Genomic DNA, 57,671 nt, shown 5'->3' with positions numbered 1-57,671 from the left:
AAAACCGGCAATAACGATAACCGGCCAGAATATTTTACGAAGTAGCAGAAAACCGGATGGCCGCAAGGAGACCTTTGCTCTGCATTGCTTTTTGCAGGATCAGATGCCCCCCATGCAGAGCCGCAATTTCCTCGACAATCGACAGACCAAGACCACTGCCTTGCGGAGCATGTCCTGTGTTTTTTGCAACAGAGCCGCGGTCAAAGCGGTTGCGGATCAGGGAAAGCTGCTCTTCAGGCACGCCCTTGCCATTATCCTCAACCTCAAGGAAAACAAGCTCACCCTGCCTGCGCACACGCACAGTCACGACGGCCTCTGTACCGGCATAAAGCAGCGCATTGCTGATCAGGTTTTTCAAAGCCTCTTCCAGCAGCAGCCGGTCGCCCTGCACGGTCAGACTGGCCTCCCCTTCATAGCCCAGATCAATATCTCCCCGCGCTGCCTCACGCACGTAATCACCGGTGATCTGCCGCGCCATTTCAGCCAGATCAACAGATCCGAGCACTTGCACAGTCTGGTCGCCGGATGCATCAATTTTAGCCAGCAACAGCAACTGCGCCAGAATTCGCTCGGCATGCGCCACGGCCTGATCGGCCTGCGTGACCGCTTCCAACATGGATTGGCGATCCTGACTACGCTGGGCAAGAGCAAGCTGTGTCCGCACCACTGCCAAAGGTGTGCGCAACTGATGGCTGGCATTGCCGGTAAAATGGCGCAGTGCATCCAGCGCCGATTGCAACCGCACCATGAAAGAATTGACCGTTTCTACCAACCCCTGCACTTCATTGGGCACATGCTCGCTGATCGGGTGCAAATCCTGCGGATTGCGCTCGGCAATTGCATCACTGAGGCGGTAAAGCGGACGCAAAGCATAGGTCACGGCAATCCAGACCACCAATGCGGTGCCGACAATCATAAACAACAACCGCAAGGCTGAGCGCAGCAAAAGCGTATGCGTGAGCTGCCGACGCGCCATAGTTGTCTCGGCAACAGTCACTGTAAAGGGCACGGAATTCACACCGGTCGAAGCGGAACGGCGGAGCAAAGCCAGCCGGATCGGCTCTCCGCGATAGGTTCCGTCGCCAAATTCAACATCCTTATTTTCCGGATTTTTCAGCAGCGGCAGTGTTTCATAACCGGTAATAAACTGGCCGGGCGGACCGTCCACCCGATAGAACACCCGATCCTGCGCGGCAGAAGTGAGCATTTCCAAGGCGACATAGGGAATATCCACTTCCAGATCACCATGCTCGGACACCACAACACGCTCGGCAATCGCCAGCGCCGAACCACTCAGCACACGATCCGCCACCTTATTGGCCGTGCTGACAGCTTCCTGATACGTATCCGCCAGCGCAATCAGCCCGATCAGCATGGTTGAAACCAGCAACCAGCCAAGCAAACGTCTGCGCAGGGAATAGCTGTTTTTCCTCATTGTGTATCCGCGGGCAAATCTACAGTTTCATCCGCAACAATAACCGGCTGGGTGCCGGACAGACGATCCAGATAATATCCCAGCCCCCGCGCTGTCCTGACCGTCAGCCCGTAAGGCGCAAGCCTTTTGCGCAAACGGCTGACATATTGCTCAATGGCATTAGAGCTCAGATCATGGTCAAAGCCGCTGAGAGACTGCACAATCGCTTCTTTGGCAACGACCTTACCGCCGCGCACAAAGAGCAATTCAAGCAAGCCAAGTTCCCGCGCCGGAATATCAATCGATTGTCCGGCAGCGCTAAAGGTGCGCGTATTCAGATCCAGCGTGACAGCACCAAAATGCACCAGCGCATGACGCAATCCCGCCTGACGCCGCAACAGCACGCGCACCCGCGCCTCAAACTCGCTGATATCGAACGGCTTAATCATATAATCATCCGCGCCGAGATCCAGCCCGCGCACGCGCTCTTCCGGTGTACCGCGCGCGGTCAGAATGAGCACAGCTGCCTGATTATGCCGCGCACGCATGGCACGCAGCACATCCAGCCCGTCCATCTCAGGCAGGTTGAGATCAAGAATCACCAGATCAAAATTCTCAGCCGCAGCGGCGGCATGGGCAGACGCACCGTCTTCAACAATATCAACCGCATAGCCGCTACCGCGCAACAAAGCGCCCAGCCCTTCCGACAGCGCCTTATTATCTTCAACCAGCAAAATCCGCACGCTGTCAACATCTCCCTGCTGCCCTGTTGCAGCCCGTATTGTTTCTCCCCGACACAGCATATAATGATTACAAGGGCAATGTCAGCGGATACAAAGAAATAATCCTGCATTGTCAGCAATGTTTGGGCCAGCGAGTTTGGGAGGACAGGACGTGCGCCGTTTCTGGCTGAGTGCGGTTTTAAGTTTATTGCCGGTGTGGAATAGCGCTGTGGCAGCAACGCCCATGATGTTTCCGGCACTCAGCGGCGACAAGAATGCGCCGGTGCTTGTTGTCTATTCTTCTCTGGATGAACCGCTTGCACGACCGATGATTGAAGGGTTTCAGAAAAGCAACCCTGACATCACCGTGCGCTATGAGGATATGCTCACCACGGAAATTTATGAGCGCATCGTGCGGGAAACTGATGACGGCTTGAAAACTGCCGATTTCGCTTTTTCCTCAGCCATGGATTTGCAGGTCAAACTTACCAATGACGGCTATGCGCAAGCCAGTATTTTGCCGATGAGTGAACGCTGGCCAAGCTGGGCGAACTGGCGCAACACCGCCTATGCCCTGACATTTGAGCCAGCAGTCTTTGTCTATCACAAGCCGGAATTTAAAGACCGCAAACCGCCGTCAACCCGCGCGGAGCTGGTTGCCTATCTCAAAGAACAGGGTGAAAGCGTTTTCGGCCGTATCGGGACTTATGATATTGAACGCTCCGGCGTCGGCTTTCTGTTCATGGCACGTGATCAGGAGCAGTTTGACGATATCTGGACTGTTATTCAGGCCATGGGATCAGCGGGGGTCAAACTCTATTCCACCAGTCAGGCGATTGTGGAACGCGTTGCCGACGGGCGCTTTGTGCTCGGTTATAATATTCTCGGCTCCTACGCCGCAGACTGGGCATCGCGCAACCCCGATGTCGGGATTATTCTGCCAAAAGATTATACTGTGGTGATGTCGCGTATCGGGCTGGTGCCGGAAGCCGCCGCTTCGCCGGAACTGGGGCGGCGCTATCTTGAGTTCTTCATGTCGAAAGAAGGCCAAACCATCCTCGCCCGCCAGTTGCAAATACCGGCTGTCAGCCCTGAAGTGGCCGGAGACAATACCGCTCTGACCATGCAGGAAATCTACGGCAACAAGCTGAAACCGGTGCCTGTCAGTCCCGGCCTGATGGTCTATCTCGATCAGGTTAAACGCAGCCGCCTGATTGCCAAATGGAATGATGTGCTGCGCCAGCAGAAAAAATATTATTGATTTTCACAGGAACAGGCTCACAATCCTCAAAAGACATATGAGCAAGAGCCGTTCCTGAAAACAGCGCAAGTCTCAATAATTGTGTGCAAAGCACCCTTTTAACATTTGTGTGCAAAGCACACGGTCTTAAAATTTGTGCGTAAAGCGCAGGGTGCGTCAGGTTCGCGTCAGCTTCATATGATCGATTAGCGGGACTGTTGTCCGTGGAGGCGGTTAAACAGTACCGGGGAGGAACACTGTATATGGTCGGGGGCACCACATGCCTGATCCTTCCCGTGCGTTTTCTAAAAACCACAGCCTGCGTTGAAACGCAGCATCAGGAGGATCAGACTTGAAAAAACTTCTACTCGCTTCCCTCTTTGCAGGCGCATTGGCGCTGCCTGCCTATGCAGCAGATTACACCATCATTGCACCGGCCAATCCGGGCGGCGGCTGGGATCAGACAGCCCGTTCCCTGCAGACTGTTCTGCAGCAGGAAGGTATCTCCGGTAAAGTACAGGTACAAAACGTACCGGGTGCCGGCGGCACGATCGGCCTTGCACAATTCGCCAGCCAGCAAAAAGGTAAAGGTGATGCTCTGATCGTCGGCGGTTATGTTATGGTCGGCGCTATTCTGACTAACAAGTCACCGGTAACCCTGAAAGATGTTACGCCAATCGCACGTCTGACCGGCGAATATGAAGCAATTGTTGTACCTGCTTCTTCTCCTTTCCAGACAATGGGCGACCTGATTGAAGCGCTGAAAAAAGATCCGGGCGCAGTATCATGGGGCGGTGGTTCTGCCGGTGGTACTGACCATATCGCTGTTGGTCTGATTGCCAAGGCTGCAGGCGTTGATCCTAAGAAGATCAACTATATTGCCTATTCCGGCGGCGGTGAAGCACTGGCCGCAATTCTCGGCAGTCAGGTTTCTGCAGGTATTTCCGGTTACGGCGAATTTGAATCACAGGTTAAATCCGGCACATTGCGTCTGCTGGCTGTCTCCAGCGCCGAACGTATTGAAGGCATTGATGCACCGACCCTGAAAGAATCCGGCCTTGATGTTGTTGTAGAAAACTGGCGTATGCTGGCTGCAGCTCCTGGCATTTCCGCCGAGCAGAAAGCCGCAATCAATGCGGATATTGAAAAGCTGGCAAAATCCAAATCCTGGCAGGAAACTCTGAAGACCAAAGGTTGGGCTGACACCTATCTGGCAGGTGACGCTTTTGACGCACAGCTCGATAAGGATATTCAGGCAACCGAAGGTGTTCTGAAAGACATCGGTCTTGTTCAATGAGTGAACTGAAACCTGTAACAGCGCGTCGCCCCGATCGGGCGGCGCTTTGTATCGCGGCCATCCTGCTTGTCATTTCCGGCGTGATGTTCTGGGATATGGCACGTCTTTCCGAGGCTGCCGGTTATTCTCAGGTCGGCCCTGCGACTGTGCCGAAAGCCATTGCCTTCGGCCTTGCAGGATTGGCGATCTGGACAATTATTGCTGCTTTCCGCCATGATTTTCCCGAGCGTGAGCCGCAGGAAGTCAAACCGGTATTGTGGATTGTCGGCGGTCTGACCGCGCAGATGTTGCTGCTCAACACGGCAGGCTTCTCTATTGCCACAGGCATCATGTTCGCCCTGACAGCCTATGGTTTCGGCAAGCGCAAATTATGGTTCTCGATCCCTGTCGGAATTGCCGCCTGTTATGTGATCTGGCTGGTTTTTGCCAAATTGCTGCAATTGTCACTGCCTGCGGGGCCGTTAGAGCGGTTGTTCTTTTAAAAAGCCACCGGCTGTCTCCTCGTTGCCGCAGCGCCTTACCCTCTGCGTAAAGCGGCTCAACACGGGAACAATGATTAATGTCTACATTTGAATTTCTCATGCAGGGGATTGTGGTTGCGATGCAGCCGATGAACCTGCTCTATGCGCTGATCGGCGTGACACTCGGCACCGCTGTCGGCGTGCTTCCGGGCATCGGCCCTGCACTGACTGTCGCCCTGTTGCTGCCTGTTACCTATCAGCTCGATGCTGCGGGTTCCCTGATTATGTTTGCCGGTATTTATTACGGCGGCATGTATGGCGGTTCCACTACGTCTATTCTGCTGAATACACCGGGTGAAAGCGCCTCGATTGTTACCGCTCTGGAAGGTAACAAAATGGCACGTAAAGGACGCGGCGGCCCTGCATTGGCAACAGCTGCTATCGGCTCATTTGTTGCCGGTCTGATTGCCACCATCGGCCTCGCTTTCATCGCGCCTTATATTGTTAAGCTTGCACTGGTTTTCGGCCCCCGGGAATATTTTGCGCTGATGGTGCTGGCTTTTGTCACCGTATCATCGGCTTTCGGCGACAGCGCATTGCGCGGCCTGACATCCTTGTTTATCGGCCTTGCGCTTGCCACTATCGGTATTGACCAGCTGACCGGTCAGGCGCGCCTGTCTTTCGGTGTGCCGGATTTACTGGACGGCATTGAGGTCACCACACTGGCCGTTGCTATGTTCGCGATCGGTGAAACGCTCTTTATCGCCGCTCAGGGTGCACGTGCACCGGATAAAGTGGAAGCCGTTAAAGGCTCGCTGTGGATGTCTGCCTCCGACTGGGCGCGATCATGGAAACCTTGGCTGCGCGGTACATTTATCGGTTTTCCGATTGGTGCCATGCCTGCCGGCGGTGCGGAAATCGGTACATTCCTGTCCTATGCAACCGAGCGCAAACTCACCAAACATCCGGAAGAATTCGGCAATGGTGCGATTGAAGGTGTTGCAGGACCTGAAGCTGCCAACAATGCGTCTGCTGCCGGTACGCTCGTGCCATTGTTGACACTCGGCCTGCCGACAACAGCAACCGCTGCAATCATGCTGGCCGGTTTCCAGCAATATGGTCTGCAACCGGGCCCACTGCTGTTTGCAACCAATCCGCAGCTGGTCTGGGGTCTGATTGCCAGTCTTCTGATTGCCAATTTCATGCTGCTGGTGCTTAACCTGCCGTTGATCGGCCTGTGGGTCAAATTGCTGACCATCCCTAAACCATGGCTCTATGCAGGTATTCTGATGTTCGCCACGCTTGGTACAATCGGTGCCAATCCGTCGGTCTTTGAACTTGGTATGCTGCTGGCTTTCGGCCTGATGGGTTATGGTATGCGTGTCTTCGGTTATCCGATTGCACCGGCCGTCGTTGGTTTGATCCTCGGCCCGCTGGCTGAACAGCAATTGCGCCGCGCTTTGTCGATCAGTCAAGGTGATGTGACTGTCCTGTTCACCTCCCCTATTGCAGCTGTGCTGCTGACAATTGCAGCACTGGCGCTGATCGTACCGCTGATTATGCGTGCCCGTGGCCGCGGTCAGGTTCTGTCGCAGCTTGCGGCGAATGAGGACTAGAGCGGTTTATGTCCAGATTGGATCATAGCGCTCGCTCTAGATTCTTTATTTGGACGCATTATCACGGGCGTCAAGTTGATCCAACTTGACTGTAAAATGCTCTAAACCTTTATACCCCCGAAAATGATGAGCCCGCCGGTTATGCCGGCGGGCTTTTTCTTTGCTTATCATCATTATTTAACCGGCCATGCGATTCATGCATGGCAGCTCTGTCATTCTGTCAGTTGTGAAAACGGCTTGGTGATCCCATCTTTGGAGTATCAGATTACGGCTTTGCAAAAAGACAAAGCCCCAAACACGGAGAAGCAAGATGACAGAACGTACAAAGCATTCCCGTAATTTCATCAGCCGCGCACTGGCTGTTTTCGGTGCCGCAGCTTCCGCAGCTGCTGCTGTTGAAGGCCGTCGTCGTCCGCATGAAAAAGACCTGCGCACTCTCGGCATTAATCCTGCCGACTTCAGCTGATTTATCTTATATTTCAGAACATTTAAGCCCCGCGCTTCGGTTGAAGCTGCGGGGCTTTTTTGTCAAGGTAGCCTCGGAATTACGGAATCAATCATGATTACCGGAGGGGAAATATGAGAGTCTATATTTGTGCGGATATTGAAGGTGTGGCCGGTGTTGTAACATCGCAGCAAGGTCAGCCAGGCAATCCGGAATATGAACGGGCGCGCCGCCTGATGACAGAAGAAGTCAACGCCGCCATTGAAGGTGCACTGGCAGGCGGAGCAGACTATATTCTGGTCAATGACTCCCACGGTCCGATGGTCAATATTATTCCGGAAATGCTGCATCCGGCAGCAGAGCTGATCCTTGGTCGCCCCAAAAAATTCAATATGGCTGCCGGTCTGGATGAAAGTTTTGACCTGTTGTTCTTCACCGGCCATCATGCCAGTGCCGCGCAATATGGCGTACTTGCCCATACCACCAACGGCTTTGCCTTCCGCACCATTAAACTCAATGGTCAGATTGTCGGCGAACCCGGTTTTTACGGTGCCTATGCCGGTGAACTCGGTGTGCCGGTGGCACTGATCAGTGGCGATGATCAGACCGAGCAGGAAAACCGCCCGTTCTTCCCTGAGGCTGAATTTGCCACCGTCAAAACAGCCCTGGGCAACCGTGCGGCGCGTCAGATCTCCGTACAGAATGCCCGCGCCATGATCCGTGATCTGGCGAAAAAAGCCGTTGAGCGTAAAAGCGAACTGAAAGTCTGGAAACCCTTTACCGGCCGTATCCATGCAGAGTTCATCATGAATTCGCCGCTGCTGGCCGATCAGATGGCGATCATCCCTTGTGCCAAGCGCACGGACGCCACAACCATCAGCTTTGATTGTGCAAATGTTGCGGAAGCTGTCGGCTGGATGGGTGTTCTTTCCGGTCTTGCCGCCAATGTGAAATAACAACAAAAAAGCCGGCATTGCCGGCTTTTCTATTTTTCTAAATCAACTTCACGATTTTCCGCTTACTGAAGATGAAATAATAATAGCCCGATTGCAGGCACAGCATCGTGGCGAAGGTCAGTGAATAAGCCCACCAAATTCCGTCAATGCCGATCCATTGATTGAACAAATAGGCTGCCGGAATTTCCACCAGTAAGATAGCACTCATGGTCAAAACGGTCGGTGCATAAATCGCCCCGCTTGCCCGCATAGAGCTCATAAACACACTGCTCATACCAAATAATACAATCGTCCAGAGCACAATATGCAGCAAATGCGCGGCCAGATCAGCCACAGTCTGCTCGGTCAGAAATGCACTGGTAATATAGCCGGACAACAAATAGGCCAGCGCCACACAGGAGCCGGTGACCAGCCAGTTCAGCTGCAGTCCGGCAATCACAATCTTATGCACTTGCTCGTTGCGCCCTGCCCCAACCGCCTGTGCGGCCAGAATTGAGGCAGTAATACCGATAGAGATGGCCGGAAACTGCACCCAGCCCAATGTCTGCACAATCGCACCATAGGCGGCTGTCGCCTGTGTGCCATGACCATTGACCAGTCCCAGCAGCACGATCTCGGCAAAAGCAATGGTCAGCATCTGCAAGGCTGTCGGCAGGCCAACGCGCAAAATGGTTTTACAATAGGTGCTGTTAAAGCGGATCAGAGCCAGAAAACTGCGTGTAAATGCCATAGGATGATTGCGACGGTTCCAGTGCCAGATCAGCCAGACCAGTGCCACAGCGGAAGCAATCACCGTGGAAACGGCCGCACTCATCACCCCAAGCTGCGGAAAACCCAGCCAGCCTTCAATGAAGAGCGGTGTCAGCACCATGGCAACAGATGTGGCAACCACGAGCGCCCAGAGCGGACTGACCGCATCACCCACGCCACGGCTCATATTGCTCATCAGCCAGAGCAAAAAAATCACCGGCATGCCCATCATCATGATACGGGCATAATGGGCGGATTCGTTCAGCACGGCCTGCGGCGTGCCAAGAAATGACATCAGCTGCGTGGCAAATAATCCGCCCATTATTGCAACGGTAACAGACACAGTCATCACCATTGCCACCGCACTGCCCGCAATGCCATGTAGCTTGACCATATCCCGCGCGCCCCATGCCTGACCGATCAGCACGGTGGCACCGGCACCAAGACCGATAATCAGCCCGAGAAACAAAAAGAACACCGGAGCAAAGGCGGACATTGCCGCCAGCGCATCAACGCCCATCATGCGGCCGACAAAAATACCGTTCAGCGTACCGGAAGCCGCCTGCAAAATATTGGACAACAGCATTGGCAAAAAAATCAGCATATATGAATGCCACAGACCATGCTGTACCGGCGGCTTAACAGCATCAATGCTCACAGAAACAGCTTGTTTGTCACTCATATTCTGTCCGCCTGTTTCCATTGCCTCTTCCGTTCTTGCTGTCCGTGCATGCTGCTTCTCATCAATGAGCAATAATCGCAGCTTTGCAATCATGCAAAATAATAAAGCCGCCGGAGTGATCCGGCGGCTCATAATTGCGTGAAGGTGATGAAGCAGCTTATTCGGCTGCTACAGCTTCAGCTTTTGCTTCTGCATGTTCTTCGCGGCGGTTATGGCGAACCGATGCCCAGAACGCGATACCGATCAGTACCGCACCGCCAAGACCGGTAATCACTTCCGGAATATGCACGAGTGTCTGGAAATACATCACCACCGACAGGATCAGGATCGCATAGAATGCACCATGTTCCAGATAGCGGTATTCGCTCAATGTGCCTTTTTCTACCAGCATAATGGTCATGGAACGCACATACATCGCACCGATACCCAGACCGATCGCGATTACGAACAGGTTCTGCGACAGTGCGAAAGCACCGATCACACCGTCGAAGGAGAAGCTGGCATCCAGCACTTCGAGGTAAAGGAAAGCACCAAAACCGCCCTGTGCCGCAGCGTTCAGCGTTTTCTGCGAAGCATCAAGAATACCGCCAACCACTTCCACAGCAAGGAAGGTCAGGAGACCATAAATGCCGGAATAGAGGAAAGTTGTACCTTCAACTTCACCAAGAATTGACGAGAAGGTCAGAAGCAGGATCAGAACGATTGCAACTTCAACCCCTTTGATTTCAGCCAGACGCGCCATCGGACGCTCGAGCGGACCGAACCAATGCACATCCTTGTCGGAATTGAAGAAATAGGTCAGTCCCACCATCAACAGGAAGGTACCGCCGAAAGCGGCAATCGGCAGATGCGCATCAGTCATGATACGCGCATATTCTTCAGGTTTCGCAGCAGCCAGAACGATCGCTTCAATCGGACCGATACCGGCAGCAATCACCACAACCAGCAGCGGGAAAACAATACGCATACCGAAAACGGCAATGATGATACCCCATGTCAGAAAGCGATGCTGCCATTCCGGCGTCATATCTTTCAGCTTATTGGCATTCACCACCGCATTATCAAAGGACAACGAGATTTCCAGCACGGCCAGAACCGTACAGATAAAAAAGATCGAGGCCATACCACCGATTGTGCCGGTGGACTGCCAGCCGAGCCATGCACCCAGTGCCAGACCGACGACGGTGACAATAAATGCCCAGGTAAAATAGCTGAGAACAGTTTTCTGAGAGACGGGCGTGCTCATTTCACGATCTCCTTAGTGGCCGGAGACCGGTCTGTACGATACGCATTATCAATATAAGAACAAAAGTTAAAAGCGGAATCGGCCTGATGACCTTCCGCAGAAAACATGAAAGAATTTTTCATGATCACATGTCCGCCGGCTATATTTGCGGCAGTACCGACATCACGAGAGCGCCGTAAACTCTCGCCAGAGGGGCCCGGTACCGTGTTAGCTCTGTAATGATTGACCCAGCTGTATAAAACAGTTGCAAGGCGGATGCCGGTGCCTCTCACCAGCCGAATTTCCCGCAGCCTTCATACTACAGATGCATTCTAATTAATCATTGTTACGATTGCTTCAAGGGGGGAATCCGATTTTCAGCTGAAAAAAGGCATATTTTGAACATGATTGCTTTTTCAAAAGCGGATTTCAGCGCCAGTTACTCATAAACAGAGATCGGCGTACCATTCGGCACCAGCGACCAGATCTCCTGCATCTCGCTGTTTGTCACCGCCACACAGCCATCCGTCCAGTCCCAGAGATGATGGATCGCTCCGAGAGCGCCCCAGCCATTCGGCAAACCATGGATCATAATATTGCCACCAGGTGCAACATTCGCCTCTTTGGCTCTCAGCACATCCTGCTCATTGGGATAGGAAATATGCAGACTGAGATGTGCCATGGAACGCGGATTGCGCCAGTCAATCACATAATTACCGACCGGTGTTTTCTGATCGCCTTCCTGTAATTTATGACCTGCCGGTGCGCCCCCCAGAGCAATGCGGTATGTGCGTAAGACTTCACCACCGCGCAGTAATTGCAGTTCACGGGCGGCTTTGCGCACGATGATTTTATCCGCCTGCTGCTCAACAGCGGCCATGGCCGGTGCAATGCCGGAACCGACACGCCCCAGCACTTTCGTATAGGCATAGGCTGATGCCGGTAAAGCTATGGCCACCAGCAATAGTGCAATCAGATATTTTCTACGTTTTGAGCTCATAGCACCTGTTTGCAAGCTTTAAGATCAGGAAGCGATTAACTGCTTCAGAACCTGCAAAGGATGCTGAATTTGCGTCTTTTCCATGATCTCAACCTGTGAACGACAGGAAAAACCTGTGGCCATAACAATTTGTTCGCGCCCATGGGTCTGCATTTTCTGTCGCCAGCTCAGATCATAGATATTTTCTGACAGCGCACGGTTGCGCAATTCATGACCAAAAGTACCGGCCATACCACAACAACCGCTTTCGCCAATCACCATATTGATACCGAAGTGTTTGAAAATCGCTACCCAAGCCGCAATTGTCGGCGTGGCATTGGTCTTCTCAGTACAATGCGGCAGCAGCATATAGTTCTGTGTGCTGCGTTCAGCCGATGGTTTAATCTCAGAGGCGATCTGCCCCAGATGCTGCGCCAGCCATTCCTGCGGCAGCTTCACATCCGGCATGGTTTCATTCGGCAGCGCCGAGCGGTATTCACTGCGATAGGTCAGCGTCATCGACGGATCAAGCCCGACCAGCTGCACACCGCTTTTGGCAAGGCTGTTGAGATACAGACTGGTATTGCGTGCCGTGCGGGTAAAGGACTTCAGATAACCATGCACATGCTGCGCTTTACCATTTGGCTTCAGCTCAGCCAGATAAGGTGTGAAACCAAGCGCCTTCAGCAAATCCAGCACATCCAGCAGCAATTGTGTATCGAAGAAACTCGTGAAGCTGTCCTGCACCAGAATAACCGCTTTGGCTTTCTGCTCTGCGCTCAGATTGTTCAGCACATTTGCATCCGCCATCTGAATATTGCGGGCACGCAGTTCTTTAGTCAGGCTCACATCACTAAGTGACGGCAAAGCTGTGAGGCCTACCTGTTTCATACCCCAGCGGCCAAGACCACTACCCATCAAACCATTATAAAGCCTGCCGGTTTTGGCAACCAGCGGCATCATATGTTCAATCGAGGCAATCAGCGGGTCTTTCAACGGGCGCAAATAACGGCTGTAATAAAGCTCAAGGAATTTGGAGCGGAAGGCCGGAACATTGACCTTGACCGGACATTGCCCTGCACAGGCCTTACAGGCAAGGCAGGTATCCATCGCATCGCGCACCTGATGGGAAAAGTCATCACGATTTTTAGAACCGAGACTGTTGCCGATGCGGCCGAGCAAACCACTCCATAGCGGTTGATTCCGCAGCGCCTGTGCCGAGCGGCGCGGATCAATGCCCTTTTCGCTCAGAAGACGCAACCATTCGCGGATCAGCGAAGCACGACCTTTCGGAGAATAGCGCCGGTCGCCGCTGCCTTTAAAAGACGGGCACATCGCGGAATCTGTATTGAAATCAAAACAAGCACCGTTACCGTTGCAATAAGGCGCATTGTCATAAGCATTGCGCACATCTGCAGGGATGATACGATCTTTCTGGCCGCGGAAGGCCAGTTCGTCAATCTTGGTCAGCGGCTGATCATCGGGCGTGGCAATCTTACCGGCATTGAGCTGATTATAGGGATCAAAAGCCGCCTTGATACGCTGCAATTGCGGATAAAGCGGGCCAAAAAATTCCGGCACATATTCCGAGCGCACGCCTTTGCCGTGCTCGCCCCACAAAACGCCGCCATATTTCAGCGTCAATGCCACCACCGCATCGGAGATACGGCGGATCATCACTTCCTGTGCGGGGTCAGACAGATCAAGAGCGGGACGCACATGCAGCACACCGGCATCGACATGGCCGAACATACCGTAATCCAGCCCTTCACCATCGAGAAGCGCACGAAATTCAAGGATATAATCGGCCAGATTTTCCGGCGGCACAGCCGTGTCTTCCACAAATGCCACCGGACGGCGGGCGCCTTCGACATTGCCAAGCAAACCAACCGCGCGTTTGCGCATTGTCCAAATGGCTTCAATATCATCCGGCTTTTCTGTGGTGGTAAAACCGTGACGGCCGCTTTGCGGAGAATCCGCCAGAGACTGGCTCACAAAACGGATTTTCTCAGCCAGTTCCTCAGCGCTGTCGGCCAGCACTTCGGCAATGTTGATACCGTCTGTGCGCTTACCTTCCTCTGACGGAAAATAATCGGCAATCCTGTTCCAGATAATATCGCCGCGCGCCAGTGACAGCACTTTGGCATCCACTGTCTCAACCGATGCCACCTGCAATCCGGTGAGAAAACGGGCATCGCGCAGCGCAGTGTTGAAATCGTCATAGCGGATATTGATCAGCGCCGCGAAACGCGGGGTCGGCAGCAGATTGAGATCAGCCTCAGCAATCAGTGCCAATGTTCCTTCCGCGCCACACAGCAGAGAATTGAGATTAAGCCCGCCGTCGCTCTCGCGTATATGCGCCAGATCATAACCGGTCAGAAAGCGGTTGAGCTTTGGGAAGGTCTGATCGATCAGATCGCGATTGTCGCGCTCGATCTCATCAATCAGTCGGTAGATTGCACCACTGCGGGTATCCGGCTTTTGTAAGTCTTGTAGCTCGCCCTTTGAAACCGGTCTGGTGTTCAGCTCACTGCCATCCATCAAAATGGCACGTAAGCCCAGAACATGATTGGAGGTTTTGCCATAAAGGCACGAGCCCTGCCCGCAGGCATCGGTATTGATCATACCGCCGATTGTGGCGCGGTTAGATGTCGAAAGCTCCGGCGCAAAAAACAGGCCATAGGGTTTCAGCGCTTTGTTGAGCTGATCTTTGACCACACCGCTCTGCACACGGGCAATGCGCTTTTCCGGATCAATCGAGAGAATACGGTTCATATAGCGTGAGGTATCGACCACAACACCGTCGGTCAGCGATTGGCCGTTGGTGCCGGTGCCGCCACCGCGCATCGCCATTTTCAGATGCCGGAATTCTTGCCTTTGGAGAAGCTGCGCAATCTGCTGCAAATCCTCAAATCCACGCGGATAAATCACACCTTGCGGACGCACCTGATAAACGGAGTTGTCGGTTGCATAAACGGTGGTCGTGGCCGCGCTGAATTCAATATCACCGCCAAAGCTGCTCAGCCGCAACGCATCGTAAAAATCCAACGGCTCCGGTTTTGCCAGAACGTCTGCCTGCAGGAATGGTATCACGCAATTCTCTCCGCATTTGCCGGTTGCATCGCGCCGCAAGCAACCCGTCTTTCGCAAATGTCATAGCGTTTTCAGCCGCTCTTTCCAATCATGCGCAGCCGTCTACTTTGTCACGCATTGGCATGAAGTCATGCGAATTATCTTATATAGCTTTATTCTGCGGCATTGAGCTGGCCGTTAAACGGGACAAACAGGGCAGAATCTGCAAGAAAGCCTGTTCCAAACTCTCATAACCGGTGCTCCTATGGCAAAAAACATCCATTCCATGATCCGCGTGCTTGATGAAGCCCGCTCCCTTGCATTCTACAGAACCGCCTTTGGCTTGGAGATTGCAGACCGTCTTGATTTTCAGGCTTTCACGCTTGTTTACCTGAGCAATGCGGAAAGCGAATTTGAACTTGAACTCACGATCAACAAAGACCGCACTGAACCCTATAATCTGGGTGACGGCTACGGCCATCTCGCTGTTTCAGTGTCTGACCTTGATGCGGAACATGCCCGTCTTGAACAAGCCGGTCTCAATCCGGGCAAGCTGATTGAATTCAAACCGGATGGTGTGCTGGTCGGCCGTTTCTTCTTCATTACCGATCCGGACGGTTACAAGATCGAGGTTTTGCAGCGCGGCGGCCGTTTCAAATAAATATGAAACGCTTGGCATGAGCCTCCCTGTATAGCTTTGTCGCAGCGACGCTAACACCAGCCTTGCTGCGGCAAAATTCAGCTAAAATCCAGCGCAGATACAATGATTTAATCAAGGTGTAATTATGCGCATGTCTGCCAAAATGATTATCGGTCTCTCTCTTCTTTCAGGCCTCGCTGTAACCTATCCGGCATTTGCGGAAGGTGACGCTGATAAAGGCAAAAAAGTTTTTGCAAAATGCATGGCCTGCCACACAATTGAAGAAGAGAAAAACCGCGTCGGCCCGCATCTGGTGAATATTCTTGACCGTAAAACCGCAACGGTTGAAGGGTTTAAATATTCTCCGGCCATGATCAAAGCCGGTGAAGAAGGCATGGTCTGGGATGAAGCCACGTTGACTTCTTATCTGACCGCGCCGAAACAATTTATTCCCGGTAATAAAATGATCTTTGTCGGCCTGAAAAAACCGGAAGATATCAGCAATCTGATTGCCTATATCCGCTCCAAATCAGCACAATAAAAGCAAAAAGGCCGGTGAAACTCACCGGCCTTCTATTTAACTTATTTTTTTGTCACTTCGGCAAAAGCCTCGTCCAGCACATTCAGCAGATGATCGGCATTGGCCTTGCTGAAGATCATTGGCGGACGCATTTTCAGCACATTATCAAACGGGCCTTCTGTCCCCATCAGAATACCACGGCGGCGGGCGACATTGCACACGGCGCGCGCAATATTGGTTGCCGGTTCTTTGGTATAACGGTCATTGACCAGTTCAATACCAAGGAACAGGCCGAGGCCACGCACATCGCCGATCACTTCATAACGGTTCTGCATCTCACGGAAAGAATCCATCAGATAATTACCGATTGTCAGCGCATTACCGCGCAGGTTCTGGCTCTCAATCACATCCAGAACGGTAAGACCAACGGCACAGGACACCGGATTACCGCCGAATGTGTTGAAATATTCCATGCCATTATTGAAACTGTCAGCGATTTCACGGGTGGTGACCATCGCCGCCATCGGATGACCGTCACCGATCGGCTTGCCCATTGTCACGATATCCGGTGTCACATCCTGCGTTTCAAACGCCCACCAATGGCTGCCGACACGGCCAAAACCGACCTGCACTTCATCGGCGATACAGATACCACCGGCATCGCGGATCATCTTGTAAACTTCTTTGAGATAACCATCCGGCATGAAGACCTGACCGGCCACACTCGGAATGGATTCCGCGATGAAGAAGCCCGGGCCTTCGCCTTTAGCCTGCATAAGCGCAATCTGCTCGGCCACGCTTTCCGCATAAAGCTTGGCGTGATCTTCAGGCGCCCAGTCTTTTGGTGCGCGATAGCTGTCCGGCACTTTCGCCACATAAACATGCGGCTTGGCACCTTTACCGCCCTTGCGGTTGAATTTATACGGGCTGATATCAATCAGTTCCTGCGTGGTGCCGTGATAAGACCAGTCGAGCACAACCGCATTTTCACGTCCCGTATGCACACGCATCATACGCAGTGCCAGACTATTGGCTTCCGAACCGCTATTGGTGAAACCGGCAACGGTGAGATTATCCGGCAAAGTGGCGGTCAGGCGCTCTGCATAGGCAACAATATTATCATGCAGATAGCGGGTATTGGTGTTGAGCGTTGAGGCCTGTTTGGCCATAGCTTCCACCACTGCCGGATGGGCATGACCGATATGGCAGACATTGTTAAAGCAATCGAGATAGGCGCGGCCTTTATGGTCAATCAGCCAAACGCCATCGCCGCGCACAAATTTTATCGGATCTTCATAGGAGATCGACAGGTTCGGCAGCAACATCTCGCGGCGCATCGCCACGATTTCTTCCTTACTGCGGCCTGACTGCTGATAGAATTCCTCGGCCATACCGGCAAAATTGCGGGCATCAGGGAACAGCTCTGCCCAAACATCGAGATAGGCTTCTTCACCCACGCCGATAATATCCATCGCTGTCAGGCGGGTATCGGTACAAATCTGCAGATGCAGATGCGGCGCCCAATGGCCGTTTTCTGTTTCATCACCCATATAGGCAACGAGATCACCGGCCTTCAGAACATCACCTGTTTTGAGACGATTGCCTGCCTCATGCGCCAGATGCCCCCAGAGCGAGATGAATGGGGCACAGCCTTCAGGACGGTGTTCCAGAGTAATCAGGCAGCCATAGCCGAGCGGATCCGGCTCAGTATCCACGCTGCGGACAATCGCATCAAGCGGTGTATAAAGCGGTGTGCCGGAAGCCATGAACAGATCAAGCCCCAGATGATAGGTGCGGCGCTTGCCCTTGACCAGTTTGGATTCAAACATCGTACCGGCATAGACGGTGCGCTCTTCACCCCACGGGCCGATACCGACTTCCGTGCCGGTAACAGCGCAATGTTCTTCCCACATTGCCTGTGCAATGACCGGCTGTTCTTCTGCCGATTTGATGGTCATCGGATGGGTTGGGTCGCCGTAAGGCACCAGCTCTGCCGGATAGGCCGCCACCGGCTTGTCCAGTAACGGCAGCAGTTTTGAACGGTTGTTTTTCAGCCAGCTGACCGTTGCAGATGCACCGGAAACCGCATCAAAGCCGCAGGCCTTGCGCAGAATTGCCGTTGCAAACAGCGGTTCCATCCGGTCGAGCTTGCGCAGGAAATCCCATGCCGGTTTTTCACTGATCGCCAGATACGGATTGTTTTCCGCTTCCGCATGACGCGATGCGGAAATCGTAACCGAAGTTACCAGACGCATCGCGATCAGATCATAGAGCAGGTTCAGCTCTTCTTCACGCAGCGGGTAATATTTGTTAAAACCTTTGGCGATAGCGGCAGCGGCACTGATCGGTGCATCATGATCCAGACCGGCATAGGCGGCTGCAATCGCGACTTCCGCAATCACCGGCGTGTAAAGTGCATCACCGAAATCAATCAGACCGGCAATCACATCATGATTGTCATTGCCAACCAGCACATTCCAGTCATTGGCATCATTATGAATTACGCCGGAGCGAAGTGTGCCGAGCTTTGGTGCGACAAGTGTTTCAAAACGGGCAATGAAACGTTCCAGCAAAGCGCGGTCATCGGCATTTTTCACAAAATGCAGCCGGTCTTTCGAGCGGCCTGCATTTGTCATATCCCAGTCCAGATCGCGCAGCGCACCGGCATGCATGAAGCCCTGTAAGGCCGCATCGAACTGGCCGAGCAATTCACCTAAGCCCTCCAGCGCCTGCAATGAGCGGGCGGATTCTGCCAATGGCAGACCATCAACCCAACCGACTAAGCGGATATTATGCACATCGCCATTGGCGGAAAGCGTGTCCGCAAGACTGTCGCCTTTGAGCGTCGGCACGATATGCGGCACCGGCAGGTGACCGGCATGGTCACGGATATGATTGAGCAAAGCAGTCTGGAAACGGCTTTCCACCACCGGCTCGGACGCATTGATAATCTTCAGAATGAAGATTTTACCGTCTGCTGTCACGACCTTATAATTCTGGTCGCGCTCGCTGTTGAGCGGCGACAGATCACCGCTCAGGCCATAATGAGTCTTGAGCAGAGAAGCGGCATCGGTGAGTGAATATTGCGGCGCGGTATCAAGCATGGTTGTTCCGTTTTATGAGCCTGTCTTTGAGACAGGCGTTGCATCTTATGCGGACAGATTTGCACAGCATAAAAAGATGCGCATCAGACAAAGTGCCGGTTGCACCGGCACTTTGTTTCAAGTAACCATCACTTTGCCGGTGAGGTTTTTCATCGTAAAAACCATGCAGTTTCAGAGGGGAAATGATGCAGGATATTGACGCAACGGATCAGAAAATTCTGACCATTCTGTCTCAGGAAGCCCGCATTCCGATGAAGACGCTTGCAGGCCGTGTCGGACTATCCCGAAGTGCCACCAGCGAGCGCGTTGCACGGCTTGAAAAGAATGGCGTAATCCGCGGTTACCGCGCCGATATCGGCCTGCTGGATGATGCAGCACTACAGGCTTTTCTGATGATTACGCTGAAACGCACACCGAGCATTTCCATTCTCGATATTCTCGCCGGATTACCGGCCGTGCGCAAAGTCTCGTCGGTCAGCGGCCAGCTTGATCTGGTGGTGGAAGTGGAAGTAGCATCCATCAATGCCCTGAACGAAATCCGTAATAAAATTGCTGAAATCGAGAATGTGGAAGACCTGACCACCAGTATCGTGCTGCGCCGCGAAATCCTGCGCGATAAATAACGTTTCTACCCAAAATGATCCTGACAGGAGGATACTCTCCATGGAAAAACGCAACACCAATCCGCTGCATATTGCGCAAAACTGGTTTGAACAGGGGCGCAAGCTGGCTCTGGTTACCGTGCTTTCTGTCTGGGGTTCTGCACCGCGCCCTGCGGGCAGTCATCTGATCTGCGATGATCAGGGTAATTTTGAAGGCTCGGTCTCCGGCGGCTGCATTGAGGCGGAAGTGATTGCACAAGCCTTAGACGTACTGGTAACCGGACAAGCCCGTGATCTGTCTTTTGGTATCAGCGATGAAACGGCATGGTCTGCGGGATTATCCTGCGGCGGCACGATCCGTCTGCTGATTGCGCCCTATGATGCAGCCATGCATGACGTGGTAACACAGATTGTACAGGCGCAGACGAAGCGTCAGCGTATTACCAGCCGCACTGAGCTTGCAACCGGACAGATCGCACTGACCTCTGCACCGGATAATGCCAAGATCACACAGCTCGATGAAACCGGCTTTATTCAGACCTACCGCCCGCAACCGCATATTGTGGTGACCGGTGCCGTACATATAGCGCAAGCGCTGGCACAAATGGCGCAGATTACCGGCTATGAGCTAAGTATCATTGATCCGCGCAGTGGTTTTGCCACAGCGGAACGCTTCCCGTCTGTACAGTTACATGAAACATGGCCGGAAGAATTTTTCAAAACCAATCAACCGGACAACTTTACGGCGCTTGTTGCGCTCAGCCACATTCCGCATCTCGATGATCCGGCACTCACTGCCGCCCTGAAAAGCGATTGCTTCTATATAGGCGCTCTCGGCAGTCGAAAAACCCATGCCAAACGGCTGGAGCGTTTAACAGCAGCAGGGTTTGAAGCGACAAATTTAGAGCGTATTCATGCGCCGATCGGATTAGCGATTAGCGCACAGGAACCGGCAGAGATTGCCGTGGCCATTCTGGCAGAGATTATTCAGGCCTATCGCAAGGCCTGAATTGTAAACACTTAGCCGACGCTCAGGCGCAAACGTCCGTCGCCGTCCTGCATGATGCCTAAATTGATAAAGTCGCGGAATTCAACATTGCCGCCTGTCACCACATGACTATGGGTTTCGCTGATCACCACAACATCAGAATCCGCCGCTTTACCCGCAGCAATACCGGCCGGTGCATCTTCAAAAACCAGACAATCGGCAGCATCAAAGCCAAGACGCTGCGCCCCCAGACGATAACCGGACGGATCAGGTTTGCCAGCACTCACATCTTCCGCCACGACGATGGTTTCCGGCATCGGCAAACCAGCCGCAGCCAGACGGACTTCCGCCAGTTCACGCGGCGCGGAGGTGACAATCGTCCAGCGGTCAGCAGGCAGACTGGCGATAAAATCTTTTGCACCGGCAATAGCGCGAATACCGGCAAAGTCCTGCATTTCTTCAGCCAGAAAAGCGGCTGCAATCGCTGCCGGATCAAGATGAGGCATATTCAGCATTTTGATAACGTCAACAACGCGGATGCCATGTACTTTTTTGAGCAGTTCCGGCCCGTCTACCCCGTGTTCCGCAGCCCATTCCAGCCAGATCCGCTCTACAACAGGAATGGAATTGACCAATGTTCCGTCCATATCAAACAGGAAACCGGAATAGGAATTCAGAAATACAGAATTATCGCGCTGCTTCACTTTCAGGTCCTTTTTAGCCAAGGGATAAACGGGGCAAACAAACAGACAAAGCTCATAGAACTCCTGCCCTCTACAAATATCATGCTTTGCAGGAGCAGGTAGCGCACTATTACACCATACTGTTACAAAACAAACATTTATAATGTTTTGATCGCAACAAAATAACGAATAGTGATTTTCGCGCCGAGGATATAGCCCGAACGCTGAATACGGAAATGAATTTAATCGATTTGGGAAAAGAAAAAGGCCGCGCGGGGGAGGAGATGCGCGGCCTGATTATGGATGCGGTTGGGAGGAGGAGTACCGCATTCCGTCATCGGGTCCAATTGGGAGGAGGAGAACGAACCCGATGGACAGACTTATAACGGCAGGAGAAAAAACCGACAATAAACAATAATGCATAACAGTCATGCAGCATTGCAAGGCAGAGTGAAACCGCTATGCGCAGCACGCACGAAAGAACTGCAGCAGCGACAATATTCTGTGGCGGCGCGATGAAAACCAGTGCCGGTTAACCCGACTCAGTTTGCAGTGATTTTGTCCGGCTTCACGGGATTTTTGAGACTACAAATCGTACTGAAATCTCATATTTATCGAAACATTCAGCAATTATTGAAATTACAGATACTTCAAAAAATACAGTATAAAAGTAAAATTTATAAAAATCATAGAGTTAAAATCAATATTTATAAAATTACATGTCGAAAAATATCAGATTTTAAAATTCAACAGCAACGCAAAACAGCTAATACCATCATTTTCGTGCAATTCAAATCTTTTTATATTCAGTATTGCAGTATTTCTCATTCAGATCATAATAAATCCGTTAAGAAGATATCGGAGGAGACCCGCAATGTATGATGGTGTACCCGCTCAATGGCAAAAGCCTGCCGATCAGATGAGAAACCGCACCGATGATGCGGCCTATGTATTTCTGGGAATTTTTCTAGCCGGTCTGGCTGTCCCGGCTGCATTTCTTATCTGGGCAATTGCGACAAGCCTGACATCAGTCTTCGGCTGAAACAGCAGAAAAGGAGCCCTCCGGCACCCGAAATCCGATCATGCATTTTCCGGCAGTCATATCTGTATAAGAACAGCTAAAAAAGATGCGCTTTGTGCCCCTTGCCTCAACCGATGCAATTGTGCGGCATTGAAAGCCGAAGCTGACCGGAAAAGACTGAAACGGCCATATGCACCTTGCAGCATATGGCCGTTTTTTTTATGCATCACGCGTATTTTTACCGGCATAGCGTAAATGATTAATCAGATCGATACGGGTGATAAGCCCGATAAAATCCGCACCATTCACAATCAGCGCCACTTCATCACGGTCAAAGAAACTCTGCAACGCACTCAATGGTGCGTCCACCTGCAAGACACGCGGTTGCGGGGTCATTGCCGATGAAACCTGAGCCGCAAAGCGCGACCAGCGCCCTTCCGGCGGGCCCTCCACGGCTTTCAGAATATCGCTTTCATCAATAATTCCGACAAGCCTGCCGCCATCCAGCACAGGTAATTGCGAGACAGCATTGCGCCGCATCCGCCCATAGGCCTCAAGCAGATTTTCATCCGGTGCGGTTACTTCCACCGCACCGTCCTGATGGCGCCGCGAGATCAGATCCTCCAGATTGCCCTGCACAGCGCGCTCACTCAGATGCCGCTCCCGCAGCCAGTTATCATCAAACATTTTTGACAAGTATTTGGAGCCGCTGTCACAAATCAGCGTCACCACATTTTTAGGCTCCGTCTGCTCGCGGCAATATTGCAGAGCTGCAGCCAGCAAAGTACCGGACGATGCTCCGGCCAGAATGCCCTCGCGTAAAAGCAAATCACGGGCGGCCTGAACAGATTGCCGGTCGGATATTGTATAAGCACGGCTGACAAGAGAGAGATCGGCATTATCGGGAATGTAATCCTGCCCTATCCCCTCCACCGACCATTGACCGGCTTGTGCCAACTGCCCTGTCGCGATGAATGGTGCCAGAACCGAACCTTCAGGATCAGCAAGTATGATTTGCGTCTGCGGAGCAACTGAGCGGAAATAACGCCCAAGCCCCGTCAGCGTACCGCCGGAGCCTACCCCGACGACAACCGCATCAATCTTATGATCTGTTTGCTCCCAGATTTCCGGCCCTGTTGCAGTTTCATGTGACCGCGGATTAGCAGGATTGGAAAACTGATCGGCAAAAAATGCATCCGGAGTTTCCTCTGCAATTCGCCGTGCCAGATTTTGATAATGTTCCGGATGGTTCTTATCCACATCTGAACGTGTCAGCCGGACATCTGCCCCTAAAGCCCGTAAATGCCGGATTTTCTCTTTGGACATTTTATCCGGAATAGCCAGAATCAACCGGTAGCCGCGCAGTGCCGCAACCTGCGCCAGACCAAGCCCTGTATTACCGGCTGTTGCTTCGACAATTGTACCGCCTGCCCGCAACTGACCCGATTGCTCCGCCGCAGAAATAATGCTCAGAGCAACCCTGTCCTTGATAGAACCGGAAGGGTTCTGGCTCTCCAGTTTCGCAAATAAGCGGCATGGCCCGGTGTCAAATCCGCTGAGTTCGACAAGCGGTGTCCGGCCGATCAATTGTAAAACTGACGGGAATACACTTGCAAATCGCATTGCGGTGGGCTCCTTTACAGCTCATAATGCTGTGTAAGACCCGATATATCTGCGGATTTATCAAGTCGGCCTATGTCATTGAATCTTTAAAGAGCATAGTGCTTCACCAGCACATCAGAAGACATATTATTTTATCTTACCGTCATTAAGCTAAGATTTTTTACTTATATAAGAGGCTTACAGGTTTGTTGTTTCGCACAATGTCAAAGACAGAAAAATTATTGCATAAAGAAGACGATGCCCGCAGTGCCGGTTATCCCATGACCGGTCTTGTATTTCATGCAGCCAAATCAATCAGACATATTGCCTGATAAAGAATTTACGTTTACGTCAATGGAAAGATCATGTCTGATATTGATATCGGCATAATCTTGGTTAAGTTGTTGGCAGACGGGTTTTAGCGAGGAAGACCCGATACACCGGAAACTTTCCGGAAGCATATGCCGGCACAACAGGAATTCTGGGAGGCAGAATGACACGTTCGAGTGATGAGAATGCCAAGGCCGGTGCAACAAAAAGCGCCGCAAAGAAAACCGGAACCACGGCGGCCAAAACAGCCGCAACAAAGCCGGTCAAAGAATCCGCTCCGAAAAGCACAGCAACAAAAGCAAAAACCGCAACAGCCACCAAGGCCGAACCGGCAAAGACTGCAGTAAAAACATCTGCGGCACCGAAAAAATCTCCGGCAAAAAAAGCTGCCACACCGGAGACAACAAACATTGCGGCTCCGACTGTTGCAGAGGCCAAAAAGCCTGCCAAAACAACTGCAGCGAAACCTGCTGACAAAGCCACAGCAGGAAAGCCTGCAACTAACACCACGGCGGCTAAGCCTGCCGGCAAAACAAAAACTGCTGCGGTAAAACCGGCAGCAAAAGCAGCAGAAACCACCCCGAAAGCTGGCACCACGAAGCCTGCCGCTAAAGCCGCTGCCAAAGTTGCAAAAGCCGAACCGGAAGTAAAAATTGCTGACAAGGCACCGGAACCAGTGGTGACCCCAGTTGCCAAACCGGTAAAAACAGCCAGCCCCTATGATGCCAAGCCATGGCTCAGCAATTATCCGCAAGGGGTAGCGCACGCGCTTGACCCGTCCGCTTATCAGTCGATCACCGATCTGATCCTCACATCCTGCAAGAAATATGGCGAACGCCCTGCTTTCACCTGCATGGACAAATCTCTGTCCTATAAAGAGCTGGATGAAAAATCAGCGGCTCTGGCAGCATGGCTGCAATCACGCGGACTGGTCAAAGGCGACCGCGTGGCCGTGATGATGCCGAATGTGCTGCAATATCCGGTTGCGATTACCGCTATTTTGCGCGCAGGGCTGGTGGTTGTGAATGTCAATCCGCTCTACACGCCTCGCGAGCTGGAACATCAGCTCAATGATGCCGGTGCCAAAGCAATTATTATTCTCGAAAACTTTGCCCATACTCTGGAAAAAGTCTTGCCAAATTCATCGGTCAAGCATGTGGTTGTCGCCTCTATGGGGGATATGCACGGGCTTAAAGGTGCGATTATCAATTTCGTCGTGCGCCGTGTTAAGAAAATGGTGCCTGCATGGAATATTCCGGCGCATAACAGCTTTAAATCTGTCCTCGCCAGCGGTGCAAAACTGACATTCAAACCGGTGACAATTGCACCGGATGATCTGGCTTTTCTGCAATATACAGGCGGCACAACCGGCATTTCCAAAGGTGCCATGCTCATGCACAGCAATATTCTTGCCAATGTGGAGCAAATGCGCCTGTGGCTGGATGTGGCTTTCCAGCATAAAGGCCGGCCGGAGCATATCAATTATATCTGCGCATTGCCGCTCTATCATATTTTTGCCCTGACCGTGAATGCGATGATGGGTATTCAGCAGGGTGCCCGTAATCTGCTTATCCCAAATCCACGGGATATTCCGGCTTTTGTGAAAGAGCTGCAAAAAGCACCGTTTCATATTTTCCCGGGGCTCAACACTTTGTTCAATGCCCTGATGGAAAATGCAGATTTCCGCAGGCTGGATTTCAAGCCGCTTATCCTGACTCTTGGCGGCGGTATGGCGGTTCAGCGTCCTGTTGCCGAGCGCTGGGAGAAGATGACGGGCTGCCTGATTACTGAAGGTTACGGCCTTTCGGAAACCTCGCCGGTTGCCACGGCCAATGTGCTCAATGCAACGGAATTTTCCGGTACTATCGGCCTGCCGGTACCGGGTTCTGATGTGGCGATCCGTGACGATGACGGCAATGATGTGCCGCTTGGTGAAGTAGGCGAAGTCTGTGTACGTGGTCCGCAGGTCATGAAAGGCTATTGGAACCGCCCTGAAGAAACAGCCAAGGCTATTTTCCCTGACGGTTTCTTCCGCACCGGTGATATGGGCTTCATGAATGAAGGCGGCTTCACCAAAATTGTGGACCGCAAGAAGGATATGATCCTTGTCTCCGGCTTCAATGTCTATCCGAATGAGATTGAAGAAGTTGCAGCGGAACATCCGGGCGTTGTCGAGGCTGCTGCAATCGGTATTGCCAATGAACATTCCGGCGAAGTGGTAAAGCTGTTTGTGGTGCGCCGTGATCCGGAACTGACCGAAGAGGTGCTGAAAGCTTTCTGCGCCGAGCGGCTGACCAATTATAAGCGTCCGCGTATAATTGAATTCCGCGACAGTCTGCCGAAAAGCAATGTCGGTAAAATTCTGCGCCGCGAATTGCGCTAGAGCATTTCACAGTCAAGTAGGATCAACTTGACGCTCATAATAATGCGACTAAACAGAGAAAAGGCCGGTGCAAAACACCGGCCTTTAATTTTAATTACAAGCAGACATTACTTTCCGGCCAGATAATCCGGCAAATCGGCAATAGACGGCAGCACAATATCGGCCAGCGGTTCAAGCACTTCACGCGGACTGTTGCCCGTCAGCACACCAACCGCCAGACCCGCTTTGGCCGCTCTGGCACATTCCATATCATGCGGATTGTCGCCAACCATCGCCACCTGCTCCGGTGCCACGCCGACTTCTGCCGCAAAATGCAACAACGGATCAGCATAAGGTTTGGCACGCGCTGCCGTATCATAGCCGATAAAGCCGGAAAACAGATCACTGATGCCCAGCGCTGCGGCCGTTGCCCGTGCACCGGCCTCAGAATCATTGGTTGCAATGCCTAAGATAAAACCAGCCGCTTTCAAGGTTTGCAGGGTCTGGCTCAATGCTTCAACAGCCACAGCCTGTTTGGCACCTTCCTCAACCCCGTAAACATCATATTCAGCAACGCGTGCACGGCGTTGATCGTCTGTATCCTGCGGATGCCAGAGTGCAACAATATCCTCAACCGTTCCGGCGGCGATTGCAGAATTGGCGCGGAATTTTTCCGCCTGCCAGTCATAGCCACCAGCATCCAGCAGCGATTTCGCCAAAGCATCATCACCGGCAGCAGAACGTCTGGCCAGTTCACAGGAGATGGAAAACCACGTCCTGTTAAAATCAACCAGCGTACCGTCCTTGTCGAAAAGAATGGCACGGATCGTTTTTTCAGAGCCGGACGGCACTGCTACAGTTGCTGACATTATGCCTCCAGTGAACCGGCAGGTTTGCTTTGTGCCGATGGTTCATCGCCGATCAGCTTCATCACATCATCGCCGCGGCGCAGATAGCGCAGGCTGCGATAGGTTAACACGCGACCGGCCTGCGGTGCGCAGAGCTTGATATCATGCTCCGGTTCACCCGGCACGGTGACAATCGTTGCCAGCAGATCGCCTTTTTTGACGATATCACCCAGCGCCACATGATACAGCACCATGCCGCCCTGTGGTGCGCGGATCATTTCCACACGGGAGAAAGGCGCGATCGGGCCGTTAAATGCTTCGCCAAGCTGGCTGGATGCATCTTCCACCACGCCGCGATGCACGAGGAAGCGATAAAGCCCTTCCGCATCAGCCAGACCGGTTGCCGGATCAACATCATTCAGACCACGAAACTCAACGGTTGTTACCGCACGGCGACGCATATCGCGCTCTTCTGCTTTCATATGCAGCAGCGGATTAACACAGGCCTCTTCAAAAGCCGCGCTAACGGTTGAATCGCCTGCAAGAATTGCGGTCGAACGTAGTGCCGTTGCCAGATCACGCAGATCTTCCGCATAATTTTCATGCACATAGAGATAGTTTTCGCTCTCATCATCGCAATGCAGATCGAGCACAATCTCATGTTTCAGCGCCATGCGAACCAGCATCGCCTTGATGCGCTTATCGATGGAAACCGGCGCATCAGGTTGCGGCAGTGCAGAAGTGTCGAAATCTTCCAGCAACGGGAAATTGCGGTTGAAATTCACACCGGAGAAGAAATCAAAACGACCGAGATGCTGATGGCTCTGCCACTGATTGGAGGCCACCGGATTAGCCTGCGGGACAATCGTGATATCGCCTTTGATCCGGCCTTCCTCTTCCGCTTTACGCAGCATCGGAATCAAGAAATGTAGCGCAGCCTGCCCCGGCAATTCAGCACCATGCAATGATGACTGCAAATAAGCCGTCGGCGCGCTTGTATCTGTGCCTTCAAAACGCAGCACACGCATTTCCACCTGAATGCCCGGCACATCACCGGCAAACTGTATATGATCCGTTTTCATAAATGTCTTCCACCCATTGACCGCCGGACAGGATTTTCAATCACCTCATTCCGGCGGTTACTCCATAAACCATTATCAACAAACACGAAAAACAGATGCTTGTCACGTATCGGCAAGCAGTTTTCAGTGTATGAGGATCAGGTTTTTACACCTGCGATGCCTGGTGCAGATGTGCAATCAGACCCTGTGTGGAGGCATCGCGGCCACCGGCATTTTGTTTTCCGGTAACGACATCCAGCAATTCTGTTGCCAGTTCTTTGCCAAGCTCCACACCCCATTGGTCAAATGCATTGATACCAAAGAGCTGCGCTTCCACAAAAACACGGTGTTCATAAAACGCGATCAGACGCCCAAGCGCAAAAGGTGTCAGCTTGTCATAGAGAATAGTGATCGACGGGCGATTGCCGGAGAAAACACGATGCGGGGCAATGCGCTCCACTTCCGCTTCCGGCAATTTACGCGCGCGCAACTGTGCCTGCGCCTCTTCCAGCGTACGGCCCTTCATCAGTGCCTCGCTCTGGGCAAAACAATTGGCGAGCAACATCTGATGCTGTTCCAGCAGTTCCGGCTCATGCGTATGCACTGCGATCATAAATTCCAGCGGAATTGTATCGGTTCCCTGATGCAAAAGCTGGAAGAAAGCATGCTGCCCGTTGGTGCCGGGTTCACCCCAGACCACAGGGCCGGTGACGCCGGAAACCGGTGTGCCGTCACGCTTCACGCTCTTGCCGTTGGATTCCATATCCAGCTGCTGCAAATAGGCCGGTAAACGCGCCAGATGCTGATCGTAAGGGATAATCGCGCGACTACCAAAACTGCAGATTTCACGATGCCAATAGCCGATCACACCCAGCATCATCGGCAGATTCTGCTCGAATGGCGCGGTACGGAAATGCTCATCCATTACATGGGCACCGGCGAGAAACTCTTTAAACCTATGCGCGCCGATCGCCAGCATGACCGGCAATCCGATGGACGACCACACGGAATAGCGCCCGCCAACCCAATCCCAGAAACCAAACACCCGCTCCGGCTGGATGCCGAAAGCGGCAACCTTATCCAGCGCCGTCGAAACAGCCACGAAATGCGCACCGACAGCCTCTTCCCCCAGAGCATCGGCCACCCATTTGCGGGCGGTTTTCGCATTGGTCATAGTTTCAATCGTGGTGAAGGTTTTGGACGCGATGATAATCAGCGTGGTTTCGGGGTCAAGATCGCGCAGCGTATCGGCAATATGCGCCGGATCAATATTGGAAACGAAATGGGTATTCGGCCCGTCATGATACGGTGTCAGCGCGAGTGTTGCCATCACCGGCCCGAGGTCTGAACCACCGATACCGATATTCACCACATCGGTGATAGTGCGCCCTGTGGCACCCGCCAGATCACCGGCACGGATTGCCTCACTGAAAAGGCTCATACGGTGCAGCACATCCTGCACCTGCGGCACGACATTTTCACCGTCTGTGACAATCACATCATCCGGTTTTGCCCGCAGAGCTACATGAAGAACGGCACGGTTCTCGGTGCTGTTGATCGGCTCGCCGGCAAACATGGCATCGCGCTGGCCTTCGACATTGCAAGCCACGGCCAGATCTTTGAGCAATGCCATTGTCTCGTCATTGACACGACATTTTGACCAGTCGAGCAGCAAATCATCCAGTTTGAGGGAGTAGCGCTCAAAGCGCTGCGGATCTGCGGTAAAGGCCTCACGCATATTCTGCTTTTGCGCAACTGTCTGCCAATGCGCTTTCAAGGCTGTCACACCTGCCGCAATTGCCGCCTCATTCCATGCCATGCCAACCACTCCCGGGTAAAGAATAACTGCTTCTCAATACAACCTATAACACTTTAGAGTATTTCCGCTTTAAGCTTAATTATCAGAAATGCTCTATCCTCAGCTGTACGCATTAACCTACGCAAAACCGGTTCCCGCTTTTGCTGGTAATGCTTTAGATATGAACCGATTGAAGTGTTTTAAGGGCATGATAAATAAAAACAAAATTCAGACGTTGTTTTCTTGTGATTGAAACCGATATCATTAACAAGATAGCGGGTTAAAAATATTCTGCACTACATAAATTTAAAAGGATAGATATGGATCTGACCGGCGAAGAACGCATTCAGGCACCAAGACAGGCTGTTTGGGATGCGATGAATGATGTGGACGTTCTCAAGCCCTGTATTCCGGGTTGCGAGACCTTGGAGCGTCTCTCGGAAACCGACATTCAGGCGGCTATTCTTGTTAATCTCAGCCTCATCAAAATCCGCTTTCACGGCTTGCTGATCCTCTCCAATCTCAACCCGCCATTTTCCTATACGATCAGCGGTGAAGGTCAGGGTTCGATTGCCGGTTTCGCGGCAGGCAGTGCCGATGTGGAACTGATCGAAGAAAGCCCTGATGTGACCATTCTGCGCTATACGATCAATGGTGATGCAGGCGGCAAAATTGCCCAGCTCGGTACCAAACTGCTCGGCAATACGGCACGCAAAATAGCGGACCGGTTTTTCGCCAATATCGGCGTAGCCGCAGCACAGAATATACGCCAAGGCAGTGCTTAACTCAGTCGTATTTTATGAGTGTATTTGTCATATTTTGACCATCTGATAAAAAATTTGACCTTCCGCAAAAATCTGTCATGCTGAGTCTACAGAAGCCAAAAGCACACAAACCAAAAAAGTGCTCAGCTCTGACAGATTGCGGACTCGGCGTATAATAAGGGAACCACGCCGCTTCCCCACCATGCAGCAATGAACCAATGCGGGACGCGCATCAACATGCGTTCTGAGACAGCATTTGCATAACCGGATTTTGCTTGGCGCAACTGCGCGAACAGCCGTCCGGCACCTCTGACATTGATTTTAAGCACCAGATCGCTTGTCTTAACTGCGACTGTGCCGGGAGGAGTGACAGGAGCATGAGTGACCAGCATTCGCATGACAGGCACAACAATACAGCAGCGGATATCCGGCCGAACCGCCTTGATAATTATCAGGATGTGTTTGCCGATCTGCATCCGCCGCTCGACAAGCATGAAGCACTGGTAGAAGCAGACCGCTGCTATTTCTGCTATGATGCGCCATGTATGACGGCCTGCCCGACCCATATTGATATTCCGCAATTCATTCGCCAGATCGCAGGCGGCAATCCGCAGGGCGCAGCGCGTACGATTTTGAGTGAGAATATTCTCGGCGGCATGTGCGCCCGCGTCTGCCCGACGGAAACCTTGTGCGAAGAAGCCTGCGTGCGTGAAGCCGCAGAAGGCAAGCCCGTACGTATCGGACTGTTGCAGCGTCATGCCACCGACCATCTGATGGAAAGCGGTGTTCATCCTTTCACCCGTGCACCGGTTACCGGTAAAAGCGTGGCGGTTGTCGGCGCGGGTCCTGCCGGTCTTGCCTGCGCCCATGCGCTGGCACGAGAAGGCCATACGGTGACGATTTTTGAAGCCCGCCCGAAAGGCGGTGGTCTCAATGAATATGGTATCGCCTCTTATAAGAGCGTTGATAATTTCGCTGCCCGTGAGCTGGAATTCATTCTGAAAATCGGCGGCATCACTATTGAAACCGGCAAAGCACTCGGCAAAGACATTCAGCTCGATGCGTTACGCTCCGGTTATGATGCGGTGTTTCTGGGGCTTGGCCTTGGCGGCACAAACCGGCTGCATATTGCCGGTGAAGATGCCGAGAATGTGCTGGATGCCGTGCGCACCATCGCAGAACTGCGCCAGAGCTCTGACCTTTCCCGCCTGAATATCGGCAAGAATGTCGTGGTTATCGGCGGTGGTATGACAGCCATTGATATTGCTATCCAGATCAAACGATTGGGCGCAGAGAATGTAACGCTGGCCTATCGCCGTGACCGCGAACATATGAATGCCAGCCTCTATGAGCAGCAACTGGCGCAGACCGAAGGTGTGGTGATCCGTGATTGCCTGCAACCGGAGGAAATTCTGCTCAATGAACAGGAGCAAGCCATCGCGATCCGCTTTGCGCAGACCGAGCAGCGCGAAGGCAAACTGGTTGCCACCGGTGCCACACTCACCTTAGCCGCCGATCAGATTTACAAAGCCATCGGCCAAAAGCTCGACGGCCAGGGCCTTGGTGCCAGCGGCATGGAAATGAGCGGCGGGCGGATTAAAGTTGATACTGAAAACCGCACCAGTGTGAAAGGCATCTGGGCTGGCGGCGATTGTGTGGCAGGCGGTCAGGATCTGACTGTTGCCTCGGTGCAAGACGGCAAGATCGCCGCGCAATCCATCCATCACCATCTGATGCAATTGCCGGAAGCCGTGAGCGGCTTTGCCGAGGCCGTGCTGGCAGCCAATCGCAAAGACCTGCCGAGCCTCCATCCGCACGCACCATCAGTGCACAATCACACGACCTCATCTTCGGCAAAGGATCACTGACATGGCTGATCTGACCACGAATTTTCTCGGTATCCGTTCACCCAATCCGTTCTGGCTGGCTTCTGCCCCGCCAACCGACAAAGCCTATAATGTGGAACGCGCTTTCAAGGCCGGCTGGGGTGGCGTTGTCTGGAAGACGCTGGGTGCGGAAGGCCCGCCGGTCGTCAATGTCAACGGTCCGCGCTATGGTGCCATCTGGGGTGCCGACCGCCGATTGCTCGGCTTCAACAATATTGAGCTGATTACTGACCGCTCTCTGGAAATCAATTTGCGCGAGATGAAAGAGGTGAAAAGCCGCTGGCCTGACCGCGCTCTGATCGCCTCCATCATGGTGCCCTGCGAAGAGGAAGCATGGAAGGCCATTCTGCCACGGGTGGAAGAAACCGGCGCCGACGGGATTGAACTGAATTTCGGCTGTCCGCACGGTATGAGCGAACGCGGCATGGGCGCTGCCGTCGGTCAGGTGCCGGAATATGTAGCGATGGTGGTGAAATGGTGTAAACAATATAGCCGTATGCCGGTGATTACCAAACTCACCCCGAATATCAGCGATATCCGTATGCCTGCGCGGGCTGCTAAAAATGCCGGAACCGATGCGGTATCGCTCATCAATACCATCAATTCCATCGTCTCAATTGATCTCGACAATTTTGCCCCGCAACCAAGCATTGACGGACGCGGCTCCCATGGCGGCTATTGCGGCCCTGCGGTCAAACCGATTGCGCTCAATATGGTGGCGGAAATTGCCCGCGATCCGGAAACACGCGGATTGCCGATTTCCGGTATCGGCGGCATCACCACATGGCGCGATGCAGCGGAATATATCTCGCTCGGTTGCGGCACAGTTCAGGTCTGCACGGCAGCTATGACCTATGGTTTCAAGGTTGTGCAGGAAATGATCGACGGTCTGTCCGACTGGATGGACAGCAAAGGCTATCAATCGCTCGATGATTTCCGCGGCCGCGCAACCCCGCAGGTTACCGACTGGCAATATCTCAACCTCAATTATGTCACAAAAGCGCGGATCGATCAGGATGCCTGTATCAAATGCGGCCGTTGTCACATTGCCTGTGAGGATACCTCGCATCAGGCGATTACGTCGATGGTGGATGGCGTGCGCCATTTTGAGGTGATTGATGAGGAATGTGTCGGCTGTAATCTCTGCGTGAGCGTCTGCCCTGTGCAGGATTGTATCACCATGGAGCAGGTCTCAGGCATTGATCCGCGCACCAAAGAACCGATCAGCCCTGATTATGCCAACTGGACAACCCATCCGAACAATCCGATGGCAAAACACAAACAGGCGGCAGAATAGGAGCGGTAAACGGTGACAGGACAGGCAGTCATCACAGCTCATAAAACAGAGAGCGGCAGAGATTATCCTGCCGCTATCTTTCCCTGCTTAACGGGGCCGGATACCGTTGAGCAAAATGGCGCTGACAGCCTGTACCGTTTTTTCACAGCAATCCGGCGCATCAAATTTTTCACCGAGCACAGCACGCAATTGCGTTTCAAAATCGGAATAATGCTGGGTCGTCGCCCAGATCGTGAAAATCAGATGATGCGGGTCGGTCTTTGCCAGCCTGCCCTCTTCCATCCATTGCCCGATCATGGCCGCTTTTTCATCCACCAGTTCGCGCATATCCTCTTGCAGGAAAGTGCCGATTGCCGGTGCACCATGCATAATCTCATTGGCGAACAGGCGCGAAGCCGCAGGATTGCGGAACGCCATTTCAATCTTATTGCGGATGTAAGAGCCAAGCTCTTCCAGCGGTTCGCCCTGCGGATCAATAGACTGCAGCGAGGCCAGCCATTCTTCCATCGTCTGCTGCAAAACGGTGTTGTAAATATCTTCCTTACGACGGAAATAATACAGAAGATTAGGCTTCGACATACCGGATTTCAGCGCGATCTGGTCGATGGTGGAACCACGAAAACCATAGGTCGAGAACACATCCAGCGCGGCTTCGAGAATGAGCTTGCGGTTCATTTCCTGAATACGCGACAGGCTTTCAGGCTGTTCCTGCTGCATCACGGAAATGTCTTTAGCCGATTTAGTTTTCCGTACCATGCTGCTCTTCCCCGCATTTTCATACTGCCTGCAAATATAATGCGTTACAGGCAAATTCGGCCACCGATATTCTCTTGTCCTGAACGGATTTTAGTGGATGATACAGCAGCCGGTTTCCAGCAACGGAAGCAAGCCGGTTTCATAAAATACTCCGCAACAGAACGGAGCAGTAATCAACGTGTTTTTGGGGAAACAATCAAGGCTCTTTTTGTGCGGCCTCTGACAAGGCTGCGCTTATTACGCCAAAACGCATCATCTTTCACGATGCGCTGAATGAGGAGGAAATCCACATGCCGTCTCCCCGCGCCTTTATGAACTTATCATGATTAATACAGACCGCATACGGAAACAGACATGAACACGCATCTGAACAGCAATCTCAAAACCAATGCTGACCGCCTCTGGGACAGCCTGATGGATATGGCCAAAATCGGCCCTGGCATTTCAACGGGGAATAACCGTCAGACCCTGACCGATGAAGACCGTGAAGGCCGGCTGCTTTTTCAGAAATGGTGCGAAGATGCCGGTATGACTATGGGCATCGACACGATGGGCAATATGTTTGCCCGCCGCGAAGGCAGTGATCCGTCTTTGCCGCCGGTGATGCTCGGCAGCCATCTGGATACACAGCCGACCGGCGGTAAATTCGACGGTGTGCTCGGTGTGCTCGGAGGGCTGGAAGTGGTGCGCACCCTCAATGATCTCGGCATCAAAACCCGTCATCCGATCGAGGTGGTAAACTGGACGAATGAAGAAGGCGCGCGTTTTGCTCCCGCCATGCTGGCTTCCGGTGTTTTCGCCGGTCTCTTTGATGAAGCATGGGCGAAATCCCGCACGGATGCGGACGGTAAAACCGTTGGCGACGAGCTGAAACGCATCGGCTTTGAAGGTTCAATCCCGACCGCCAAGCGCCCGATCAAAGCCTATTACGAGTTACATATTGAGCAAGGGCCTATCCTTGAAGACGAAGGTCTGGATATCGGTATTGTCACCCACGGTCAGGGGCTGAAATGGTTGCAGATTACGCTCACCGGTAAAGAAGCCCATACCGGCTCAACACCGATGCGCAAACGTGTGAATGCAGGGCTAGGTATGGCACGTATCACCGAGCGGGTGGATGAGATTGCATGGGAGCACGCACCGAATGGCGTGGGTGCCGTGGGCTATGCCCATATCAGCCCGAATTCCCGCAATATCATTCCGGGTACTGCTGTTTTTGTGGCCGACTTCCGTCATCCGGATAAAGCAGAACTCGCCAAAATGGTGCAGAAACTGGAGAAATCCGTTGCCGAAATCTGTGAGAAAATCGGCCTGACCTATCAGATTGAAGAAGTCGGCGCGTTTGATCCGGTTTCCTTTGACGAGACCTGCCTCTCGACCATCCGTCAGGCAACCGAGCGTCTCGGTCTCTCACACCGCAATATTATTTCCGGTGCCGGTCATGATGCCTGCTGGATCAATCAGGTCGCACCGTCAGCCATGATTATGTGCCCTTGCGTTGATGGTCTGAGCCATAATGAGGCGGAAGATATCACCAAAGAATGGGCCGGCAACGGCGCTGATGTGCTGTTGCATGCAGCATTGGAAACCGCTGAAATCGTATAAATACCTGCTCCGGCATGAGACATTTGTGCCGGAGCCCTTAACCTTTTCGATCAATCAGCATCTGTTCGCAAAAAACCATAAGGGGAAACGAACAATGTCATATTCCGGATCGCATACTAAGTCACAGGCAGATAACAAAACCACACTGATTAAAGGCGGTAAAATCGTTACCGCAGACCGCTCTTACGATGCGGATGTTCTGATTGCAGACGGCAAAATTGCCGCTATCGGCCATGATTTACAGGGCGACACAACAATTGATGCCTATGGCTGCCTGATTATGCCGGGGGGCATTGACCCCCACACCCATCTGGAAATGCCGTTTATGGGCACCCACAGTTCCGATGATTTTGACAGCGGCACCGCTGCGGCACTGGCAGGCGGAACCACAATGGTGGTGGATTTTGTACTGCCCTCACCGGAAGGCAATCTACTGGAAGCCTTGCAGGACTGGTTTCAGAAAGCAGGCAAAGCCCGTACCGACTATTCCTTCCACATGGCTGTCACCGGCTGGAGTGAGCGCTGCTATAATGAAATGCCGGAAGTGGTGGCACGCGGCGTCAATACATTCAAACATTTCATGGCCTATAAAGGCGCCCTGATGGTCAATGATGACGAGATGTTTGCCTCTTTCCGCCGCTGTGCGGAAATCGGTGCCATGCCGCTGGTGCATGCCGAAAACGGCGATATTGTCGCGCAATTACAGCAAAATCTGCTGGCAGCAGGTAATACAGGGCCTGAAGCGCATAGTTATTCCCGCCCGCCGGAAGTGGAAGGTGAAGCCACCAACCGCGCTATCATGATTGCCGATCAGGCAGGTGTACCGCTTTATGTTGTGCATGTTTCCTGTGAACAGGCGCATGAAGCCATCCGCCGTGCGCGCCAGAAAGGTATGCGTGTTTATGGCGAACCGCTGATACAACATCTGACACTGGATGAGAGCGAATATCAGAATAAAAACTGGGACTATGCGGCACGGCGCGTGATGTCACCACCGTTTCGGGACAAGATCAATCAGGACAGTCTCTGGGCAGGTTTAAGTGCCGGTAGTCTGCAATGTGTGGCCACCGACCATTGTGCCTTCACCACCGAACAAAAGCGTCACGGTGTTGGCAATTTCACCAAAATCCCCAACGGTACCGCAGGACTGGAAGAACGTCTGCCGGTGCTCTGGACGACAGGTGTGCGTACCGGTCGCCTGACCGAGAATGAATTTGTCGCTGTTACCTCAACCAATGCGGCGAAAATTCTCAATATCTATCCGCGCAAAGGTGCGGTGCTGGAAGGATCAGATGCAGATCTCATCATCTGGGATCCAAATGCAACCAAGACAATCTCGGCGAAGCATCAGCATTCGGCAATTGATTACAATGTGTTTGAAGGCATGAAAGTGACCGGCCTGCCACGCATGACCATCAGCGGCGGGCGCGTTGCCTATGCGCAGGGTAAAATTCTGGCAGAGCCCGGTGACGGACGCTTTATTGAGCGTGCGCCGAATACACCGCAACAGCAGGCTTTGTCGGTCTGGAAGGAAGTCGTCGCACCACGCAAAGTAGAACGTGATCCGGCGCTGATGCCGATTGGCGTGTGACCACTTATAAAAATGGCGGGATTCCTCAATAAGAATCCCGCCGTTTTCATTTACTCCGGTTTCATTTCCAGCGTGGCCGCATGAGCCAGCTCGCGATCCAGACGTTTTTCCTCATCGCTTTTCGGCTTGGTGAAACGGCCAAGCAGCAGATAGGCAACCGGTGTCACATAGAGCGTGGCAATGGTTGCCAGTCCAAGACCGCCGACGATAATCCAGCCCAGCGCAATACGGGCTTCCGCACCGGCACCGGAAGCGATGACCAGCGGAATACCGCCAAGCACCGCACAGATCATTGTCATACAGACCGGACGCAGGCGGATATTCGATGCTTCTTCCACCGCCTCCCGCAAAGACAGGCCACGGTCGCGCAACTGATCGGCAAATTCCACAATCAGAATACCGTTCTTCGCCATGATACCGACCAGCAAAACCAGCCCGATCTGGCTATACACGTTCAGGCTCGTGCCTGTGAGGATCAGCGCCACAATGGCACAGCCCAATCCCAGCGGCACGGTCGCCATAACGATCAGCGCACTGACGAAGCTCTCAAACTGCGCGGCCAGTACCAGCAGAATAATCACTACCGCAAAACCGAACACCAGAAACAGACCGGTCGAAGTTTCGCCCAAAGTTGCCGCTTCTGCCAGCGGCACCATCTGCACACCGGCAGGCAGCAATGGAGCGGCCAGTTCCTGTACGGTTTTATAAGCATCGCCCAGAGCAAAATCACTGCTCAGACCTGAAGTAATCGCAATGGAGCGCAGGCGCTGTTCACGCGCCAGCTGCGGCGGCACCGCAATTTCCCGTACCGAAGCAATCGTTGCCATCGAGACATAACGGCCGTCACCAGTACGCATGAAGACATTTTCCAGATCCGTCGGATCATTGATCGGATTGGACGTCGCCATCATCTTCACGTCATAGGAACGGTCGCCGATATAGACAGCGCCGATCCTGCGGCCATCGAGCACCGACTGCACCGCATTGGCGAGGCCGGTAATATCAATACCGAGATCCGATGCCCGCTCGCGGTCAATCTGTACCGAGAGCTGCGGCTGCGTTGCGTCCACCGACAGGCGCGGCTGCTGGAAGCGCGGATCTTTTTCCATCTCAGCCAGCAAAGCACGGGTGACCGGCTGGATCGTGGCATAATCATTGCCGACCAGCGTGAATTGCAGACCGTTACCGGCACCGCGAATACCGAGACTGTTTGGCTGCAGAGTAAATGCACGCACGCCGGTAATCGGACGCAGACGCTTGTTAATATCGGCAACAATCTCCTGCTGCTTACGGTCGCGCTCTGCCCAGTCGGCCAGTGTCAGCACCATAAAGCCGTTATTGGACGCACCGCCGGAACCGGCAATAGCGTAGGAATTTACAATCTCGCCATTATCGCGCAGCGGTTTGAGCGCCACGTCAATCTGCTCGAGCTGCGAGCGCAGGAAATCAATACTGATGCCCTGCGGGCCGGAAATACGCAGCATAACGGCAGAACGATCCTCATTCGGGGTCAGCTCCTGACGCAAAGTCGTATAGGCACTTAACGAGAAGAAGGCGAAGACCAGAGCAGCCGCAACCACAATCCACGGCGCATTAAGGCACCAATGCAGACTGCGGCGATAGAATTGTGCCAGACCAGTACTGACACGATAGACAAGCCCGCGCGGTTTATCTGCGCCGGTTTCATGGGCGATGCTTTCGGCCGTCAGAAACCGCGAAGCCAGCATCGGACACAGTGTGAGCGCCACCACGGAGGACAGCAGAACAGCAATAGCCAGCACAAAACCGAATTCGCGGAACAAGCCACCGGCCTGTCCGGGCAAGAAGGAAATCGGCACGAACACCGCCACCAGTGTCAGTGTTGTGGCGATAACCGCGAAGAACACTTCTTTCGTGCCAAGCACCGCAGCCGCACGCGGCCCCAGCCCCATCGACCGGCGCCGGACAATATTTTCCAACACCACAATCGCATCATCCACCACCAGACCGGTTGCCAGAACCAGCGCCAGAAGGGTCAGAATATTGATCGAAAATCCTGCCAGATAAATCGCCGCCACAGTACCGACCAGCGCCACAGGAATGGAAACAGTCGGGATCAGTGTCGCGCGGATATCGCGCAGGAACATATAGATGACAGCAATAACGATGAGGATCGCTGCAGTCAGCGCGATTTCCACTTCATGCATCGCACCACGGATGAAGTTCGCATCATCACTGGTCACCCGCATTGTCATGCCTTCCGGCAATGTCTTATTCAGGCGCTCGACTTCCGCACGAATACCGTCCGAAATATCCAAGGTGTTGGACTGAGCCTGACGGATAATGCCAAGGCCGATACTGTTACGGCCATTATTGAGCACTGCCGAGCTTTCAATATCCGGCCCCAGCGTAACATTGGCGACATCGCGGATGCGGGTCTGCCCCTTGATGATGATATTCTCAAAATCCTGCGGCGAGGAAACCGATGCTGTGGCGCGCACCACAATCGCCTGAGAAGCACTGCGCAGCGATCCGGCGGGCTGATCCAGAGCCATAGAAGCCAGTGCTGAACTGACATCGGCAAAAGTCAGGCCATAACTGGCCAGACGTTTATGGTCGATATCAATACGGAAAATCTTGTCACGGTCACCATAGGTTTCCACATCGGCCACACCGGGCACGGCGGAAAGCACATCGACAATCTGATCTTCCACAATCACCGTCATATCATCAACGCTGAGCGTTTCAGACGCGATTGCCAGACGCATGACCGCATCAGCATTGGAATCCGCCTTGATGATACGCGATGCATCGGCTTCTTCCGGCATCTGGTTGGCCACGCGCGAGATCGAGTCACGCATGTCAGCAGCGGCGACATTGATGTCCACACCATCATTGAACTCAACCGTCACACGGCTGCGGCCGAATGATGAGGTTGAAGAAATATTCTTCACACCGGAAACACGGGCAACTTCATTTTCCAGAACCTGCGTGACCTCACGGTCAACCGTTTCTGCAGATGCGCCGTCAAAAGTTGTACTGATCGAAATAACCGGACGGTCAACATCCGGCAATTCGCGGATATCCACGCCACTCAGAGCCGCAAGGCCTGCCACAACAATCAGCACATTGAGCACGAAAGCAAAAACCGGACGGCGAATAAACAATGCCGTAAAACCGCCGGTCTGCGGATTATGCCCGCCGCCTTTTTCTTCAGCGCCGGTTACATCCTCAGTTATTGTATTTGTTTCAGCGGATGATTTGTCAGAATTCATCATCATCCTGCCTGTTTACTGTTTGCCTGCGCTGTGGCCGGTTCTTTCGGGCTGGCGGTATTGCCCGCGCCCTTAATCGTCACATTGCCGCCTTCACGCACATTCTGCACACCTTCGGTGACAATCGTATCACCCTCAGCCAGTGCACCATCAACCAGCACTGCATTGGCATTGCGCTGGATAATCCGTGCAGCAACACGCTCGGCCTTGCCATCTTTGGTAATGCGCCAGACATAAGAACCATCGCCGTCCCACTGCACAGACAGCGGGTCAACCGCCAGATATTGATCGCCGGGGAAAAGGATAGTCACGGTAAAAGACATACCGGCACGCAGCACATCGCTCGGATTGGTAATTTCCGCACGCACCCGCAAAGTCCGGCTGGCCGCGTCAATCATATTATCCATAGCGCTGACCTGCCCCTGAAAGCTTTTTCCTGGCAGAGCCGTCGGCATTGCTGTCACGGCCTGCCCCAACCGCAATTGGGGTGCAAACCGTTCCGGTACCCAGATATCAATCAGCAGTTTTGAACGATCATCAATCGTAGCAATCGTGGTGGAGGATGTTACATAATTCCCTGCGTCCACCGGCAGAATACCGACAATACCGGCAATCGGTGCTGTAACCGAACGGCGGCTGAGCGCCAGTTCTGCATCCTTCACAGCCAGTTTTGCATTGGCCAGAGCAAGCTCTGCCGCAACAACCTGTACCTGTGTCGCCGTGTTGGAAGCCCGCAAAGTTGCCATACGCTGTTGTGTAATTTCCGCGTCTTTCAGCAGCACCTGTGCTTTCTCAACGGCAATCTGTTCTGTTTCCGCATCCAGTTCGGCAATGACCTGATCTTTTTGGACGGTGGTGCCTGCACTCACCAGAAACCGGCGAATAGTTCCGCTTGAATAAGGCGAAACCGCAACCGTATTGAGCGCAACACCGCTGCCGATAGCACTCAGCTTGTCATTGACGACCTGTTTCTGGGCTGGCTTTACAACCACCAAAGGCGCGTTGCGCGCGCCACTCTGCCCTGCTGCCGGTGCGCCGCCGGTGGCCTGTGTCGCGGAACGTTCAGTATTATACCAGCTCCAGCCCCCGAAGGCGGCGGCAGCCACGACCAAACAAACCGTAATTTGTTTCCAGTTTTTCATTATCTTCCGATCTTGCCGCAACCTGAGTTAATTGCCTGCACAGACAGGCTCGCTGCATTCTGCTCTTAAAATGCGTAATCTGCGGCCTCAGGTCTAATTAAATTTCTGTAATCCTGTTGCGGCAAAGTGCCGGAAAGCCCGTAAAACCGGTATCCGGCCCTGTTTAAACCACGTCTCACGCCCTGAGATGAGCCGATATGGTTAATAAGACCTTACCATGACATAGGTCTGACAAAACAAAACGGGCGGAAACACGATGTTTCCGCCCGCTGAACTCAATAGGATACTGTCTTTTATACGATAGCTTTATAAGCAACGGCCATACGTGCTGCCAGTTTGGCATTGTTCAGCACCAGCGCAATATTAGCTTTCAGACTGCGGCCTTCCGACAATTCATTGATGCGCGCCAGCAGGAAAGGTGTCACATCTTTACCGCCAACGCCCTGATCGGCAGCTTCCTTAACAGCGGCTTCAATCGTGCCGTTAATGAATTCCGGTGTCAGTGCATCTTCTTCAGGGATCGGATTGGCAATCAGAATGCCGGTGCCGGAACCAAGCGCATGATGCAGCGCCATCGCTTTCGCAATTTCTTCCGCACTGTTCAGACGGTGATCGGCTTTACAACCGCTTGAACGGGTGAAGAATGCCGGAAAATCATCGCTGCCATGCGCAATAATCGGCACGCGCTGGGTTTCAAGATATTCAAGGGTTTTCGGAATATCGAGAATGGATTTCACACCGGCGCAAACGACAGTGGTGTTGGTCATGCCCAGTTCGTTCAGGTCGGCGGAAATATCGAAGCTGTTTTCCGCACCGCGATGCACGCCGCCAACACCGCCGGTGGCGAAGATTTCAATACCGGCCAGCGCAGCAATACGCATGGTTGCGGAAACAGTAGTACCGGCAGTCAGTCCCTGCACCATATCAGCAGCCAGATCACGGCTCGATGTTTTCACCGCATCGGTGGTCTGTGCAAGCTGTTCCAGCTGAGCATCACCGAGGCCGACATGGATTTCACCTTTGAGCACAGCAATGGTTGCCGGTGTCGCACCATTTTCACGGATCACAGCTTCAACCTTACGCGCCATTTCCAGATTCTGCGGAAAAGGCATACCATGGGTGATGATCGTGGATTCAAGAGCAACAACAGGCGCGCCTTTATCGAGAGCGGCGCGGACTTCATCGCTGAAATGCATAGTCAAACGGGTCATAGCTGGAGCAGCCTTTCTGAGGGAGTTTAATGGAGATAAATCAGTCGCAAATACGATGAAGGTTCGCTTCGAGAAAATGTGCAGACAAGTCCGGATGGACACTGGCGTCGCTTTCGGTTGTCAGCGTGGCCAGCAAAGTACCGGTGCGCACTGCATCGGGCAGTTCCTTCCGGTCAAGCAGACAATAAAGCGTGCCGGAAATCAGCGCATCGCCCGCGCCGGTAATATCCACCGGCTGCGCAGGCACACTGGCAATATGCCGGATGCCGCTTTCATCGCCAATATGAACACCACCAGCACCCATGGTCATGACGATTTTGGCAACGCCACGCGCATGTAAGGCATTAATCGCCTGTTCGGCTGTCAGGCGTGGGGTACCCGCAGGGTGACGCAACAGGCTATGCGCCTCATCCAGATTGAGGAACAGCAGATCAACACCACTGAGATCCTGCGGCAAACGCAGTGCTTTCGGTGCGGAAACCGTATCAACAGCCAAACGGAAACGGCTGCCGGTTTTCTTCGCCAGCAAGGTTTCCAATGTTGCCTGCGGCAGATTGCAATCGGCAAAAACCCAGTCAGCCGAAGCCAGATGCGGCCACACGGTTTCCAGCGTTTCAGGCTTGAACAGGTCGAAAATGCCCATATCGGCAATGCCGAGTGCCAGCTCATTATCCGGCCCCAGAATGGCAGCATATTCAGCAGTCGGCGCTTCATTGGTCACAATCGCACGACTGACATCAACACCAAGCAGGCGCAGATGATCAAGAATAGCGCGTCCGGTTTCATCATCGCCAAGAATAGAGACGAAGCCAATATTCACGCCGAGCCGCGCCAGATTTTCCGTGACATTACGGGCAACACCGCCATGGCTGCGATAACCGCTGACCGGATTGGAGGTCTCGCTGATGAGTGGGGCATGGGCATGATATTTACGATCAAAAACCGCGCCGCCAATACAGACAATGCGCTTGTTCTCCGGCAGATAATAGCCACGCCCGAGAACAAAACCCTTCTGGGTCAGCTGCACAATATGAGCAGCAACCGTAGAACGCGCCAGTTTCAGCGCATCAGCAATCTGCTGCTGACCGACAAACGGATTAGCGACAATCATCTCCAGAACAGCACGTTCCTGCGCGGAGAGATCCTGCAGATTTTGCGCACCGGCTTTTGCTGACTGGTTCACATCCTGATCGCCCTGCACCATTGCCATTCTCCGTTTCAATCGTCCTGATGGGAGCCATATAGCAGAGCAATTTCAGATAATCAAACAAATGTTAAAATAAAAACTTTTGTTTTAAATTTTTCCAAGGCAAAACTCCTCATCACTTCACGATAAATAAACAGCACACGAAAATTTGAAATTTTGGCTTAAAGCGCCTATATTACAAACTTGCAGGATTTTAGCCTTTGTGGGGACAGGCTTGCGGTCAGGCATATTTATGCAACTGTACAATCCGTGACCCGAGCGATCGCCTGTTTTGGTCCGTGGGTGGAGACGGGGGACAGGAACAACCTGTCAGCCTGACGGATGGGTGAAATGACCTTTATGAAAAGCAAGGATTTTCAAAGGCCTGCTGACAAAGCCTCTGCAGAATCAGAAAAGAAGCGCGCCGAGGAATTACAGGCGCGCAGCCGTGAGCAAGCTGATCTGACTGCGGAAGGTAACGGCGCGACATCTGGCACCCAAACATCCCTCTCCGCGATTGCCGCCAATGCACCTTTAAGCACAAGTATCCCGCCGGTCTTCACCAATACAGGATCGGATTTTACTGCGAACGATCCCGATGACCTGCATATTCCGCTGCGTCACCGCCTTTCCAGTAAATTGCTTTTGATGACAATTCTGGCCGTGCTGATTGCCGAAGTTATCATTCTTGCGCCGTCACTGGCGAATATGCGCAATCAATGGCTGAATGCCAAACATACCATGATTGCCACTTCCAGCCTGTTATTGCTCGATGCGAATCCGGACACGACACTGGAATTGCAGATTCAGGATCAGTTACTGCGCTCCACAGGCGCACAATCCATTACAGTCACCCGTAATGGCAGCAGCCGTGTTCTGGCCGCCTCACCGGAGGCAGTGCAGGTCGATGAATATATTGATCTGACAACAGCAACGCCGCTGAGTGATTTCTGGGGAGCCCTGCTCACCCTGACCAGCGGCGGCAATAAGACAATGCAGGTATCAGGCCCGCCCGATTACAGCGGCACCACGGTTGAATTTGTGATGAGCGATAATGCCCTGCATAACAGGCTGATCAAAAACTCCCGTATTATTGCTGCCATATCGCTGCTGATTTCGCTGATCGCGGCCGCGCTGATTTATTTCATCATTCACCGTCTGCTGCTGCGCCCTGTCGGCCATATGTATGAGAATATGTTTGCTTTCGGCCAGAAACCGGATGATCCAACGCTGATTATTGACGGCTCCTGCCGCAAAGACGAACTTGGTTATGCCCAGAACAGACTGGCGCAGATGCAGACACATCTCCAGCATTTGTTTCAGGAGCGTAAACATCTGGCCGATCTCGGTCTGGCCGTCTCCAAGATCAATCACGACATGCGTAATATTCTGGCCTCAGCACAGCTGATGTCGGACAGTCTTGCCGATACCAATGATCCGGTTGTGCAACGCTTCTCACCGAAGCTCATCCGCACGCTGAACCGCGCCATCACCTATTCCGAGACTGTGATCGCTTACGGCCGCACACAGGAAGCTGTGCCGGTTCGCCAGCAACGCCTGTTGCGTCCGCTGATCCATGAAGTGGAAGACATGTTAGTGCTTCCATCGGATGTACAGATTGCCTTCCGCAATATGGTTCCCGTCGATTTTGAAGCCTATATCGACAAAGAACAAATGCTGCGGGTGCTGAACAATCTCTGCCGCAATGCGGTACAGGCAATGGGCACCTATCACCGGCAGCCGGAAACTGAAAAATGCCTGACCATCAGCGCGTGGCGCATAGGCAATACCTGTTATATTGCCGTGGCGGATACCGGCCCCGGCCTGCCCAAGAAAGCGCGGGACAATCTGTTCACCGCTTTTCGCGGGTCAACACGCAGTGACGGCACCGGATTGGGGCTGGTTATTGCTCAGGAACTGGTTCGTGCCCATGGCGGCACCATAGAATTGCGTGACGATTACAAAGACGGTGCATTATTTGAGATTCGTATCCCTGATATGCCTGTCTATCCGCCACCGTTTCAGCGCTCACAACGCAATATGGTGTAATTATTTCAACGCTCTGCGCGAAAAGCGCCTTCAGGAAAGCCACGCAATCGCGTGGTTTTCTTATATTTATCCCCAGCCTTCAAAAAAAATACAAATTTCTGAAAGTTTTTCATCATAAGCCCTTGCAATGCCAAACAGAACCCTTTAGAGAGCGCTTACCGCACCGAAACGGAGCGGTTCTAGGGCAAGCACCCGTAGCTCAGCTGGATAGAGCACCAGACTACGAATCTGGGGGTCAGAGGTTCGAATCCTTTCGGGTGCGCCACTCCTTCTCAAAATTGAGAAGTTGACTTTCTGAAGATCAGAAAAACTCCTGTAACATTTGATAGTTTCATGCGTTATATACTGTGCTTATTACAAGCACATAGAGTTCAGATACGCATCTCCGGACAACTCACTCGAATCACCTTGACGCGTGTTGTTTCCTCTGTTGAATATCAAAAATATTTCTCCGCCCTGCTCGCATTCGCAACAATAAATATTCGTTACAATGTGATTCTCAGGAGATGCGCTTTTTGTTTATTTTGAAAAATACGAAATCAGCGATCTCAAATCATAAATATGTGGCTGGAGGCCTGTTCTTGGCTTTTTCAGCGACAATCATCCTGCAAAATGCACCGGCAGCAACAGCCGGCACTTCACCGGACTGCAAGCCGATGCAGGCACTGCAAAAACAGCAGTTTCAGGCAGCAGACACGCCGGCATCTGAGAATAACACCATCTGGATGGTTGACGGAGTAAAAGGCGGCGCACCCGCAATCGGAACCATAACAAATTCCGGCCTGTATACCGCTCCCGCCAATATGGACGAATCTGTCAATGTCACCATTTCCGCCGTCTCCGTGGCAGATGAAACGGAAATTGCTAATTTCCAGATTTGTAATGCTGCCTATAGCCGTACCGGAACAATTCATTATGTCGCGACCACAGGCGCTGACAGCAATTCAGGCAGCTATTCTGCCCCATGGCGCAGCATTCAGCATGCTGTCGATCAGGCACAGGCCGGTGACACAATCGCTGTGCGCGGCGGTATCTATAATGAGACAGTGACATTCAACAAATCAGGTTCTGCAGAGAGTGGTTTTATCACACTCACCCGATATGCCGGTGAAAAGCCAATCATTGACGGCAGCGGATTGATCACAGAGCCCTATGGCATGCGCGGCCTCATCAGCCTCAACAGCACCAGCTATATACGCATCAAAGGGTTTGAAATCCGCAACTATAAATCCGGCACGGAATTCATTGCCATTGGCGTTCTTGCTCAAGGCACCGGAAAATATATTGAGATCAGAGACAATGTTATTCACGGCATTGAGGCGAATAATCTGCCTGCAAACGGCAATGCAAATGCTTTGGGCATAGCCGTCTACGGACAGCAGCCAGTACCGATACAGAATGTCATCGTGGACGGTAATGAGCTGTATAATCTGAAAACCGGAACCAGTGAATCCCTGACCATTGGCGGCAATGTCGACGGCTGGCAGGTCACCAATAATCTGGTACACGACAATAATTTTATAGGCATTGATGCGACCGGCTATTACGGCAACAACCGTGCGGACTATAACCGTGCCAGAAACGGCTGGATTGCACAGAACAAAGTTACCAATCTGTCAGTGGAAGGCAATCAGGCTTTGACCTTTGTAGCTTCTGCGATTGGTATCTATGTTGATGGCGGGCAGAATATTACCGTTGAACGCAATGTCACAGATGCGAATGACGGCGGAATATGGTTGCTCAGCGAAAATCCGGGCAAACTGACTGACTATGTGACGGTACGCAATAATCTTATCCGCTTTAACCGGAATGCCGGCATTTTGGCAGGCGGCTATGATGCAACCCAATCGGGCGGTGCCGCTCACATCTCGATCACTAACAATACTCTGTATCAGAATAATAACCGTGACATTTCAGGCATCAATTCCGGTGAGTTTCAGCTTGGTCACAATGTCAATAATATAAGTTTCAGCAATAATATTCTCTTTGCCGGAACAAAGGGTTATGCGATCACCAGTTTTATTCCTTCAGTGCCGGACACCGTGAAGCTTGCCAGTAATTTATATTACACAACATCCGGCAGCGGCTATACACGCTGGTTCTGGAACAATACAAATTACTACAATGACAGCACATCTCCCAATAATTTCAACGCATTCACAGCCGTCAGCGGTGATACAGACAGCATTATAGGTAATCCTGCCTTCATCAATGCCAGTGCATCTGATTTTCGCCTCGCTGCAGGTTCTCCGGGCAGAAACAATGGCCAATTTACTGCGACAACAGGATTTCCTGCCACAGGCATCAAGGATTTTGCGATGAACCCGCGCATCACCGGCACATTGATCGACAGAGGCGCCTATGAGCATGTTGAATAAAACAACACAAAAAACATAGTCCGGCTAATAGTCCTTATCCCCGTCATCGGCAGCAACATAGCGCCAGCGTACCGATGTCACCAATGGCTCGAGACTCAACCGCCCTATAATCTGCTCCAGCAGCGGATCCTGATTATTATCGGCACGAAACAATGCATTGACCTCAACGCGATTGCTGTCTTCAATATTGGTACTTTCCAGATCCTGAATATGCAGGACAGTGCCAAGATCACGCAGCAACAGTCCCCGTACATGCGCTTCGGCATCGCCCATACAGACAATACTGACAGCATAGCGGGTGCCGAACTCACCACCGCTGGCGGGTTGCCGGTCAATCAGATGCACCAGCGGCCGCAGAAACAAATTGACGCTGATGATAAATAAGGCGGCAATCGCTGCATGGAGATAAAAACCCGCGCCGCACATAACACCGACTGCCGCCGAGCACCATAAAGTCGCGGCGGTATTCAGCCCGCGAACATTAAAACCTTCCTTGAAAATGATGCCTGCGCCCAGAAAGCCGATACCGGAAACGATCTGCGCAGCCACGCGCGTCGGGCTGGTATCACCGTCAACCAGCAAGGCAAAAAGCACGAAAGTAGCGGCGCCAAGCGCCACAAGCGTATTGGTGCGCAGCCCTGCAAGCCGCTGACGCCATTGCCGCTCAAAACCAATCATACCGCCGAGTATAAACGCGGCCGTGAGACTGGCGAATGTATGCAGAAGGCTTTCAACAGAACTCATAATCTCTCTCGTTTTTCCTTCTGATAACAGCGGCGTATCTCAGCTATATGAAGGGAATATTCCGCATAGCTGCGTGTCAACAGCATCGGCAGCAGAACCCGCCCCGCCCGCAAGACGCAGTGTCCTGACTTTGTCCCTGTTTCCGGCAAGGCAGCGCCCTATATGGAAGATCAACAAGCCGGATCATTCCAATCTGCAAACCGGCATAGGAGGATATGATGTCACCCAACCTGACAGGTATTCATCACCTGACTGCGATCACCGCACAGGCGAAAGAAAACAAAAAATTCTACACTGATCTTCTCGGGATGCGACTGGTCAAGAAAACCATCAATCAGGATGATACCAGTGCCTATCACCTGTTTTATGCCGACGGTCAGGCCTCACCCGGCTCTGATCTCACTTTCTTCGACTGGCCGACTGCGCCGGAAAAACGCGGCACCCATTCCATCAGCCGCACTGGTCTGCGTGTTTCCGGTCAGGACTCGCTGGAATATTGGCGTAAGCGACTGAGCGATGCGCATGTTCAGGCTGGCGATATTCAGCTCATCGACGGACGCGCCTCTCTGGATTTTGAGGATTTCGAAGGTCAGCGTTTCCGTTTGCTGGACGACGGTAAAACCGGTGAATCGCATCCTTGGGAGAAAAGCCCTGTTCCCGCAGATCATCAGATCCGCGGCCTCGGCCCGATCACGATCAGTGTGCCTGATCTGAAATATACGGAGCCTTTTCTCATCAAGCTGATGAATATGCGCAAAACCCGTGACTATGCCTCACCGGATGGTCAGGGTCATGTCCATGTTTATGAAATGGGTGAAGGCGGGCCAGCGGCTGAACTGCATGTAGCTGTGCAGCCTGATCTGCCTGCCGCGCAACAAGGTGCAGGTGCTGCCCATCATGTCGCGTTTCGCACACCGGATGAAGCCGGTATGCAGGAATGGCTGCGTGTGCTGAATGACCACAAGATCCGCTCTTCCGGCGAGATCGACCGGTTTTATTTTCGCTCGCTCTATTTCCGCGAAGGCAATGGTGTGTTGTTTGAAATCGCGACAGACGGGCCGGGCTTTGCAAGCGATGAACCAATGGAAAGTCTGGGAGAGAGCCTCTCTCTGCCACCGTTTCTTGAAAGCCGCCGCGCTGCGATTGAACGCAATCTTAAAGCGCTGGACTAAACAAAAAAGCGGAGAGGTTTCCCTCTCCGCTTTTTATTTCTCGCCCGTTATATCAGCCTGCCAGCGTATAGGCAGTTTTGACGGTGGTATAGAATTCCGCCGCATAGCGTCCCTGCTCACGCGAACCATAGCTGGAGCCTTTGCGACCACCGAACGGTACGTGGAAATCCACGCCTGCGGTCGGCAGATTGACCATCACCATGCCTGCATCGGAATTGCGTTTGAAATGCGTGGCATATTTCAGGCTGGTTGTTGCAATGCCGGAAGACAGGCCGAAAGCCGTGTCATTGGCCGTTGCCAGCGCTTCTTCATAGGACTTAACGCGGATGACGCTGGCCACAGGGCCGAAGATTTCCTCGCGGGAAATACGCATCTGGTTTGTCGCCTCTGTGAACAAGGCCGGACGCAGATAGAAACCCGGTGTGCTGCGTTCCAGCTGCTCACCGCCAAAGGCCAGCTTGGCACCTTCCAGCGCACCCAGTGCAATATAATCCAAGTCTTGCTTGAGCTGACTGTCGTCTACTACAGGACCAATATGCGTGCCGGATTTCAGCGCATCATCAATCACCAGCGTTTTCATGCGGGCAACCAGTGCATCAACGAAACGGTCATGAATACCGTCCTGCACAATCAGGCGGGAAGACGCGGTGCAACGCTGACCGGTCGAGAAGAAAGATGAATTGAGCGCTGCTTCAACGGCCACATCAAGATCGGCATCATCCAGAATAACAAACGGATTTTTACCACCCATTTCCAGCTGGAATTTGCGGTTATGGACGATCGAAGCCGCAGCAACACGCTGACCGGTGCCTGTGGAGCCGGTGAATGTCAGGGCATGCACATCAGCGCTGTCGAGAATGGCCTGACCAACAACCGAGCCCTTGCCCATCACCAGATTGAGAACGCCTTTTGGCAGGCCCGCACGGTGCAGAATATCGACGATTGCATGGGCGCAGCCCGGTACCAGATCAGCCGGTTTGAACACCACGGTGTTCCCGTAGCAAAGAGCCGGTGCAATCTTCCATGCCGGAATAGCAATCGGGAAATTCCACGGCGTGATAATACCGACCACACCAACTGGTTCGCGGGTGATTTCCACACCGATATTCGGGCGCACGGATGGCAGAACTTCACCGGTAAGGCGCAGCGCTTCATTGGCAAAAAAGTCGAAAATCTGTGCGGCACGCATGGTTTCGCCAATGGCTTCCGGCAGGGTTTTACCCTCTTCGCGTGCCAGCAAGCGGCCGAGTTCTTCTTTGCGCGCCAGAATTTCATCCGAGGTTTTGCGCAGGATTGCATGGCGTTCCATAATGCCGGAACGTGACCAGGCCGGAAATGCAGCTTTGGCCGCGGCAATCGCATTCAGCGCATCGGCCTGAGAAGCGCGGGCATATTCACCCACCACATCATTGGTATCAGACGGGCTGATATTCGGGATCGCCTCGCCGCCAACCCATTCGCCGTCAATTAAATTCTTATGCAATGTCATATTCTGCAAACTCCCCTTTGCGAATAGCCGGTCACTCGTTCCGCCAGCACCATGCCATATATGATGCATCAAACTAATATCATTTAAAGCATTGTGACTATGGTTCAGGCCTCATAAAGCGATGCTCATTCGGAATGATCCTGATATATCAGTATCTACAAGAAAAATGGACGACTGTCATCACCTAATATTTTTATCTCCGCACAGCATCTTTGATAAAGCCCTGCGCACCCTATATAAATGACGAGACAAGAAACGGAGCGGAGCAGTCATGATTATCGGCGAAGCAGAAAAAGCATCCGGCATTTCAGCCAAGATGATCCGCTATTATGAATCCATCGGCCTGATTGATGCGGCTGAGCGCACGGCCTCCGGCTATCGCGTCTATTCCGACCGTGATGTGCAAAATCTGCGCTTCATCCGTCAGTGCCGTGATCTCGGTCTGTCGCTGGAACGGATTAAATTACTGCTCAATCTCTGGCGTAATGATCAGCGCGCATCTTCAGAAGTGAAGCAGATTGCGCTGGCGCATGTGGCTGAACTGGAAACCAAGATCGCTGATATGCGCTCTATGGCCGATACATTGCAGAAGCTCGCAGACCGTTGCCATGGCGATAATGATCCGGATTGCGCAATCATCAATGCTTTGTCGCTGCAAAATCAGATGACGCTCAATAAGAAAACCGGCAGCTCAAAAAGCAGCGCCAGGAAACAGCACCCGCATTGATCTTTTCCTGACCATTCTGCGCTTTTGTTTTATGTGCTCTTTTCTGAAGGCATATCAGGCAATGGCAGTTCAATAACAAAAACAAGGCCGTTTTTATCCCATATTTCCTTAAACGAGCCGCGCATCTGCACATCAATACTGAGCTGTTTGAGACGGGAGCCAAAACCACGCTGTGACGGCTCCTGCATAATTTGCGGCCCGCCGGTCTCCCGCCACTCAATCCGCATAAAACCCTCATGTGCAGATAGTTCGATGCGGACATGTCCCTGCGGCACAGACAGTGCTCCGTGTTTGACAGAATTCGTCATCAATTCGTGAAACACCAGACTCATCGGCGTGACATGGGCAACGGGGCATAAAAGTGCATCGCCTTCTATGGAAATGCGTTCCAGATCGGAAAAGACATAAGGCTGCGTAAGGCGGGTCAGCAATTCATTCAGTGAGATCGTGCTATGCTGCCCCGTAACAGCGGGTGTTTTCTGATAGGTCAGCTCAAATGCACCGGCCAGCGCTGTCATACGCTCCCGCATCTGACCGACATAATCCTGTACATCCGTCTTACCCCGTGCGGACAAGCTCATCAGGCTGATAATCACCGCGAACATATTTTTCAGCCGGTGGTTCAGCTCCTGCGCCACCACTTCCCGCTGCTCCAGTGCCAGTTGTTCAGCGGTCACATTCACAATCAGCCCGAGAACCGAAGGTTTGCCGATATCCGTATAGATACGCCTGCCGATACCCGTGACCCAGACCGGATGCGGTTGTTCTGTATCACGGATGCGGAAAGTCTCGCGGACAATATCGCCTGATGTCAGCGCGTTGCTCAAAGCAGTTTCGACGCGCAGCTTATCTTCTTCATGGACGAGAGGCATAAAATCCGTAACAAAATTGATTTTACGCCTGTCCTTAAATGCCAGCATGTGGCTGGCACGGCCATCAAGGCTTACTTCGGCATCTTCTGGGTTATACTCCCAGACACCGATATTACCGGCATCCAGCGCCATTTGCAGGCGCAATTGCGCTTCCAGAAGTTTCAGCTCTTTCGCACGGTTGCGCTTATCGGCCTGTATCAATGCCTCACTGACAACATCCAGCTCGCTAATGCCCGAGCCCAGCGGCTTTATCGCCTGCACATCTCCCACAGCCATAGCCTGTGCGGCCAATTTTCTGACCGGCTTCGAAATCCGGCGTCCAAAGAAGCCCGCCAGCAAGGCGCTCAGCAATAATGTACCCAGCAACAGAATGATAAAATAGGCAAAAGCCACCCAAACCGGCCAGTTCAGCTCCGAGCGGTTAACACCGATCGCAATGCGCCAGTCGCTCAGCGGCGAACGGATATAATAACCGGCCACCTGATTGCCATCGAGAATCTGTCCACGCCAGCGCCCCTGCTTATCCGTGGCTTCCGCACGCAATTTATCCGGTATCAGCTGCCCCGTATAATCATTGCTGTTATTATTACGCGCCAGAACCTGATCATTCTGATCCACCACAACCGCAATCCAGTTTTTGGATATACCGCTCAAATTCAGCAGATCAGTAATACGCTGTGCTTCCATGCTCAGCGCCAGAAAATAATTGATTTTCCCGTCAACAAAAACCGGACGAACCACCGTAAAACAAAAAGGTGTATTTTCATGAGCACGCCGCACACCCGTGACATAGGGTTTGCCTGCCGCTTTGGCAGCCGCAAGATCTGTTTTTGTCAGCAGCGGCAGATCACCGACCCGCGCAGGATCCGAGGCAACCAGCAGCTTCGCCTCAGGATCATAAACCGTAATATTGATGTTTAATTCCTGCGCCATATCATGCAGGGTCGTCTGGAGAATATCAAAACGGCCATTCTTCAGAATATTGGAATAGCTGATAATTTCAGCGGCGCGCTGAAGGCCGTAAACCTCGCGGTCGATTGTAACGGCGAGGGATTGGGTAACATCAAAAGCCTGATTTTCAATATGGCTTCTTTCCTGCAAAACCAGAAGCCATAGAAAAAAGCCGACCAATATAATCAGAGGAAGCAACAGAGCGAGCGCAAATAGCGTGAGATGTCGCTTCAAATCTGCCTCTCCCTGATCGGTTCAGTGCAGATGCCGGTCATTTTACGGGAAAACCCGTTCTGATGACGGTCAAACAAAGAACGATAGTCGCAATCTTTGACCAAACATAAAAAAATTATTTCATCATAGCAAGTCAGTAAAAAAGCTGACGATTGGTCAGGTTAATATTGCGATGTAACCTGTTTTTTATTGTCCTCGCCGGGCGTGGCATAAATACCGGCACTGATAAAGGGAAACATCTTTTCTTTGGAATAGCTGTTTCCGAACATCATATCATACTGAACCTGACGGTAATCCTGCAAAATCTGCGGCATTACCGGTTGTTGCATCCATCCGGCATGGGGCGTGTAATCTTTATCCAGCAGCAGATGGCCATCAATCACGCTATATTCCTGATGCACTTTGCCCAGAAAACCGGTGTAGTAAGGATGCTGGAGACCGGCCATTTCCAGAACATAAAGCGGCAGGAAAGACGGGCTGATTGTGCCGACACCGCGCAAACTGTCTGTACGGCTTGACCACAACACCAGCGGGGTTTCATGCTGCGCCAGCATATGATCGGCCGTATCCACGCGGCTGGCCGTACGGTTCTTCATATAACCGCTCTCAACATAGACATCACCGAGCGGCGGCAGATGATCGCCGAAGAAAACAATAATTGTTTCCCGCTCGCGCTTCTTCGCCCAAGCCATCAGCCGTCCGAGATTGATATCCGCATCCTGTGCGCCCTGTGCAAAAGACCGCACAGACCCTTTGGATGCCTCACTTACAGCGCTGTCAGCATTGGTAACAACTTTGATCTGACTGTCCGGATAACGGCTTGGCGCATAAGGACCATGCCCCTGCAGAGATACACCAAACAGGAAGAGCGGCTTTTCCGCCTCTTCAGCCGAGCGGATAATCTCGCTGGTGAATTCTTCATCGGAAGCCAGATGGCCTTTTTTCATCAGCTCCGGCAGATTTTCTTCGGACAGAAATTTATCAAAGCCGAAATTTTCGTAGACAGAGCCACGGTTCCAGAACCACTGGCGATAGGGATGCAGTGCACGGGTTTCATAACCCTGCTCGCTGAAGAATGAGGCCAGCGAAGGCACAGGTCTGCGCACATATTGCTGATAGGGAATGCTGCCATAAGGCAAAAAGGCATTCGAAAAACCGGTCAGCGCTTCAAATTCAACATTCGCCGTCATACCGCCGAATTCCGGCGAAAACACATGGCCAGACTGGTTGGCACGCACATTTTTGATCGGATCTTCATCAAAGGCCACACCCGGAAGACGGGATGGATCCCAGAAAGATTCGCTCATAATCACAATAACATCCGGTTTTTCATCATTGCGTGCAGCAACCGGAACAATGGTATTGCCGTGGGCAGAAGATGAGCCGCCCAGCAGACCGCTGTCATCATCCGCAGGGAATAAATATTCCGCAATGCTTGCAATCCGCTCCTGCGAATAGCCGTTCGGTGCAGAGACATTGGCCATGGGAATATTGAAAATAAACGCCACAACCAAACCGTTATGGGCGTAATTTTCTTTCTGATCCCACATCATCGGCACAATGCCCATGCGGTCGCGGATATAGGAGAAGCTGGAATAATCGGAAATACTGCCGAACCAGATCAAAGCCGGCATGGCCACAGCAAGACGCGCTGCACGCGCAGTCCAGCTCAGACGCGGCACAGAGCGACGGAAAAAACGCCAGCAAAAATACAAAGCCGCAAGAGCCGCCATCGAGGCGAGTACGATCAGCACCGCATCCAGTGGCCTGTCACGCACCAGCAATGGCATCAGATCAACAACCTGACGGGTATAAAGCAGATCACTCGGATAGAGCGGATCGCCGAGATACATGCCCTTTTGCCGGCTGAACCATGCAAGCCCGAGCAAAACCGGCGCAACGATCAAAACACCCTGCCACAAACGCCCCAGCAGGCTGTCCAGCA

Annotated in this window: 42 protein-coding genes and 1 tRNA gene (1 of these 43 only partly in view); 22 read left to right on the top strand and 21 right to left on the bottom strand. The window is 52.6% G+C overall.

All coding sequences use genetic code 11. The features are described 5' to 3' along the window. Nucleotides 1-34: 34 nt before the first annotated feature. Together BKD14_RS02565 and BKD14_RS02560 are read right to left on the bottom strand one after the other, a co-directional pair. Nucleotides 35-1,435, bottom strand: coding sequence for a sensor histidine kinase (locus BKD14_RS02565; RefSeq protein WP_075654146.1), 1,401 nt, complete (start codon nucleotides 1,433-1,435; stop codon nucleotides 35-37). Next, nucleotides 1,432-2,157, bottom strand: coding sequence for a response regulator transcription factor (locus BKD14_RS02560; RefSeq protein WP_075654145.1), 726 nt, complete (start codon nucleotides 2,155-2,157; stop codon nucleotides 1,432-1,434). Before BKD14_RS02560 ends, BKD14_RS02565 begins: the two co-directional genes overlap by 4 nt. Before the next feature lie 151 nt (nucleotides 2,158-2,308). Between BKD14_RS02560 and BKD14_RS02555 the strand changes: the two genes are divergently transcribed. The 6 genes from BKD14_RS02555 (at nucleotide 2,309) to BKD14_RS02535 (ending at nucleotide 8,151) form a co-directional block, all read left to right on the top strand. After that, nucleotides 2,309-3,397: an ABC transporter substrate-binding protein gene (locus tag BKD14_RS02555; RefSeq protein WP_245293544.1), complete on the top strand. Its 1,089-nt coding sequence runs from the start codon at nucleotides 2,309-2,311 to the stop codon at nucleotides 3,395-3,397. Nucleotides 3,398-3,728: 331 nt separating this feature from the next. Continuing rightward, nucleotides 3,729-4,673 (top strand): tripartite tricarboxylate transporter substrate binding protein, encoded by a 945-nt coding sequence (locus BKD14_RS02550; protein WP_075654144.1) that lies wholly within the window; start codon nucleotides 3,729-3,731, stop codon nucleotides 4,671-4,673. Continuing rightward, nucleotides 4,670-5,155: a tripartite tricarboxylate transporter TctB family protein gene (locus tag BKD14_RS02545; protein WP_022710311.1), complete on the top strand. Its 486-nt coding sequence runs from the start codon at nucleotides 4,670-4,672 to the stop codon at nucleotides 5,153-5,155. The genes BKD14_RS02550 and BKD14_RS02545 overlap by 4 nt, the downstream gene beginning before the upstream one ends. A 77-nt stretch (nucleotides 5,156-5,232) precedes the next feature. Then, on the top strand, nucleotides 5,233-6,750 hold the full coding sequence (locus BKD14_RS02540; RefSeq protein WP_022710312.1) for a tripartite tricarboxylate transporter permease: 1,518 nt from the start codon (nucleotides 5,233-5,235) through the stop codon (nucleotides 6,748-6,750). A 310-nt stretch (nucleotides 6,751-7,060) separates the two neighbouring features. Beyond that, entirely contained in the window at nucleotides 7,061-7,216 is a 156-nt protein-coding gene (locus BKD14_RS19255; protein ID WP_022710313.1) for a hypothetical protein, read from the top strand. A gap of 113 nt (nucleotides 7,217-7,329) precedes the next feature. Next, the gene (locus tag BKD14_RS02535) at nucleotides 7,330-8,151 is read left to right on the top strand and encodes a M55 family metallopeptidase (RefSeq protein WP_075654143.1); all 822 of its coding nucleotides are present in this window, start codon (nucleotides 7,330-7,332) and stop codon (nucleotides 8,149-8,151) included. Nucleotides 8,152-8,188: 37 nt separating this feature from the next. On the opposite strand, the gene BKD14_RS02530 is transcribed toward BKD14_RS02535, so the two are convergent. The 4 genes from BKD14_RS02530 to BKD14_RS02515 all read right to left on the bottom strand — a co-directional run bounded on the left by BKD14_RS02530 (nucleotide 8,189) and on the right by BKD14_RS02515 (nucleotide 14,880). After that, entirely contained in the window at nucleotides 8,189-9,583 is a 1,395-nt protein-coding gene (locus BKD14_RS02530; RefSeq protein WP_210215496.1) for an MATE family efflux transporter, read from the bottom strand. 157 nt (nucleotides 9,584-9,740) lie between these two features. Continuing rightward, nucleotides 9,741-10,829, bottom strand: coding sequence for a DUF475 domain-containing protein (locus tag BKD14_RS02525; RefSeq protein ID WP_075654142.1), 1,089 nt, complete (start codon nucleotides 10,827-10,829; stop codon nucleotides 9,741-9,743). 418 nt (nucleotides 10,830-11,247) lie between these two features. Continuing rightward, nucleotides 11,248-11,808 (bottom strand): L,D-transpeptidase family protein, encoded by a 561-nt coding sequence (locus tag BKD14_RS02520; RefSeq protein WP_075654141.1) that lies wholly within the window; start codon nucleotides 11,806-11,808, stop codon nucleotides 11,248-11,250. A gap of 24 nt (nucleotides 11,809-11,832) precedes the next feature. Continuing rightward, the gene (locus BKD14_RS02515; protein ID WP_075654140.1) at nucleotides 11,833-14,880 is read right to left on the bottom strand and encodes an FAD-binding and (Fe-S)-binding domain-containing protein; all 3,048 of its coding nucleotides are present in this window, start codon (nucleotides 14,878-14,880) and stop codon (nucleotides 11,833-11,835) included. Nucleotides 14,881-15,124: 244 nt separating this feature from the next. On the opposite strand from BKD14_RS02515, the gene BKD14_RS02510 reads away from it, so the two are divergent. Together BKD14_RS02510 and BKD14_RS02505 are read left to right on the top strand one after the other, a co-directional pair. After that, nucleotides 15,125-15,520 carry a VOC family protein gene (locus BKD14_RS02510; RefSeq protein WP_075654139.1) on the top strand — a complete coding sequence of 132 codons (396 nt, stop codon included), beginning with the start codon at nucleotides 15,125-15,127 and terminating at the stop codon, nucleotides 15,518-15,520. Between the two features lie 130 nt (nucleotides 15,521-15,650). Continuing rightward, complete coding sequence (locus BKD14_RS02505) at nucleotides 15,651-16,040, top strand: cytochrome c family protein (protein ID WP_210215495.1); 390 nt, start codon at nucleotides 15,651-15,653, stop codon at nucleotides 16,038-16,040. A gap of 41 nt (nucleotides 16,041-16,081) precedes the next feature. On the opposite strand, the gene BKD14_RS02500 is transcribed toward BKD14_RS02505, so the two are convergent. Continuing rightward, entirely contained in the window at nucleotides 16,082-19,123 is a 3,042-nt protein-coding gene (locus BKD14_RS02500; protein WP_075654137.1) for an aminotransferase class III-fold pyridoxal phosphate-dependent enzyme, read from the bottom strand. Between the two features lie 185 nt (nucleotides 19,124-19,308). Between BKD14_RS02500 and BKD14_RS02490 the strand changes: the two genes are divergently transcribed. Beyond that, complete coding sequence (locus BKD14_RS02490; protein ID WP_028233479.1) at nucleotides 19,309-19,746, top strand: Lrp/AsnC family transcriptional regulator; 438 nt, start codon at nucleotides 19,309-19,311, stop codon at nucleotides 19,744-19,746. A gap of 40 nt (nucleotides 19,747-19,786) precedes the next feature. Further along, nucleotides 19,787-20,734 carry an XdhC family protein gene (locus BKD14_RS02485; RefSeq protein WP_075654135.1) on the top strand — a complete coding sequence of 316 codons (948 nt, stop codon included), beginning with the start codon at nucleotides 19,787-19,789 and terminating at the stop codon, nucleotides 20,732-20,734. An 11-nt stretch (nucleotides 20,735-20,745) separates the two neighbouring features. On the opposite strand, the gene BKD14_RS02480 is transcribed toward BKD14_RS02485, so the two are convergent. Continuing rightward, nucleotides 20,746-21,417 carry an HAD family hydrolase gene (locus BKD14_RS02480; protein ID WP_245293543.1) on the bottom strand — a complete coding sequence of 224 codons (672 nt, stop codon included), beginning with the start codon at nucleotides 21,415-21,417 and terminating at the stop codon, nucleotides 20,746-20,748. Nucleotides 21,418-22,270: 853 nt separating this feature from the next. Between BKD14_RS02480 and BKD14_RS19250 the strand changes: the two genes are divergently transcribed. Then, nucleotides 22,271-22,438, top strand: coding sequence for a hypothetical protein (locus BKD14_RS19250; RefSeq protein WP_022712226.1), 168 nt, complete (start codon nucleotides 22,271-22,273; stop codon nucleotides 22,436-22,438). Between the two features lie 198 nt (nucleotides 22,439-22,636). Here the strand turns inward: BKD14_RS19250 and BKD14_RS02470 are convergent, their stop codons facing one another. Continuing rightward, nucleotides 22,637-24,040 carry a cystathionine beta-synthase gene (locus BKD14_RS02470; protein ID WP_075654133.1) on the bottom strand — a complete coding sequence of 468 codons (1,404 nt, stop codon included), beginning with the start codon at nucleotides 24,038-24,040 and terminating at the stop codon, nucleotides 22,637-22,639. Nucleotides 24,041-25,025: 985 nt separating this feature from the next. On the opposite strand from BKD14_RS02470, the gene BKD14_RS02465 reads away from it, so the two are divergent. Further along, entirely contained in the window at nucleotides 25,026-26,732 is a 1,707-nt protein-coding gene (locus tag BKD14_RS02465; RefSeq protein ID WP_075654743.1) for a long-chain fatty acid--CoA ligase, read from the top strand. A 107-nt stretch (nucleotides 26,733-26,839) separates the two neighbouring features. On the opposite strand, the gene BKD14_RS02460 is transcribed toward BKD14_RS02465, so the two are convergent. The 3 genes from BKD14_RS02460 to pgi form a co-directional block, all read right to left on the bottom strand. Next, on the bottom strand, nucleotides 26,840-27,580 hold the full coding sequence (locus tag BKD14_RS02460; RefSeq protein ID WP_075654132.1) for an HAD family hydrolase: 741 nt from the start codon (nucleotides 27,578-27,580) through the stop codon (nucleotides 26,840-26,842). Continuing rightward, complete coding sequence (locus tag BKD14_RS02455) at nucleotides 27,580-28,641, bottom strand: succinylglutamate desuccinylase/aspartoacylase family protein (protein WP_075654131.1); 1,062 nt, start codon at nucleotides 28,639-28,641, stop codon at nucleotides 27,580-27,582. Before BKD14_RS02455 ends, BKD14_RS02460 begins: the two co-directional genes overlap by 1 nt. 145 nt (nucleotides 28,642-28,786) lie before the next feature. Continuing rightward, nucleotides 28,787-30,439 (bottom strand): glucose-6-phosphate isomerase, encoded by a 1,653-nt coding sequence (pgi, locus tag BKD14_RS02450; RefSeq protein ID WP_075654130.1) that lies wholly within the window; start codon nucleotides 30,437-30,439, stop codon nucleotides 28,787-28,789. 299 nt (nucleotides 30,440-30,738) lie between these two features. Here pgi and BKD14_RS02445 point away from each other — a divergent pair, with 299 nt between their 5' ends. The 3 genes from BKD14_RS02445 (at nucleotide 30,739) to preA (ending at nucleotide 34,365) form a co-directional block, all read left to right on the top strand. Beyond that, nucleotides 30,739-31,203 (top strand): carbon monoxide dehydrogenase subunit G, encoded by a 465-nt coding sequence (locus BKD14_RS02445; protein ID WP_075654129.1) that lies wholly within the window; start codon nucleotides 30,739-30,741, stop codon nucleotides 31,201-31,203. 356 nt (nucleotides 31,204-31,559) lie between these two features. Beyond that, a complete protein-coding gene (locus tag BKD14_RS02440) occupies nucleotides 31,560-33,050 on the top strand; it encodes an NAD(P)-dependent oxidoreductase (protein WP_075654128.1) in 1,491 nt (496 codons plus the stop codon). A gap of 1 nt (nucleotide 33,051) precedes the next feature. After that, a complete protein-coding gene (gene preA / locus BKD14_RS02435) occupies nucleotides 33,052-34,365 on the top strand; it encodes an NAD-dependent dihydropyrimidine dehydrogenase subunit PreA (RefSeq protein WP_075654127.1) in 1,314 nt (437 codons plus the stop codon). An 87-nt stretch (nucleotides 34,366-34,452) separates the two neighbouring features. Here preA and BKD14_RS02430 read toward each other — a convergent pair whose 3' ends face one another. After that, nucleotides 34,453-35,082 (bottom strand): TetR family transcriptional regulator C-terminal domain-containing protein, encoded by a 630-nt coding sequence (locus BKD14_RS02430; protein ID WP_022710564.1) that lies wholly within the window; start codon nucleotides 35,080-35,082, stop codon nucleotides 34,453-34,455. Between the two features lie 393 nt (nucleotides 35,083-35,475). Here BKD14_RS02430 and BKD14_RS02425 point away from each other — a divergent pair, with 393 nt between their 5' ends. Together BKD14_RS02425 and hydA are read left to right on the top strand one after the other, a co-directional pair. Then, entirely contained in the window at nucleotides 35,476-36,726 is a 1,251-nt protein-coding gene (locus BKD14_RS02425) for a Zn-dependent hydrolase (protein ID WP_075654126.1), read from the top strand. 94 nt (nucleotides 36,727-36,820) lie between these two features. After that, complete coding sequence (hydA, locus tag BKD14_RS02420) at nucleotides 36,821-38,317, top strand: dihydropyrimidinase (protein ID WP_075654742.1); 1,497 nt, start codon at nucleotides 36,821-36,823, stop codon at nucleotides 38,315-38,317. Between the two features lie 50 nt (nucleotides 38,318-38,367). On the opposite strand, the gene BKD14_RS02415 is transcribed toward hydA, so the two are convergent. The 4 genes from BKD14_RS02415 to BKD14_RS02400 form a co-directional block, all read right to left on the bottom strand. Continuing rightward, a complete protein-coding gene (locus BKD14_RS02415; protein ID WP_083646864.1) occupies nucleotides 38,368-41,571 on the bottom strand; it encodes an efflux RND transporter permease subunit in 3,204 nt (1,067 codons plus the stop codon). Between the two features lie 2 nt (nucleotides 41,572-41,573). Then, entirely contained in the window at nucleotides 41,574-42,713 is a 1,140-nt protein-coding gene (locus BKD14_RS02410) for an efflux RND transporter periplasmic adaptor subunit (RefSeq protein ID WP_075654125.1), read from the bottom strand. A 293-nt stretch (nucleotides 42,714-43,006) separates the two neighbouring features. Beyond that, complete coding sequence (locus tag BKD14_RS02405) at nucleotides 43,007-43,924, bottom strand: pseudouridine-5'-phosphate glycosidase (protein WP_075654124.1); 918 nt, start codon at nucleotides 43,922-43,924, stop codon at nucleotides 43,007-43,009. Nucleotides 43,925-43,964: 40 nt separating this feature from the next. Then, on the bottom strand, nucleotides 43,965-45,128 hold the full coding sequence (locus BKD14_RS02400; protein ID WP_245293542.1) for a PfkB family carbohydrate kinase: 1,164 nt from the start codon (nucleotides 45,126-45,128) through the stop codon (nucleotides 43,965-43,967). A 333-nt stretch (nucleotides 45,129-45,461) separates the two neighbouring features. Here BKD14_RS02400 and BKD14_RS02395 point away from each other — a divergent pair, with 333 nt between their 5' ends. The 3 genes from BKD14_RS02395 (at nucleotide 45,462) to BKD14_RS02385 (ending at nucleotide 49,537) form a co-directional block, all read left to right on the top strand. Beyond that, nucleotides 45,462-47,159, top strand: coding sequence for a HAMP domain-containing sensor histidine kinase (locus tag BKD14_RS02395; RefSeq protein ID WP_175576051.1), 1,698 nt, complete (start codon nucleotides 45,462-45,464; stop codon nucleotides 47,157-47,159). A 188-nt stretch (nucleotides 47,160-47,347) separates the two neighbouring features. Then, nucleotides 47,348-47,424 (top strand) — tRNA-Arg (locus tag BKD14_RS02390). Between the two features lie 316 nt (nucleotides 47,425-47,740). Then, complete coding sequence (locus BKD14_RS02385; protein ID WP_175576050.1) at nucleotides 47,741-49,537, top strand: right-handed parallel beta-helix repeat-containing protein; 1,797 nt, start codon at nucleotides 47,741-47,743, stop codon at nucleotides 49,535-49,537. 24 nt (nucleotides 49,538-49,561) lie between these two features. On the opposite strand, the gene BKD14_RS02380 is transcribed toward BKD14_RS02385, so the two are convergent. Beyond that, nucleotides 49,562-50,281 (bottom strand): MgtC/SapB family protein, encoded by a 720-nt coding sequence (locus BKD14_RS02380; RefSeq protein WP_075654121.1) that lies wholly within the window; start codon nucleotides 50,279-50,281, stop codon nucleotides 49,562-49,564. A 218-nt stretch (nucleotides 50,282-50,499) separates the two neighbouring features. On the opposite strand from BKD14_RS02380, the gene BKD14_RS02375 reads away from it, so the two are divergent. Continuing rightward, nucleotides 50,500-51,453 (top strand): VOC family protein, encoded by a 954-nt coding sequence (locus BKD14_RS02375; protein ID WP_075654739.1) that lies wholly within the window; start codon nucleotides 50,500-50,502, stop codon nucleotides 51,451-51,453. Between the two features lie 52 nt (nucleotides 51,454-51,505). On the opposite strand, the gene BKD14_RS02370 is transcribed toward BKD14_RS02375, so the two are convergent. Further along, on the bottom strand, nucleotides 51,506-52,942 hold the full coding sequence (locus tag BKD14_RS02370) for an aldehyde dehydrogenase family protein (RefSeq protein ID WP_075654120.1): 1,437 nt from the start codon (nucleotides 52,940-52,942) through the stop codon (nucleotides 51,506-51,508). A gap of 271 nt (nucleotides 52,943-53,213) precedes the next feature. On the opposite strand from BKD14_RS02370, the gene cueR reads away from it, so the two are divergent. Further along, entirely contained in the window at nucleotides 53,214-53,669 is a 456-nt protein-coding gene (gene cueR, locus BKD14_RS02365; RefSeq protein ID WP_075654119.1) for a Cu(I)-responsive transcriptional regulator, read from the top strand. Between the two features lie 29 nt (nucleotides 53,670-53,698). Here the strand turns inward: cueR and BKD14_RS02360 are convergent, their stop codons facing one another. Then, on the bottom strand, nucleotides 53,699-55,726 hold the full coding sequence (locus BKD14_RS02360; RefSeq protein WP_075654118.1) for a sensor histidine kinase: 2,028 nt from the start codon (nucleotides 55,724-55,726) through the stop codon (nucleotides 53,699-53,701). A 161-nt stretch (nucleotides 55,727-55,887) separates the two neighbouring features. Beyond that, on the bottom strand, nucleotides 55,888-57,671 hold the 3' portion of the coding sequence (locus BKD14_RS02355; protein ID WP_075654117.1) for an LTA synthase family protein. It continues 310 nt past the right edge of the window; only the last 1,784 of its 2,094 coding nucleotides appear in the window; the start codon falls outside the window, past its right edge; the stop codon is at nucleotides 55,888-55,890.

The organism is Pseudochrobactrum sp. B5 (assembly GCF_001939785.1).
GTDB classification, from domain to species: Bacteria; Pseudomonadota; Alphaproteobacteria; order Rhizobiales; family Rhizobiaceae; genus Pseudochrobactrum; species Pseudochrobactrum saccharolyticum.
Note: the sequence above shows the minus strand (reverse complement) of the source record. Positions and strands in the feature narration are given on the sequence as shown.

Coding starts and splice junctions, on each gene's coding strand:
- BKD14_RS02565 (WP_075654146.1), bottom strand. CDS start 1,435: ATGAGGAAAAACAGCTATTCCCTGCGCAGACGTTTGCTTGGCTGGTTG.
- BKD14_RS02545 (WP_022710311.1), top strand. CDS start 4,670: ATGAGTGAACTGAAACCTGTAACAGCGCGTCGCCCCGATCGGGCGGCG.
- BKD14_RS02540 (WP_022710312.1), top strand. CDS start 5,233: ATGTCTACATTTGAATTTCTCATGCAGGGGATTGTGGTTGCGATGCAG.
- BKD14_RS19255 (WP_022710313.1), top strand. CDS start 7,061: ATGACAGAACGTACAAAGCATTCCCGTAATTTCATCAGCCGCGCACTG.
- BKD14_RS02535 (WP_075654143.1), top strand. CDS start 7,330: ATGAGAGTCTATATTTGTGCGGATATTGAAGGTGTGGCCGGTGTTGTA.
- BKD14_RS02530 (WP_210215496.1), bottom strand. CDS start 9,583: ATGAGTGACAAACAAGCTGTTTCTGTGAGCATTGATGCTGTTAAGCCG.
- BKD14_RS02525 (WP_075654142.1), bottom strand. CDS start 10,829: ATGAGCACGCCCGTCTCTCAGAAAACTGTTCTCAGCTATTTTACCTGG.
- BKD14_RS02520 (WP_075654141.1), bottom strand. CDS start 11,808: ATGAGCTCAAAACGTAGAAAATATCTGATTGCACTATTGCTGGTGGCC.
- BKD14_RS02510 (WP_075654139.1), top strand. CDS start 15,125: ATGGCAAAAAACATCCATTCCATGATCCGCGTGCTTGATGAAGCCCGC.
- BKD14_RS02505 (WP_210215495.1), top strand. CDS start 15,651: ATGTCTGCCAAAATGATTATCGGTCTCTCTCTTCTTTCAGGCCTCGCT.
- BKD14_RS02500 (WP_075654137.1), bottom strand. CDS start 19,123: ATGCTTGATACCGCGCCGCAATATTCACTCACCGATGCCGCTTCTCTG.
- BKD14_RS02490 (WP_028233479.1), top strand. CDS start 19,309: ATGCAGGATATTGACGCAACGGATCAGAAAATTCTGACCATTCTGTCT.
- BKD14_RS02485 (WP_075654135.1), top strand. CDS start 19,787: ATGGAAAAACGCAACACCAATCCGCTGCATATTGCGCAAAACTGGTTT.
- BKD14_RS19250 (WP_022712226.1), top strand. CDS start 22,271: ATGTATGATGGTGTACCCGCTCAATGGCAAAAGCCTGCCGATCAGATG.
- BKD14_RS02470 (WP_075654133.1), bottom strand. CDS start 24,040: ATGCGATTTGCAAGTGTATTCCCGTCAGTTTTACAATTGATCGGCCGG.
- BKD14_RS02460 (WP_075654132.1), bottom strand. CDS start 27,580: ATGTCAGCAACTGTAGCAGTGCCGTCCGGCTCTGAAAAAACGATCCGT.
- BKD14_RS02455 (WP_075654131.1), bottom strand. CDS start 28,641: ATGAAAACGGATCATATACAGTTTGCCGGTGATGTGCCGGGCATTCAG.
- pgi (WP_075654130.1), bottom strand. CDS start 30,439: ATGGCATGGAATGAGGCGGCAATTGCGGCAGGTGTGACAGCCTTGAAA.
- BKD14_RS02445 (WP_075654129.1), top strand. CDS start 30,739: ATGGATCTGACCGGCGAAGAACGCATTCAGGCACCAAGACAGGCTGTT.
- BKD14_RS02440 (WP_075654128.1), top strand. CDS start 31,560: ATGAGTGACCAGCATTCGCATGACAGGCACAACAATACAGCAGCGGAT.
- preA (WP_075654127.1), top strand. CDS start 33,052: ATGGCTGATCTGACCACGAATTTTCTCGGTATCCGTTCACCCAATCCG.
- BKD14_RS02430 (WP_022710564.1), bottom strand. CDS start 35,082: ATGCAGCAGGAACAGCCTGAAAGCCTGTCGCGTATTCAGGAAATGAAC.
- BKD14_RS02425 (WP_075654126.1), top strand. CDS start 35,476: ATGAACACGCATCTGAACAGCAATCTCAAAACCAATGCTGACCGCCTC.
- hydA (WP_075654742.1), top strand. CDS start 36,821: ATGTCATATTCCGGATCGCATACTAAGTCACAGGCAGATAACAAAACC.
- BKD14_RS02415 (WP_083646864.1), bottom strand. CDS start 41,571: ATGAATTCTGACAAATCATCCGCTGAAACAAATACAATAACTGAGGAT.
- BKD14_RS02410 (WP_075654125.1), bottom strand. CDS start 42,713: ATGAAAAACTGGAAACAAATTACGGTTTGTTTGGTCGTGGCTGCCGCC.
- BKD14_RS02405 (WP_075654124.1), bottom strand. CDS start 43,924: ATGACCCGTTTGACTATGCATTTCAGCGATGAAGTCCGCGCCGCTCTC.
- BKD14_RS02400 (WP_245293542.1), bottom strand. CDS start 45,128: ATGGTGCAGGGCGATCAGGATGTGAACCAGTCAGCAAAAGCCGGTGCG.
- BKD14_RS02395 (WP_175576051.1), top strand. CDS start 45,462: ATGACCTTTATGAAAAGCAAGGATTTTCAAAGGCCTGCTGACAAAGCC.
- BKD14_RS02380 (WP_075654121.1), bottom strand. CDS start 50,281: ATGAGTTCTGTTGAAAGCCTTCTGCATACATTCGCCAGTCTCACGGCC.
- BKD14_RS02375 (WP_075654739.1), top strand. CDS start 50,500: ATGTCACCCAACCTGACAGGTATTCATCACCTGACTGCGATCACCGCA.
- BKD14_RS02370 (WP_075654120.1), bottom strand. CDS start 52,942: ATGACATTGCATAAGAATTTAATTGACGGCGAATGGGTTGGCGGCGAG.
- cueR (WP_075654119.1), top strand. CDS start 53,214: ATGATTATCGGCGAAGCAGAAAAAGCATCCGGCATTTCAGCCAAGATG.